Consider the following 55,975-nt stretch of genomic DNA (forward strand, 5'->3'; position numbering starts at 1 on the left):
CTGACGCGATGGGTGGCCCGCACGATGCGCTCGGGCGTGCAGTACTCCAGCGACACGCCATCCACCTGCAGCAGGGGCGTGGCGCGGTCCGACACCACGCGCAGGTTGTGGGTGGCCATGCTCAGCTCCCCTGCGCGGTGACCGGGTCCTGGAAGAAATAGTCCTGCCAGGACTTGGGCTGGTTGCGGATCGCGCCCACGCGGTGCATGAAAGCGGCCAGCGCAAAGGTGTTCTGCGGCGCCACGCGGAACTGCACCTGCGGGTTCTTGAGCACGCGCAGCAGCAGCGCGCGGTCGGTCTTGGCCTTGCTCTGGCGTAGGTAGATGTCGGCGGCCGCTTCCGGATTGGCGGTGGCAAAGGCCGCGGCCTCGGCCAGCGCATCGACGAAAGCGCGATAGGTCTTGGGATTATCGTTGCGGAATTTCTCGGTCGCGTACAGCACCGTGGAGGAGCTGGGGCCGCCCAGCACGTCATACGAGTTCAGCACGATGCGCGCGTTCGGATTGCCGGCCAGTTCCTGCTCCTGGAACGGCGGATTGCCGAAGTGCCCGGTGATCTCGGTGCCGCCGGAAATGATCGCCGCGGCCGCATCCGGGTGCGGCACCGCCACGGTCCACTTGTCGAGGCGGTTGTACTCCTTGTCGCCCCATTGCCTGGCCGCAGCCAGTTGCAGCACGCGCGACTGCACCGACACGCCCACCGCCGGCAGCGCGATGCGGTCCTTCTCCGTGAAATCGGCAATCGACTTCACTTTGGGGTTGTTGCTGACCAGGTAGTACGGGAAGTTGCCCAGCGACGCCAAGCCGCGCACGTTCTGCTTGCCGTGGGTGCGGTCCCACAGCGTCAGCAGCGGGCCCACGCCGGCGCCGGCGATATCGATGGCACCGGACAGCAGCGCGTCATTGACCGCGGCCCCGCCCGACAGTTGAGTCCATTCGACCTTGATGTCGACGCCCTGCTGCTTGCCGTGTTTCTCGATCAACTGCTGGTCGCGCGCCACGTTGAGCAGCAGGTAGACCACGCCGAACTGTTCGGCAATACGCAGCTTGCCTTCGGCGTGCGCGGTGCCGGTGATGGCCAGGCCGGCGCTCAGCGCCAGCAGGCCGAGCCTGCGGGAAAAACGAGAGAACATGATCGAAACTCCGGGGAATACGTGGATGAGCGCTTGCCAGTGCAAGCGCGTACGGTGACTTGCGATACCGCTGCCGCCTTCAGCGCGGCACGTCACCTTCGATGGTGGTGCGGTACATCACGCGCCGCAGTTCCGGCGGACAGCCCGCGGCAAGATGCAGCAGCGAGCGGTTGTCCCAGAACACCAGGTCATGTGGCTGCCACTGGTGGCGGTAGATGTGGGCGGGCTTGACGCTGTGCGCGAACAACTGGTCCAGCAGGTCGCGGCTTTCCTTCTCGGGCAGGCCGACGATGCGGGTGGTGAAATGCTCGCTGACAAAGAGCGCCTTGCGCCCCGTTTCCGGATGGGTGCGCACCACCGGCTGCAGCACCGGCCTGACTTGCGCAATCTGCTCCGGCGTCAGGTTGGGCCGCCACGGGCTGCGTTGCTGCAGCTCGGCATAGCGCGCCAGGTAGGTGTGCTCGGCCTGCAGGCCATCGACGGCGCGCTGCAGCGCAGCCGGCAGCGTGTCCCAGGCCAGGTGCATGTTGGCGAACAACGTATCGCCTCCCTCGGCGGGCAGCTCGCGCGCATGCAGCAACGAACCGAGGCTGGGCTTTTCCTTGTACGACAGGTCCGAATGCCAGAAGTGGCCGGCATCGCCCAGCCCGATCGGCTTGCCGTTCTCGACCACGTTGGACACCACCAGCACTTCCGCATGGCCCGGCAGCTGGAACTGGTGCAGCACGTGGATCTGCAGCGGGCCGAAGCGGCGGCTGAAATCGATCTGCTGCGCGGGCGTGATCTGCTGGTCGCGGAACACCACCACGTGGTAGTCGAGGTGGGCGCGATGGATGCGGGCAAAATCCGCGTCGGACAGCGGCTGCGACAAGTCGAGCCCGATCACTTCCGCGCCCAGCGGCGCGTCCAGCGCACGGATCTCGAAGTTGCCCGCATCTGCGAAAAATGCGGTGGAAAGCGGCGCGCTCTGCTGGCGCGAAACACTGGCGTGGGCGGTTGCGGTCGTCATGGCAAGCTCTGGCATACGGGGGAAGTCGATGCGGCATCGGGGATGCCGCGTACAAGCTTGCACTGTAGAGAGCCGGCCATTGCCCGGTCAACGAATCATATCGCTGGCCCTTATCCGCTTATCGCATATCCATGTCTCGACATTTGCGGGCCATCAGGGCTTGCCGGGGCAACCGCTGCGGCACGGCACGTTGGCCGTATCCGGGCGCGCGTCGGCGACAAAGCCATCGCGGTTCGGCATCTTCACCTGCGGCAGCGTGCTCGCGTCCAGCACCGCATCTGCGGGCAGGACGCCGTTCCTGTGCAGCAGCCACGCGGTGACGGCATAGACCTCGTCCGGCGCCAGGCTCTGGGGCGCGTTGTAGGGCATGGCGCGGTTGATGAAGTCGAATACCGTGGTCGCGTAGGGCCAGAAGCTGCCGATGGTCTTGACGGGGTCCTTGCCCCTGGCGGCGTCCTTCAGCGTGCCCTGCCCGCCCACCAGCGCATCGGCCGGCTTGCCTTCGCCATTGACGCCGTGACATGCGGCACAGTGCTGCGCATAGACCTGCTGGCCCCGCGCGACCGTGCCGCTGCCTGGCGGCAGGCCAGTGCCGTCCGGGGTCACGTCGATATTCCACGCGGCAAGATCGCGCTCGCTGGCGGGGCGGCCTATGCCGAAGGTCTGCGCAAGGACCGTTTGCGCAGCGCAGGCCAGCGCCAGCACGGCGACGGCACCGCTGAATCGTTCAAGCGCGCGCATTGGCAATGCTCCCGTCCGCGGCCACGCGCCAGCGCTGGATCGCGTTGTAGTGATAGGTGGAAGCCACGCCGCGCGCGGCCACCAGCTGGTCCGGCGTGGGCTGGACGTTGCCGGCTTCGTCGATGGCGCGGCTCTCCAGCGAAGCTGGCCCGCCATCCCAGCGCCACGGCAGGCGGAAGCGCACCAGGGCGCGGTCCAGCACCGGCTCCTGCAGTTGCGCCTCGCGCCAGCTGCGGCCGCCGTCGACCGACACCTCGACGCGGCGGATACGCCCGTGGCCCGACCACGCCAGGCCCGCGATCTCGTAGAAGCCGCGCTCACGCAATCTGTGATCCGGCGCGGGGAAGGTGATCACGGACTTCACGTCCATCAGGAAGGTGAACTGCCGCGCGCTGCCGTCGGGCAGGGAATCCGTGTATTTCGAAGTCTCTTCGCGCGACATGAACGGCGCGCGCCCCAGCTTCAGGCGCCGCAGCCACTTGATGGACATGTTGCCCTCATAGCCCGGCAGGAACAGCCGCAGCGGATAGCCATGCTCGGGGCGCAGCATCTCGCCGTTCTGCGCATAGACCAGCAGTGCGTCTTCCAGCGCCTTGGCCAGCGGCACGCTGCGCGTCATCGCTGCGCCATCGGCGCCCTCGGCTAGCACCCACACAGCTTCCGGCGCCACGCCGACTTCGTCCAGCACCACGGACAACGGCACGCCGGTCCATTCGCAACAAGACAACAAGCCGTGGCTGATCTGCACGGACTTCGCACCGGGCGCCTTCCACTCGCGCCCGGTGTTGCCCGAGCACTCCAGGAAATGGATGCGCGACACCGACGGCAGGCGCACCAGGTCGTCCATGGTGAAGATGCGCGGGCGCGCCACCAGGCCATGCACCGCCAGCTGGTGCTGCGCCGGGTCGATCAGCGGGATGCCGGCGTGATGGCGCTCGAACACCAGCCCGGTCGGCGTGATGATGCCGCGCAGGTCCTGCAAAGGCGTCATCGACGAGTTGGCGCCGGGCAGCGGCGCCGCGCTGCGGCTGCGCCGCACCACGTCTTTCTCGAACGGGGACGGCTGGCCATACGGATGCCACAGCACGGGCTCGCCCGGCGTGCGCGTCCACGGCGCAACCGTCAGGGGTTCTGCGCGCGCCGCAGTAGCGGCGCCAGCCGCGGCGGCGCCCAGCACCGCCCCGCGCTGTCAGGAAGCGCCGGCGGCCGGAAGTCAGGTCATTGCTCATCGTGAGGGCTTGGTCAGCCTGGCAGGGATCAAAATGCGCAGACTGTAGGACAGCACCGGCGCTCGGCCAACGAAGAAGATTGCATGCCGATATGCCAACGCCGCGCTGCGCGCCATATGCGCGGGGCCGATAACCAAAGTCGGAATCATTCGTTCTGGTCCGCGCGCAGCGCCGCTTATCGTGGAGCCGTCCTCCACTTCAAGAAGGTCTGCACGATGACGACCCCGCGCCCCCATGCCACCGCTGCACCCACGCTGACCCGCCGCGAGCTGCTGCGCTGCGTGGCCTGGTCCGGGCTGGGCATGGCGGCTTCGCTGTCGCCGCTGTCCGCGTTCAGCGCAAGCCCGGCCGCGCGTCCCGACGTGATCCGCGTCGGCGTGGCCCAGCCCGCCACCGGCACCCCGCCCAGCTTTGCCGGCAGTTCGCTGGCGATTGCCCATGCGCGCGGCTGGCTGGAGGAATCGTTCAAACCGACCGGCACGCGCGTGGAGTGGTTCTTCTTCAAGGGCGCCGGCCCCGCCGTCAACGAGGCGCTGGCCAACCGCCAGCTCGACTTTGCGCTGCAGGGCGACCTGCCGTCCATCGTGGCCCGCTCCGCCGGCCTGAAAACGCGGCTGGTGCTGGCCACCGGCGTGCGCGCCAACATCTACGTGGGCGTGCCACCCGATTCGCCGCTGAAGACGGTCAGCGACCTGCGCGGCAAGCGCGTGTCGCTGTTCAAGGGCACCAATATGCATCTGCCGGCGCTGCGCCTGCTGGAAGCGAACGGGCTCTCCGACAAGGACCTGCGTCTGCTGAACCTGGACACGGCCGGCTACCTGGCGGCGCTGTCCACGCGCGACATCGACGCCGCCATCGGCGCCATGGACATCCTGCGCCTGCGCGACAAGGGCGCGGTGCGCATCCTGTACTCCAGCAAGAACCAGTCGCCGATCTACACACGGCAAAGCCACGTACTGGTGAGCGACGAATTCGCCGGGCGCTATCCGGAGGCCACGCAGCACCTGGTGAAGGCCGCGGTCGAGGCGGCGCGGTGGGCCTCGGACGAGAGCCATCGAGAAGAAGTGCTGCGCACCTGGGCGCGTGCGGGTACGCCTTATGACCACTGGAAGGAAGACTTTGACGGCGAGCCGCTGCGGGTGCGGCTGAACCCGAATTTCGATCCCTTCCTGGTCAGCCGCTACAAGGATGCGGTCGAGCAGGCCTATCGCTTCAAGCTGAGCCGTGCGCGCTTTGACGTGGACCAGTGGATCGACCAGCGCTTCCTGAAGGCGGCGCTCACCGACCTGAGCCTGCAGAGCTACTGGCCCGTCTACCAACCCAACGGCAAGATCCTGGGAGCCTGACATCATGTCCGTCGCCGATTCGCTTTCACTGCCCGCCGCCGCAGCGCCGCGCGTGGCTGCTCCGCGCAAGCCACTGCGCTGGCAGGATGCCACACGCTGGCTGCTGGCCTGGCCGGTGCCGCTGGCGCTGCTGCTGGTCTGGTATGTGGCTGCCCGCAATGCCTGGATTCCGCCGCAGGTGCTGCCCGCCCCCGAAGACGTCGCACGCACGCTGGCCGACCTGTGGCAAAGCGGCGAGCTGCAGGCCAACCTGGCGATCAGCGCGCTGCGCGTGGCCGGCGGCTTTGCCGTGGGCCTGGCCGGTGGGCTGGCGCTGGGCGCGGCCATGGGCCTGTCGCCGACCTTGCGCGACTACGTCTACCCGACCTTCAAGGCCTTCAGCCAGGTGCCGGTGCTGGGCTGGCTGCCGCTGCTGATGCTGCTGGTCGGCATCGACGAGGCGCTCAAGGTGATCCTGATCGCCAAGGCCGCCTTCGTGCCGGTGGCGCTGAACACGTACAAGGGCATCGGCAGCGTGCCGACCCGCTACCTGGAAGTGGCGCGGGTGCTGCAGCTCACGCGCTGGCAGACGCTGTCGCGCGTGGTGCTGCCCGCCGCGGCCGCGCCGGTGTGGAACGGCGTGCGCTACGGCCTGACGCACGCGTGGCTGGCGCTGGTGGTGGTGGAGCTGCTGGCCTCGTCCGAGGGGCTGGGCTACATGATCGTCTACGGGCGCCAGCTGTTCCAGCTCGACATGGTGCTGGCCGCCGTGGTGGTGGTGGGGGTGGTGGGCTTTGCGCTGGACAAGGCGCTGGCGCTGGCCGAAGGCGCGGTGCTGCGCTGGCGCAAGCCGGGCTTCTGAGGCGAGGCCGCGATGACCACTTCTGTAATCCGCCCCCGTATCCGCCTGCCCCGCGCCCTGCGCGGCTGGGTGCTGCCGCTCGCGTTGCTCGCGCTGTGGTGGGCCGCCGTGCGCTTTGGCTGGACCACTTCGCCGCTGCTGGTGCCGGTCTCCAGCGTCTGGGACACCGCGGTGCGTCAGGTGCAGAGCGGCGCGCTGGCCACGGCATTGGCCGCCAGCCTGTGGCGTGACCTGGCCGGCTTTGCCATCGGCGCCAGCGCCGGGCTGGTGTTCGGCACGGCGCTGGGCCTGTCGCGCCTGTTCGAACGCCTGGTCGGCCCGAGCTTTCACACGGTCAAGCAGATCTCGCTGTTTGCATGGATCCCGCTGATCTCGGTCTGGTTCGGGCTGGGCGATGCCGCCAAGGTGGTGTTCCTGTCGCTGGCCGCATTCTTCCCGGTGGTGCTGAACACCTTCGAAGGCATCCGCGCCGTACCGGCCGACCTGCTCGAGGTTGCGCGCGTCTTGCGATTCAGCCGCACCCAGGTGCTGTGGCGCGTGGTGCTGCCGTCGGCGGCCCCGTCGATTTTCGCCGGCATCCACCTGGGGCTGATCTATGCGTGGCTGGCCACGCTCGGCGCGGAGTACCTGCTGGTATCCGGCAAGGGCATCGGCAACACCATGACCGACGGCCGCGAGAACTTCTGGATGGACCTGGTGATCTTCGGCGTGATCGTGGTCGGCCTGGTCGGCTTCACGCTGAACTGGATCGCCAGCCGCATCGAATCCCGCCTGCTTGCCTGGCGCGGGCGCTCGGTAGCCGCGGGCTGAACCACGCAGCCCCTTATTGAACGGAGACCACAAATGCCACACGCCGGCACGCTAAGCATCGCGCACCTGCACAAGCAGTACGAAGTCGAGGGCCGGGCGCTGCCCGTGCTCGAGGACATCACCCTGACCATCGCCCCGGGCGAGTTCTTCAGCATCGTCGGCGCCAGCGGCTGCGGCAAGTCCACCCTGCTGCGGCTGGTGGTGGGCCTGGAAGAGGATTACCGCGGCGAGATCCTGCTGGACGGCAAGCGCGTATCGGGCACCAGCCTGCAGCGCGGCATCGTGTTCCAGGAGCACCGCCTGTTCCCGTGGCTGACAGTCGAGCAGAACATCCGGCTGGCGCTGCTCAACACGCCGGGCAGCGATGCGGAGAAAGACCGCAACGTTGCCGAGCATATCGCGCTGGTTGGCCTGCGCGGCTTCGAGCAGGCCCATCCGCACCAGCTCTCTGGCGGCATGTCGCAGCGCGTGGCGATTGCGCGGGCACTGGTGACGCGGCCGGAGATCCTGCTGCTCGACGAGCCCTTCGGCGCGCTCGATGCCATGACGCGGGCCCACCTGCAGCAGGAACTGCAGCGGATCTGGCAGGCCGAGGGCATCACCATGATCCTGGTCACGCACGACGTCGAGGAAGCCGTCTTCCTGGGCGACCGCGTGGTGGTGATGGAACCCCGGCCCGGCCGCATCCGCCGCGTCCTGCCGGTGGACCTGCCGCATCCGCGCGAACGCGCCGGACTTCCGTTCGCGCGCGTGCGCGATGCCGTGCTGCGCGAATTCGCCGGGCAGGAGCCTGTCGTGCAGCGGGCGCCCGAACCTGAACTCGCCTGACTCAACCCTGATCCCCTCCGGAGCTTCGTGATGACCCAAGCCAACGCTACGCAAGACCAGACCGTCCAGCTCGACATCCACCCGGTTGCCGGCCGCATCGGCGCCGAGATCCGCGGCGTCACGCTGCACGGCGACCTGCCGCCCGCCACCTTCGCCGCCATCCGCGCAGCCTTGCTCAGGCACAAGGTGCTGTTCTTCCGCGACCAGGTGCATCTGGACGATGCCGCACAGCAGGGCTTTGCGCGCCTGTTCGGCGACACCGTGCCGCACCCGACCGTGCCCTCGCGCGACGGCACGCAATTGCTAGAGCTCGACTCGCAGCACGGCGGCCGCGCCAACTCCTGGCATACCGACGTGACCTTCGACCTGGCCTACCCCGCGGTCTCGGTGCTGCGCGCCGTGACCGTTCCCGCCGCCGGCGGCGACACGGTGTGGGCCAACACCGCCGCCGCGTACCACGACCTGCCCGAGCCGCTGCGCGAACTGGCCGACAAGCTGCGGGCGCTGCACACCAACGACTACGACTACGCGGCCACGCGCGTCAATCCGAGCGACGAAGGGCTGAAGCGCTACCGCGAAGTCTTCACCTCGGCGCTCTACGAGACCGAGCACCCGGTGGTGCGCGTGCACCCGGAAACCGGCGAACGCACGCTGGTGCTGGGCCACTTCGTCAAGAAGCTGCTGGACTACGCGTCGGCCGATTCGGCGCACCTGATTGCCGTGCTGCAGGGCCATGTGCACCGTCTGGAGAACACCGTGCGCTGGCGCTGGCGCGCGGGCGACGTCGCCATCTGGGACAACCGCGCCACCCAGCACTACGCCATCAACGACTATGGCGACGCGCACCGCGTGGTGCGCCGCGCCACCGTGGCCGGCGATATACCGGTCGGTGTGGATGGCCGCCGCAGCAAGGCGGTGAAGGCGGGCGTGCGCGGCGAGGGCGCGGCGCCGGCCAACCAGTCCGCCGCTGCCGCGCAACGGCAAGCGGCCTGATCCAGCCAGTGTCTTCCGGGGAGCACGATCGATGTCACAGCAAAAGCCGCCGCGCCAGCTGCATCTGGGCGCCTTTCTCCAGGCCACCGGGCACCACGTCGCCGGGTGGCGCCATCCGGGCGCGCAGGCCGATGCCGGGCGCAACCTGGCGCACTACATCGCGCTGGCGCAGCGCGCCGAGTCCGCGGGGTTCGATGCGCTGTTCCTGGCGGACGGCGTCGCCATCCGCGGCATGGACGATGCCACCCTGCCGCGCACCGCGCGCGCCGCCACCTTCGAGCCGTTGACGCTGCTGTCGGCACTGGCGGCGGTGACGCAGCGCATCGGCCTGGTGGCAACCGTCTCCACCACCTACAACGAGCCCTTTCATGTGGCGCGCAAGTTCGCCTCGCTCGACCACCTCAGCGGCGGCCGCGCGGGCTGGAATGTGGTGACGTCGTGGTCGGATACCGAAGCACGCAACTTCAGCCTCGAACGTCATCCCGCGCATGCTGACCGCTACGCCCGTGCCGAGGAGTTCGTCGACGTGGTGACCGGGCTGTGGGACACCTGGGAGGACGATGCCTTCCTGTACGACAAGGACAGCGGCCGGCATTTCGATGCGGACAAGCTGCACACGCTGGACCATCGCGGCGCGCACTTCCAGGTGCGCGGGCCGCTCAACGTCCCACGCCCGCCGCAGGGCCATCCGGTGATCGTGCAGGCCGGCTCGTCCGAGGCGGGGCAGGAGCTGGCGTCACGCACCGCCGAGGTCATCTTCACCGCGCAGCAGTCGCTGGCCGATGCGCAGGCCTTCTATCGTGGCCTGAAGGCGCGGCTCGCGCGCTATGGCCGCACGCCCGACCAGCTCAAGATCCTGCCTGGCGTGTTCCCGGTGGTAGGCCGCAGCGAGGCCGAGGCGCGGGAGAAATTCGAAGCGCTGCAAAGCCTGATCCATCCGTCGGTGGGGCTGGCCCTGCTGTCGCAGCACCTGGGCGGGATCGACCTGAGCGGCTATCCGCTGGACGGCCCGCTGCCCGACAACCTGGCCGAACCGAACGGCGCCAGGAGCCGCTTCCAGCTGGTTACCGGCCTGGCCCGGCGCGAGCGGCTCACCATCCGCCAGCTGTGCCTGCGCGTGGCCACCGCACGCGGCCACTGGTCGATCCACGGCACGCCACAGTCCATCGCCGACCAGCTGCAGGCGTGGTTCGAGGGCGAGGCCGCCGATGGTTTCAATGTCATGCCGCCCTGGTTGCCGGGCGGGCTCGATGACTTCATCGAACTGGTGCTGCCGGAGCTGCGCCGGCGCGGGCTCTTTCGCGACGGCTATACGGGCACCACGCTACGCGAGCACCTGGGGCTGCGCCGGCCGGAGAACCTGCGCTGGCAGCAGGAAGAACCGCCGCTCGCGGTCGGGGCATGACCCGTGCGCTGCGGCGCCGCGCATATCCAAATGCAATAAGTTTCCTTGCCTCGCGCGAGCGCCGTCGGCAACCATAGCGGCCACGCCGCAGGGGCGTGCGCGGGCCGGCTGGTACCATCGCACGGCCTGGTGCGCCCGCGCGGCGCACCGCTCGGCATGCCCGGCGCCACGGCAGGCCTTGCCCCGTCGCGCCGGTCCGGCACCCAACAGCGAGACGAAGAGAGAAGAAGATGAGACTCGAAACCCTGGCCGTCCATGGCGGCTATTCGCCCGATCCCACCACGCGCGCGGTGGCCGTGCCCATCTACCAGACGGTGGCCTACGCCTTCGACAGCGCCCAGCACGGCGCCGACCTGTTCGACCTGAAGGTGGCCGGCAATATCTACAGCCGGATCATGAACCCGACCAACGACGTGCTGGAGCAGCGCCTGGCCGCGCTCGAGGGCGGCGTGGGCGCGCTGGCGCTGGCGTCCGGCATGGCGGCGATCACGTATGCGATCCAGACCATTGCCGAGGCCGGCGACAACATCGTCTCGTCGAGCCAGCTCTATGGCGGCACCTACAACCTGCTGGCACACACGCTGCCGCAGTCCGGCATCGAGACCCGCTTTGCCGATGGCCGCAACCCGGCCAGCTTCGGCGACCTGATCGACGCGCGCACCAAGGCGATCTTCGTGGAGTCGGTGGGCAACCCGCTCGGCAACGTCGTGGATATCGAAGCCATTGCGCGCGTGGCGCACAACCACGGCGTGCCGCTGATCGTCGACAACACGGTGCCGTCGCCCTACCTGTGCCGGCCGTTCGAGCATGGCGCGGACATCGTCGTGCATTCGCTGACCAAGTACCTGGGCGGCCATGGCAACAGCGTCGGCGGCGCCATCATCGACAGCGGCAAGTTCCCGTGGGCCCAGCACAAGGAGCGCTTCAAGCGCCTGAACGAGCCCGACGTGTCCTACCACGGCGTGGTCTACACCGAGGCGCTGGGCCCGGCGGCCTATATCGGCCGCGCGCGCGTGGTGCCGCTGCGCAATACCGGCGCGGCGCTGTCGCCGTTCAATGCCTTCCTGATCCTGCAGGGCATCGAGACCCTGGCGCTGCGGCTGGACCGCATCACCGAGAACGCGCTGGCGATCGCCCGCCACCTGCAGCAGCATCCCAAGGTGGACTGGGTCAACTTTGCCGGCCTGCCCGACCATGCCGACCACGCGCTGGTGCAGAAGTACCTGGGCGGGCGCGGTCCCGGCATCTTGTCGTTCGGCCTGAAGCAAGGCGGCCGCGAAGGCGGCGCGCGCTTCCTGGATGCGCTGCAGCTGTTCACGCGGCTGGTCAATATCGGCGATGCCAAGTCGCTGGCCACGCATCCGGCGTCGACCACGCATCGGCAACTCAATGCGGATGAACTGAAGGCGGCTGGCGTCAGTGAGGACATGGTGCGGCTTTCGGTCGGCATCGAGCATATCGATGATCTGATCGAGGACCTGGACCGCGCGCTCGCGGCCTGAGCCCAGGCCACAGACGTCAAAGCGACCGGCTGATTTGCTCCCCTCTCCCGCTTGTGGGAGAGGGGCACGGGGTGAGGGCAGGCGGTGGCATACCGCCAGCACAACCTACCCGTCACCACGCTTGCCCTGCGCCTCCAGCACAAAGTAGCTGATCGACCCGATCATCAACGGAATCAGGTAATACAACGCGCGATAGACAATCAGCGCCGCCAGCAGCAGCCCGTGCGGCACCTGCCCGCCCAGCATCGTCAGGAACACGGTCTCGATCACGCCGAGGCCCCCCGGGATCCGCACCACCACGCCCGCCAGCCCCGAGGCCAGCAACACCCCAAGCACCGTGAAGTACCCCGCATGCGTATGCAGCAGCGAATGCAGGATGGCCGCCATCGCCATCCAGTGGGCCGCCGACAACAGGCACTGCAGCGCCGCGAAGCCCACCGACGGCACATGGATGTCATGGTCGCGCACGGTCCGGTGCCGGCCGTGCCAGATAGCACAGGCAGCCAGGTAGGCAGCCGGCACCGCCAGCATCAGCGCGCCCAGCACCCGTGTCAGCGCCGCGGGAATGCCCCATTCCGGCGGCAGCACCACCTGCTGCGCCACCAGGATGCCGCCCGCCAGCAAGGCATACCCGAGCCAGTTGCTGCTCACCACCACCACGAACAGGCTCCAGATCTGTGGCAGGGTCAGCCCGGCGCGCGTGTACAGACGATAACGCACGCCCGCGCCCCCCAGCGTGGCCCCGAGGTTGAGGCTGAGCGTGTAGCTGACATAAGAGATCGCCATCACCCGCCGCGCCGGCAACGGGTGTCCGGCATAGTGGCAGCCAAGCCGATCGAACTGGCTGTACAGCAAGCCGCTCAGCGCAACGAAGGCCGCCGCCGGCACCAGCGTGCGGGCGTTGAAGCCGCGCAGCGCTGCCAGCACCGCGTCCCAGTCGATGGTGCCCAGCTTGCGCGCGATCAGCGCCAGCACCGCGGCAATGAACAGGATGCCGATGGCACGGCGCCACGCGGGCCAGTGCGCGTGCTCGCGGATGGCCGAGAAGGTCGTCGCGCCCATCATTGCGCGCCTCCCCTCGTCGCCGCGCGCCGCAAGGCCGGCCGCGGCAGGGATGTGCAGGAATGCAGGCCTGCGTCCGTCAGCCCGGCATGCAATTTCTGGCCTACCTCGGCTTCAAACAGGATAAAAGTTTCCGGCAGTGCGCTTTCGCGCGCGCACGGGTTCGCGCCGAACCCGCACGACAGTCGGCGCTCCGCGCCGTGCCCTGGCCGGTGGAAACGATTGGAGGCGGACTGCATCGGTGTCATGACCTGAGAAAGCCGCAAACAACGTGCCAGCGCGGGTGCGTCACCCCCCTAAACCCCGGCCACGGCTGCGCCGCCAGCGTGCCAGGGCCGCGGACGCCAGCGCACCGGCGGCGAGCCCGGCAATGAACACCGCGGCAGTGGTCCCCGCCCAGCCCGTCGCGGCGCCCACATCCGCACGGCCCCGCGCGAGGGGCGCGAGCGACTGCCAGTCGACAGCCGTAAACTGCGTCATCGCCTGCGCCCCGTCCAGGCCGTACACGCAGATCTCCCCGCCCGGCAGCTTGCAGAAGCGCTCGCGCGGGCAGGCCTTGAGGATGGCCTGCGGGGCGCCCTCGCCGCAGTTGGCCCCGGCGCTGCGCAAGACCTGGATCGTGACTTCGGGATGCCGGGTAAGTTGTTCGGGCATGGCCGCCTCCATACCGGTGACGCTGTCCTTCAGCGTAGTGCAGCCAGGCTGCCGGCACCCTTATTCACCAGCGGCATATGACCATGCGGAATAACTCGTTCGCCTATTGCCTGCCTTTCCATACAATGACCCGACGCCGCAGCGGGACGCTGCAGGCCTCCAACAACATGACGGGGAGCATCAGATGCAATACGGGAAATTCGGCTTCGTTGCACGGCTGGCCGCGGCAGTGCTGGCACTGGGCGTGATGCAGGGTGCGGGCGCGGCCGATCCGGACAAGAAGGAAATCCGCTTCGGCGCCACCGCCGGCCCCTACGCCGACCAGATCCGCTATGGCGTGAAGCCGGTGCTGGAAAAGCGCGGCTACAAGGTCACCATCATTGAGTTCAGCGACTACGTGCAGCCCAACCTGGCGCTGGCCGACGGCGCCATCGACGCCAATGCCTTCCAGCACGTGGCCTACCTGAAGAAGTTCTCGGCCGACCGCAAGCTGGCGCTGACCGACGTGATCCAGGTGCCGACCGCGCCGATCGGCATCTACAGCCGCAAGCACAAGGGCCTGGCCGAGGTGAAGCCCGGCAATACCGTGTCGCTGCCGAACGATCCCACCAACCTGGCGCGCGCCATCGCCATCCTGCAGCAGATCGGCTGGGTCACGCTCAAGCCGGGCACCGACCCGATCCGCGCCAGCGAGCGCGACATCGACGCCAACCCGCACAAGCTCAAGCTGATCCAGCTGGAAGCCGCCCAGCTGCCGCGCTCGCTCGATGACGTGGACTATGCCTTCGTCAACGGCAACTATGCGCTGGCCTCCGGCCTTAAGCTGACCTCGGCGCTGGCGCTGGAGAAGATTCCCGACTACTACATGAACCTGGTCGCGGTGAAGACGGCGGACCTGAACAAGCCCTTCGTCAAGGACATCCGAGAGGCCTACGAGTCGGCGGAGTTCAAGACCGTGACGCAGCAGCGCTTTGCGGGCTTCGTGCAACCGCCGTACCAGCGCTGAGGCACACCGCTGTTGCCAGCAGAAAAGCGCCGTCAGGCGCTTTTCTGCGTTGTGGGCAGCACCACCCGCATTGTGCACAGCAAGACGATTTTGCGCCGCGCCCGCCGCGCAAATGCCCTACACTCAAGCTCAAGTCCCCCCCGCGCCCAAAAAGCATGGCGGGGATCACAACGCGATCATTGCTGCGGACAGCGCTGCGAAGATCCTCGCGGCCGTCCCTGCGGATCCTGTCGAGACAAGCATCGAGAGACCTGCCATGTCCACGGTTGCGAGCTTCGAGATCGGCTACACGCGCTACCTTGCCCCGCCGGGCGACACCTCCTCCCCCACATCCCCTCCCCCACCCCTTGCCAGCAACCCCGACGCGCTGCTGCCGCTGTACCAGGCGATGGTGCTGACGCGCCAGTTCGACCTGAAAGCGATTGCGCTGCAGCGCACCGGCAAGATCGGCACCTTTGCCTCGGCACTCGGCCAGGAAGCCATCGGCGTGGGCGTGGCCTTTGCGATGCGGCCCGAAGACGTGCTGGTGCCCTCATACCGCGATCACGCAGCGCAGTTTGTGCGCGGCGTCACCATGACCGAGAGCCTGCTGTACTGGGGCGGCGACGAACGCGGCAGCGGCTTTGCGGCGGCGCCGCATGACTTTGCCAACTGCGTGCCGATCGGCACCCAGGTCTGCCACGCGGCCGGAGCCGCCTATGCGTTCCAGCTGCGCGGCGAGCCGCGCGTGGCGGTCTGCCTGCTGGGCGATGGCGGCACCTCCAAGGGCGATTTCTATGAGGGCATGAACATGGCCGGCGCGTGGCACGCGCCGCTGGTGATCGTAATCAACAACAACCAGTGGGCAATCTCGATGCCGCGCAGCGGCCAGACCGCGGCGCAGACGCTGGCGCAGAAGGCCATTGCCGCCGGCATCCCCGGCGAGCAGGTTGACGGCAACGACGTGGTCGCAGTGCGGCACCGCGTCGGCGAGGCCATCGCGCGCGCGCGCGATGGCGGCGGCCCGGCGCTGATCGAGGCCATCACCTACCGCCTGGGCGACCACACCACCGCCGACGACGCCTCGCGCTACCGCGACGAGGCCAGCGTCAAGGCGCACTGGCAGGAAGAACCGCTGCTGCGGCTGCGCACGCACCTGCTGGCGCTGCACGCGTGGGACGCGGCGCGCGAGGAAGCGCTGGTCAAGGCCTGCTCACAGCAGGTGGCGCAGGCCGTCGAGACTTACCTGGCCATGCCGCCGCCGGATCCGGCCGCGATGTTCGACTGCCTGTACGCGGCCATGCCGGCCGAATTGCAGGCGCAGCTGGAGATTGCCCGGCGCTTCCCGGCGCCGCACGGATAAACAGCGAACCCTGTGCCTCCACGTAGCGACCACAACGAGCGAACCATGGCGGAAATCAATCTGGTCGAAGCAGTCAACCTGGCGCTGGCCCATGCGCTGGATCACGATCCCGATGTGCTGCTGCTGGGCGAGGATATCGGCGTCAATGGCGGCGTGTTCCGCGCCACCGCGGGCCTGCAGGCGCGCTTTGGCGCGGCGCGCGTCATGGATACGCCGCTGGCAGAAGGCGGCATCGTCGGCGCCGCGATCGGCATGGCGGCAATGGGGCTCAAGCCCGTGGCCGAGATCCAGTTCACCGGCTTTATCTACCCGGCGGTCGACCACATCATCAACCACGCCGGACGCATGCGGCACCGCACGCGCGGGCGCCTGTCGTGTCCGATGGTGGTGCGCTCCCCCTGCGGTGCCGGCATCCATGCCCCCGAGCATCATTCCGAAAGCCCGGAAGCGATGTTCGCGCATATGCCCGGCATCCGCGTGGTGGTGCCCTCATCGCCCGCACGCGCGTACGGGCTGCTGCTGGCGGCCATCGCCGATCCGGACCCGGTCATCTTCCTCGAACCCACGCGGCTGTACCGCCTGTTCCGCCAGGAAGTGGCCGACGACGGCGCGGCGCTGCCGCTGGACACCTGCTTCACGCTGCGCGAAGGCAGCGACATCACGCTGGTAAGCTGGGGCGCGATGGTGCAGGAGACGCTCGCCGCCGCGGACGCACTGGCCGGCGAGGGCGTGACGACCACGGTCATCGACGTGGCCACGCTCAAGCCGCTGGACATGCAGACCATCCTGGAATCGGTGACACGCACGGGCCGCTGCGTGATCGTGCACGAGGCCCCGCGCACCGCCGGCTTCGGCGCCGAGATCGCGGCGCAGCTGGCCGACGCGGGCCTCTACTCACTGGCCGCGCCGGTGCAGCGCGTGACCGGCTTCGACACCGTGGTGCCGCTGGCGCGGCTGGAATATACCTACCTGCCTGGCGTCGCCCGCATCGTCGACGCGGCGCGCAAGGCGATGGCGGCATAACGCGGGAATTGCCGACGATAGGCAAGGAGTGCCGATGAGAGTCTTCAAGCTGCCCGACCTGGGCGAAGGCCTGCAGGAGGCCGAGATCGTGACCTGGCACGTCAAGACCGGCGAGACCGTGGCCGCTGACCAGCCGCTGCTGTCAGTGGAGACGGCCAAGGCCATCGTGGAAATCCCGTCGCCGTATGCCGGCACCATCGACAAGCTGTTTGCGCAGCCCGGCGATATCGTCCACCTGGGCGCACCGCTGGTCGGCTTCGAGGGTGCGGGCGAGGATGCCGACGCCGGCACCGTGGTGGGCTCGGTCCAGGTCGGCACGCACGTGGTCAATGAAGCCGCGCCTGCGGGCACCGCGGCACCCGCCGCGGCCATGGCCGCGCGCGTCAAGGCCACGCCGGCTGTGCGCGCGCTGGCGCGCCAGCTGGGGGTGGACCTGGCAATGGCCACGGCATCGGGCCCCGAGGGCGTGGTCACCGCCGCCGACGTCGAGCGGGTAGCCAGCACGCTGGCCGAGCTGGGCGCGCCGGAACAGCTGCGCGGCGTGCGCCGGGCGATGGCGCAGAACATGGCGCGTGCACAAGCCGAAGTGGCCGCCGCCACCGTGATGGACGACGCCGACATCCACGCCTGGCAGCCCGGCGCCGATGTCACCATCCGGCTGGTGCGCGCCCTGGTGGCCGGCTGCCGCGCCGAGCCCGGCCTCAATGCCTGGTACGAAGGCCAGACCGCCCGCCGCCACGTGCTGAAGAAGATCGACGTCGGCATCGCGGCGGACCTGCCCGAAGGCCTGTTCGTGCCGGTGCTGCGCGACGTCGGCAACCGCGATGCCGCAGACCTGCGCCACGGCCTGGACCGCATGCGCGCCGATATCCGCGCGCGCACCATCGCGCCGGAGGAGATGCGCGGCAACACCATCACGCTGTCCAATTTCGGCATGATCGCGGGACGCTATGCCGCGCCCATCGTGGTGCCGCCGACCGTGGCAATCCTTGGTGCCGGGCGCGTGCGCGAAGAAGTGGTGGCGGCCAGCGGCGTGCCGGCGGTGCACCGGGTGATGCCGCTGAGCCTGACCTTTGACCATCGGGTGGTGACGGGTGGGGAGGCGGCGCGGTTTTTGGCGGCGGTGATTGCGGATCTGGAGATGGCGGTGTAGGGGTGGCCGGATCAGGGCGTCTGCGAACACCGCAGCCCCTCGTGAACGCACCCCTCGCCCGTAAGCGGGAGAGGGGTGCAGACCGCCGGTGTGCTGGCACCAATCGGGCGCTGCGGCGGCCCTGTATATAATGCGTTTCCGATCGCCGCTGCCGTCAAGCCGGACCTATCCGGACAGCCGGACACCCCTCATGGAATCCAAGACCGCCCGCCTTACCATCCTGATCGATCCGGTCAAGAAAAAGGCCTTTGAAACCCTGTGCGCCTCGCAGGACCTGACACCGTCGCAGGTCGTGCGCCAGCTGATCCGCGAATACCTGGCCCAGCATGGCGTGGAATACGCCACCAAGGCCAAGCTTGCGGGCAGCACGCGACAGAAGAAGTAACTCAGCGCGGGGCGTTACCTTCGCCTGCCAGTTCGCTGCAGCGCTGCACCGCCTGCGCCAGCGAATCCACATAGTTGCCCTCCCCCAGCGCCGCCAGCACGCCCGCGCGCGCCAGCTTTTCCCTGACCCGCTCGTTGGCTTCGGCCAGCACCACCGCCACGCCGCGTTTCTGCAGCGTCACGATCACGGCCTCCAGCGTCTGCAGGCCGGTCATGTCCATGAAGGGCACGCGGCCAAGGCGGATCAACAGCACGCGCGGCTCGGTATGGGTCTGCACCAGCGCGCGCTCGCAGGCTTCCACAGCACCGAAGAAGAACGGCCCGTCGATCACATAGACCAGCACGCTCGGCGGCATCCGCGCGGCCGGGCCGGTGCTGGCGTCGCCCAGTTCGCGCTCTACGTCCACGGCATCCTGGCGCGCCACCTCCACTGACGCCGACATGCGCCGCAGGAACTGCAGCATGGCCAGGATCACGCCGATATTGACCGCCACCACCAGGTCGGTCAGCACGGTCAGGGTGAAGGTGATCAGCAGGATGGCCACGTCGGCGCGCGGCGCGCGGCGGACCATGCGCGCGAACTGGCGCCCCTCGCTCATGTTGTAGGCCACCACGAACAGGATCGCGGCCAGCGTCGCCAGTGGCACGCTGGCCGCGAGCGGCGCCAGGAACAGCAGCACCATCACCAGCGTGAGCGCATGCACCACGCCGGCCAGCGGGCTGTTGCCGCCATTGCGGATATTGGTGGCGGTGCGGGCGATGGCGCCGGTGGCGGCAAACCCGCCGAACAGCGGCGCCAGGATATTGGCGATGCCCTGGCCGACCAACTCCTGGTTGGAATCGTGCCGAGTGCCCGCCATGCCGTCGGCCACCACCGCGGACAGCAATGACTCGATTGCGCCCAGCATGGCGATGGTGAAGGCCGGCCCGGCCAGTTCCAGCACGCGCGCCAGCGTGATGTCCGGCAGCGCTGGCACGGGCAGCCCGCGCGGGAGGCCGCCAAAGGCGGTGCCGATGGTGGCGACGCCGTCAAAGCGGAACAGCGCCTGCACCGCGGTGGCCACCAGCAGCGCCACCAGCGGCCCGGGGATGCGCCGCAGCCAGCGCACGCGCGGCGCGCCCACTACCAGCGCCAGGCTGCCCAGCGCCAGCGCGGTGGTGGCCGGGTGCCATTGGGGCAGCGCCTGCAGCAGGTGCCAGAATTTTTCGTGGAAATGCTCGCCTGCCACCGGTGGCAGGCCAAAGAAATCGCGCCACTGGCCGACGAAGATGATCACGCCGATGCCAGCCGTGAAGCCGACGATCACCGGCGCGGGAATGAACCGGATCACGCTGCCCAGCCGCGTCAGCCCCATCGCCAGCAGGATCAGGCCCGCCATCAGGGTGGCGATCTGCAGGCCGTCGATGCCGTGGCGCGCGGTCACGGCGGACAACACCACGATAAACGCGCCGGTGGGTCCCGCGATCTGCAGCCGGCTGCCGCCGAACAGCGACACCGCCAGCCCGGCGACGATGGCCGTGTACAGGCCCTGCTCCGGCTTGGCGCCCGACGCGATCGCAAACGCCATGGCCAGCGGCAGCGCCACCACCCCGACGATCACGCCCGACACGATGTTCGGCAGCCAGTTGCCGCGTCGGAACAGTCCGGCCAGCCAAGCTTCGCGCAGCGCGCTCATGCGTCAATCCCTCGGGTTCGTACAGGATGATGATGGTGCATTGGATGATAACAGCATGTTAATGCCCGCCGGCTTGCGGCTTGCGCCGTGATATTCGCCATGTCTGCCCTGTCGCTTATGCCACTCAATTCCTATACTGGATTGGCTCGCCCGGGGCGCACGGGGTACGGGCCCAGGCGGACGCGGCAATCTTCTGCAATCGGAGGCCCATCATGTTCAAGCACCTCCTTGTGCCTACCGACGGCTCCGCACGCGCCGACGCGATGGCGGCCCGCGCCATGGCCTTCGCCAGCCGCATCGGCGCCCGCGTGACCGGGCTGCATGTGATTCCCGAGTACCACGTACTGACCTACCGGCTGACCAGCCTGCAGGACACCAAGGACACCTTTGCCGCAGAGGCCGCGCGCCACGCGGATACCTTTCTGGCCACGCTCAGCCACGCCGCCGCGCAGGCCGGCGTGGCCTGCGAGACCGTCACCGCCACCGACGACCATCCCTGGCAGGCCATCATCCAGTGCGCACAGCAGCGCGACTGCGACCTGATCGTGATGTCGTCGCATGGCAAGCGCGGGCTGCAGGCGCTGCTGATCGGCAGCGAGACCCACAAGGTCCTGACCCACAGCACGATCCCGGTGCTGGTCTTCCGCTAGGCGGCGGTCGGGCGAAGAACGAGATAGCGAGATAGCGGGCAACAGTGCGCGCGACGCGCGTTTCCAAACCACGCCAACTGCAAGGAGCGCAACCATGGCGATTCGACTGGGCGAGCAAGCCCCTGATTTCACCGCCGACACCACGGAAGGCAAGATCAGCTTCCATGAGTGGATCGGCGACAACTGGGCCATCCTGTTCTCGCATCCCAAGGACTTCACGCCGGTGTGCACCACCGAACTGGGCTATATGGCCGGGCTCAAGCCCGAGTTCGACAAGCGCAATACCAAGATCATCGGCCTGAGCATCGACCCGGTCGGCGACCACCAGCGCTGGGCCAAGGACATCGAGGAAACGCAAGGCCATGCGATCAACTATCCGATGATCGGCGACGCCGACCTGACCGTGGCCAAGCTCTACGACATGATCCACCCCGAGGCCAGCGGCAGCGGCCCGCGCACGGCGGTAGACAACGCCACCATCCGCTCGGTGTTCATCATCGGCCCGGACAAGAAGGTCAAGGCCATGCTGGTGTACCCGATGAGCGCCGGGCGCAATTTCGACGAGGTGCTGCGCCTGCTGGATTCGCTGCAGCTCAATGCCAAGCACACCGTGGCCACGCCGGTGAACTGGAAGCCGGGCGAGGACGTCATCATCCCGACTTCGGTCTCGGACGAGGATGCCAAGAAGAAGTACCCGCAGGGCTTCAAGACCCTGAAGCCCTACCTGCGCACGGTGGAGCAACCCAAATAAGGGGGAGCGAGGAGCGCCAGCACCAGGGAGTGCGGCCAGGCGTGGAGGTCACGCCGGCCGCCGCCGGGCCTCCCGGTCAGTCACGGCCGGGAGGCCCGACTTGTCCACAGGAACTATCCACAGCTTCAGTGGATATCCCCCCTCTTGACAACCGCAAAGGGCGCGCCGGCGCTGGAACTCACTGGAGTGCCCGTTTTATAGGCAACCCGCCGGGGTACGGGAATGGTTGCGGGCGTTTGAATTTTGTGCCTGTTGCGATTCTTCCGCCATCAGGCGCTCAGCGCGTCAGCACGTCGCGGATGGTGTCAGCCAGTTCCTTGGCCACGAACTTCGCCACATAGGCGTCCGCGCCCACCTTGCGCACATGCTCCTCGCTGGCCTCTCCCGACAGTGACGAGTGAATCACCACCGGCAGCGACTTCAGCCGGCTATCCGCCTTGATCTTGCGGGTCAGGGTGAAACCGTCCATCTCCGGCATCTCCAGGTCGGTCAGCACCAGGGCCACCTCATCCTCCACTGACTTGCCATGGCTGGCCGCCTCGGCGGCGATGCGGTCAAGCAGCTCCCACGCCTCCTTGCCGGACTTGGTCATCACCACCGGCGCGCCCAGCGCCTTCAGCCCCTGCTCGATCAGGCCGCGCGCCAGTGCCGAATCGTCGGCGGCAATGACCTTGGCGCCCGGGCGCAGGCTCAGCTGCGGGCCGACCGTGCCCGGGTCCACGTCCGGCTGCCGCGTCGGCAGCACATCGCGCAGGATCTGCTCAACGTCCAGCACCTGCACCAGCCGCGACGGGTCTGTGCTCCCCGCAGTGTCCCCGTCCAGCTTGGCGATGCTGGTGACGTGACCGGTCCGCACGCTGGCCTCGGCCGAATGCACCTGGTTCCACTCCAGGCGCACGATTTCCTCCACTGCTTCCACCGCAAAGCCCTGCGTCGAACGTGCATATTCCGTCACCAGCAGGATGCCCAGGCCGCTGCGCGGCTTGCACCCGACCAGCCTGGGCAGGTCGATCACCGGAATCACCTGGCCGCGGATATCCGCCATGCCCAGGATCGACGGATCGGCCCCCACCACGGTCGTCACGTGCGGCATCACCAGGATCTCGCGCACCTTGAAGACATTGATCCCGAACAGCTCCGTCTGGCCGGAGTGCTCGGCATCGCCAAGCCGGAACAGCAGCAGCTCGAACTGGTTGTTGTTGGTGAGGTTGGTCCGTTCGTCGATGTCCCTCATGGAACTGCTCATGCGTTGCTCCCGTGCCGTGCGTGTGGTGTTTGCCGCCGTCGTTGTCGTCTGCCTGCGGCCGCGGCGGATGGCGGACGGCAGGGTTCATGACTGGATATCGGCGGCGGGCCGTTGGGAGTTGAGAGCGGCATGGCCTGTCCTCAGCGAGGGGCATGAGGCGCATCGCTCGATGCCCGACGTGATGCGGCATCGTGATGCTGCGTGATGCCGCGTCGCCGGCGATCGGCTTTACCCGCCCGCCAGCGCCTGCAGGATATGCACCTCGTCGGTTTCCTTCAACGCCGCGTCCAGCCGCATCAGCTGCGTGCGATTGACGAAGACGCGGATATACGGCCGCAGCTTGCCCTGCTCATCGACGATGCGAAAGCGCATGCCGGGGAACTGGCGGTCGAGGTCGTCGAGCAGTTCAGCAATGCTGGCGCCGCGGGCTTCGACGTATTCGCGCTGTCCGGTATAGGAGAAGAGCGGCGTCGCGATACGGACCTGCATGGAAGTTCTCCGGTCGGCTGATGGCATTCAGGCAGGGCGCGCCACGGTGACCGCGTAGACCTGCGGCAGGTTGCGGGCGATGCATTGCCAGCCCTCGCCCTCATCGGCACTGGCCCAGATCTCGCCACCGGTGGTGCCGAAGTACACGCCCACCGGCGCGTGGCCGTCGGTGGCCATGGCCTGGCGCTTGACGGTGAACCAGCCTTGTTCAGCGGGCAGTCCGCGGTCCTGGCGCTGCCAGTTCTCGCCAGCATCGCGGGTGACATAGGCCGCGGGGCGGCCGCCCGGGCTGACGCGCGGCCAGACGTCGCTGCCGTCCATCGGAAATACCCACACCGTGCGCGGATCACGGCGGTGGGCGACGATGGGGAAGCCGATATCGCCCACCTCCGCCGGCATGGCTTCGCCAATGCGTTTCCACACGCCTTCGCGGCGGTCCATGCGATAGATGCCGCAGTGGTTCTGCTGGTACAGGATGTCCGGATCGGCGGGATGCTGCAGCATGCAGTGCGGGTCCTGGCCGTATTCGGGGTTGGGATCGGGCAGGAAAGTGGCAAGGCTGCCGCGGTTCAGCGGCTTCCAGTCCGCGCCGCCGTCGGTGCTCTCGAACACACCGCCGCTGGACATGCCGATATACAGGTGGCGCGCGTCGCGCGGATCGACCAGCACGGAATGCATCTTGGGGCCGTCGGGCGTGCCGTCCTGCTCGCCGCCGGTCCAGGTGCGCCAGTTCGGGTGGTCGTTGAAGCCGGACACCGGCTCCCAGGTCGCGCCATGGTCGGCGCTGCGGAACAGCCCCTGCGGCGAGGTGCCGGCGTACCAGGTGCCGGGCTCGCTGGCATGGCCGGGCGTGAGCCAGAACACGTGGTCGACGACGCGGCCGGCCTCGCCCTCCGGCGCCTTGTCGAAGGCGGGTGGGCGCGCGGCTTCGGTCCAGTTGCGGCCGCCGTCGGTGGAGCGGAACACGGTCGGGCCCAGGTGGCCGGTGCGCGCCGCCATCAGCATGCGCGACGGGTCGCGCGGGTCCTGCACGATATGGTGGATGGTATGGCCGAGAAACATCGGGCCCTCGATCAGCCAGCTGCGGCGGGCGGCGTCGCTGGTCAGGAACCAGGCGCCCTTGGTGGTGGCCACCAGCAGCCAGACGGGGCCGCTATCGGTTTCGGGAATGGGGGAAGTCGTCATCATGGCTCCTGCAAGAAGGCCGGCGAACGATGCTTCCGAGTCTAGTACATGTAGACAGTGTTCACAATTGAAGGATGACCAAAGCTGTCGGCGGCAGGTCAGCGGCAGCCACAAAGACTGCGAAGTAGAACGGAGTTAAATGCGGAAGCAGGCGACTTAGCTGGACATTATGCACGAAGTGTGGCATAAGCAATGTTCCCCCGATGCTTTCGCGCCCCGACACCCATGCTTCGCACTGCCCGCTTCGCCACCCTGAACCGCCCGGCCCTGCCGGCGGCAGGCGTGCGCGCGGCGCAGCGCCCGGGTGTCGCCATCGACCTGGCCGACCGCTTCCACGCGTACGCCCAGGTCCGCCGCGCCGTGCTTTTCCTGGCCGTGCGGGCAGCTCGGGGCACCACCCTCCAGTCCTGAGCTTTCCCGCACGGCCCATGTCGCGGATGCCATCCGGCACCCGCTTGATCATGCAGCCAGGAGAAAGCCAGACATGTCCCCGCTCTACCGCCATACCTTCTGCGCCATGGTGGCGCTTGCCGCCCTCTACCTGATCCTCAATCCCTGAGCCCCGGCGAAGTCTTGCCATGGTGAATTTCCATGCCCTGCGCGTGCCGGCGCCGGCTTTGCCGCGCGCGCTCGAGCTGCGCATCGACGTTGAGCTGGCGCCGGGCGATATCGAACGCGAACTGGGTGCCCTGCACGACCGCATCGGCCAACCCGGCGACCGCCTGCATGCGATGCCGGCGCTGCCCGCGGGCGCGCCGGGCCTGCGTCTGCGCTATCGCGAGGCCGACGGCGAGTACTACGTGTATGTGGAAGATGTGATGCAGCGCCGGCTGGCCGGTTATACGGTCTTCAACCGGCTGATCGAGGTCGGCCGCCGCGCTGACCCATGGGTACGGGCGCCGCACACAAAGTTTGCGCCCGCTTACCAGCGCCGCGGCCTGGCCAGAGCGCTGTACTGCTGGGCGCTGGACGGCGGGCTGTGCCTGCTGAGCGGGGCGCGCCAGTCGGCCAGTGCCAACGCCCTATGGCAGGCGCTGGCCGCCGATCACCCGATGGGTTATGTGGACTTGCGCCACAAGACGCTGACCTGGCTGGGCCAGGCCGTCGATGCGCCCGTGCGTGAGGGCCTGCATACGCGCATGCTGCTGCTCGGGCGCGGCTGGACGCTGGACGCGTTCATGGCCCGCACTGGCATGTACTGAGGCAGCGCGCCCGCTTACAGCCAGCGGATCGGCGCGCCTTCGCGGGCATTGGCTGCGTACAGGGCCCAGCCCTGGGCAAAGTAAGCGCGCACCCGCGCGGCCAGCGATAGGCCACCGCCCACGCGGGCGTAGTAGGCAACATCGCGTGCCGGCTGGGCGGCGGGCTTCGATGCCTTGGCTTGGGCGGGCTGGCGATAGAGGGTGTCGGCGAGTACTTGCATGGCGAATATCCTTTCCGGTTGGGATGGAAGTGGGTGCGCCTCACGAAGCACATCCAGCCGTGATTCGGCCCGGATCGGGAGGCAGTTCAGGGTTATCCCTAGTATAGAGAAGTTGCGCCTGAATCATCCGGGTCTGTACCTATAGGCCGTATATGGAGTGCGTGATAATGGCCGCCTGCCGCAAGCGCCACCTGATGCGAATCCGCCAATCGAAGTAAATTAACCATCACATTCGATATTCCTCGATGCACATGCCGCGCATTGTCTGCCGGTGATGATGCATGGCGCGTGGTCACCTAGCCTTCAGCCTTGCCCGGATCGCGCCCGCAGAGGCACCGACAAGCGGCACACCGATAACAGCGGGTTGGCCAGGTTTGCGCCTCCAGCCCAGACCAGAACCACGTGAGACAAGCCTGACGACAGTCCGTACGACGGACGTTGCAGCGCCCGCAAGGAGACAGCTCATCATGATCGAACAGCCCTATCCGTCGCCCGCGACGGAAGCCGATGCCGCACGCCCCCAAGTCCCCGAAGTCCGGAGCCGGCTCGACGCGTTCTTCGAGATCACCGCGCGCGGCAGCACCCAGCGCAAGGAAGTGATTGCCGGGGTGACCACCTTTATGGCGATGGTCTACGCCGTCTTTGTCGTGCCCGGCATGCTGGGCAAGGCCGGCTTTGACACCAGCGCGGTCTTTGTCGCGGTGTGCCTGACCACCGCCTTCGGCTCCCTGCTGATGGGCCTGTGGGCCAAGCTGCCGATCGCCATCGGCTGCGCCATCTCGCTGACCGCATTCATGGCCTTCGGGCTGGTGCTGGGGCAGGGCCTGTCGCCGGCGGTCGCGCTCGGCGCCGTGTTCCTGATGGGCGTGATCTTCACCGCGATCTCCGTCACCGGCGTGCGCTCCTGGATCCTGCGCAACCTGCCCGCCGGCGTGGCGCACGGCACCGGCATCGGCATCGGCCTGTTCCTGCTGCTGATCGCCTCGAATGAAGTCGGCCTGGTGGTCAAGAACGCTCACCCCGGCCTGCCAGTGTCGCTGGGCAAGATCACCTCGTTCCCGGTGGTGATGTCGGTGCTGGGCCTGGCCGCGATCTTCGGCCTGGAGCGCCGCAAGGTGCCGGGCGGCATCCTGCTGGTGATCATCGCGATCTCCGCCCTGGGCCTGGCCTTCGACCCGGCGGTGAAGTTCACCGGCGTGTTCGCGCTGCCGTCGCTGAGCGCGCCCGGCCATGAATCGCTGATCGGCGCCATGGACATGCGCGGCGCGCTGACGGCCGCGGTGCTGCCGAGCGTGCTGGCACTGGTGATGACCGCGGTGTTCGACGCCACCGGCACGATCCGCGCTGTCGCCGGACAAGCCGGCCAGCTCAACGCAGCCGGCCATATGCATAACGGCGGGCGCGCGCTGACCGCGGATTCGGTCAGCTCGATCTTCTCGGCGATGTTCGGCGGTGCTCCGGCCGCGGCCTATATCGAGTCGACCGTCGGCGTGGCCGCCGGCGCCAAGACCGGCCTGACCGCGGTGGTGGTGGGACTGCTGTTCGTGGCGGTGATGTTCTTCTCGCCGCTGGCCGGGCTGGTGCCGTCGTACGCCACCGCGCCCGCGCTGATGTACGTGGGCCTGCTGATGCTGTCGAGCGTGAGCCGCCTGCACATGGACGACATGGTCGACGCGATGGCAGGCCTGGTCTGCGCCGTGTTCATCGTGCTGACCTGCAATATCGTGACCGGCATCATGCTGGGCTTCTGCACCCTGGTGGTGGGCCGCGTGGTGGCTGGCGAATGGCGCAAGCTCAATGTCGGCACGGTGGCCATCGCGGTCATGCTGGCTGCGTTCTATGCCGGGGGCTGGGCCATCTGACCCTGCCGAAACCTACTGCCGCGTCCCGGGCGCCACGCCCGGGACGCTGACAACCAGATGTCTCCTCCACCGTGATCCAGGTGGATTTCAAGCCCGGGCTTCCTGCTTTCCCGGGCTGTTTTTTTTGGTGGCTTGCCTGAAAGCTCCCGCGGATGGTGAATGGGGTTTCGCTAAATCGCCTTCATTGCCCGGCCTGCATTGCGGCCATATCCATGTACACCAGTTCCCAGACATGGCCATCCGGATCCTGGAATCCATGCCCGTACATGAATCCCAAATCCATCGGCGGCTTGTAAGTATTGCCACCCGCCGCGACCGCGGCATTGACCATTTCATCCACGCGGGCACGGGTTTCCATCGACAGGCAAACCAGCACCTCCGTCGATTTCCGTGCATCGCAGATTTCATTGGGCGAGAAGCTGCGGAACTTGGCTTCCGTCAGCAGCATCACGAAAATGTTGTCACCGACGATCATGCAGGTGGCAGTGTCGTCGGTAAATTGCGGATTGAAGGAAAAACCCAACTGCGTAAAGAAGGCGATCGACTTTTGCAGGTCGCGGACGGGCAAATTGACAAAGATCTGCTGGCTCATCAGGGGCTCCGGTAGTCGTGTCAGGGGGGCTGCGCCGGGCGCAGACAAGCAGTCTAGGCGCTAAAGTCTCGGCTCGTGCGTATTTTCATTGTCCTTAAATGCAGGCAAAACGGCCGATGAACCGCCCAATACCGGCTGCATCATGGGCTGTGCAACCGTCAATTCAGGCCGGCAAACAATCAGTCCGTGCATTCTCCGTTATTTTTTGTAAAATTTTTTTAGGTGAACCAACACCACAACTTCTAGTACCATGCAGCGGCCTATTTGCAGAAAGGGGATATAAATGGCGACATACAAGCAACTCCTGGCTGAGAAGGAAGCGCTGGAAGCCAAGCTGAATGAAGTGCGTGCGACGGAAGTCGCCGGCGTAATCGACAAAATCCGGGACCTGATGACTGAATACGGCCTGACCGTCGAAGACATCCTGCCCCGCCGCAAGCGTGGCCGCCCGGCTGGTTCGAGCGCCAAGAAGCCTGCATCCGCTTTGCCGCCGAAGTACATGGACCCCAAGACCGGCAAGACCTGGTCGGGCCGCGGCCGTGCGCCGGCATGGCTGGGCAAGCGCCCGGAGCGTTTCCTGATCGAGCAGTAAGCCGCCTGCGCGGCCAGCGGGCGCCTGCCTCAAACGCCCGCTTCAATCGATGGTGCCATCGGTCTGCCGGGCGCGCGCTACTGCGCCTGGCAGACATAGTCCTTGCGCAGCGCCCTGAAGCCCTGCTGGGTCGGCTCCGCCGTCAGGCGCGCACCGCCGTCGGGCAGCGGCTGCATGCGCAATACCTGCGCCGAGCACTGGCTCGCGGTTTCGTCCCGCTGGTAGCGGATCTCATACTGGCCGCCGGCAGCCGGCACGAATGACACGCCCGCCGCGCAACGCAGCTCAGGCAGCGGCGGCACCGCGGCCGACGTCACCGCCACGTAGATACGCCGGCCCGCCTCCACCAGCCGTTCGCGGGTGCGCGCCGGCGGCTCGGGCGAGCGCCCGGCCATGTCCAGGCTCCGGTCCCGCCCCATCGCAGACAACTGCCTGCCGGTTCCCGCCAGCACCAGCGGCCGCGCGGGCACCGGGCATTTGGCCGGATCGACCACGGTGAACGAAGTGTTGTCGTCGGTGCTGGTCAGCAGCCGCACGCTGGCGGCCGGGGCGCCAGCGGGCACCCGGTATTGCGCCACGCAGCCGGACAGCGCCAGCGCGGCGGCAAGCATCGGCAACAAGGCAAGGCGAGGCAGGACTGCGGACGACCGGTCATGGCGCATGGCGGCGGGCAGGTAGAGTCGAAATTGGCCCAACAGCGGGCGTTGGCGGCACGATGGCGGCAAATCTTGTAGGGATGCCACACGATGACAGCGCGGGCAGGCCCGGCCGCGCAGATGCCGCGCGCTCAAACTACCCAGCATACCCCGTATCCGATGCCTTGCGGCAGCCGCACAAACCCATGTTGAAAACCTCCATGTGATATCCACAGAATCTGTGGATATCCTCCCCCTACCCTCCCCGAAAGCCCCGGTCTGTGCGGGAACCCACCGGAGCGCCCAAATTTTAGGCAACGGGTTGCAGGCGCCCCGGAACCCGGCAACGGTACGGCACCGCCCGCCGCCACCACGCCGTTGCGCTGCCCAGGCCACACTTCGTCCCCCCGCATGCCCTTGAAGGGGTCACCGGCACCGCGTAATCTCGTTGTTACCGGGGGCTGCTCTGGCGCACTTGCGCCAACTTGCCAGCCAGATAATGACAATGACACAACAAGAGCCTATCCAGGCCGGGCCGTTGCCTCGTGACCTGCTGCACGCACTGCGTGATGGCGGCTACGACGTATCGGGACTCGCGCCTGCCCCGGAATCCGACTCCGACTCCGACCCCAGCGACCTCACGCCTGCCGTGCCGGCGCCAGGCCCGCAACAGGCCTGCCACGTGCTCTGCGCGGTCTACCGCGCCACCGGCGATCCAACCATCGGCCTATGGCTGGGCAGCCGGATGCAGACCGACCTGCTCGGGCTGGCGGGCCTGCCGGCCATGGCCGGGCCGTCGCTGGGCACCGCGCTGCGGCGCATCGCGCGCTACCAGAAGCTGCTCGCCGGCGACCGCATCGAACTGCGCCGCCAGGGCGACGAAGCCTGGGTCTGCATCCGCCCGAGCGACCCCGAGGCGCCCGACACCCGCCCGCGCATCGACATGGAGCTGTGCTCGCTGCTGGCCTTCGGGCGCCAGTTCACGCGCAAGCCGCTGCATCCGCTGCGGGTGTCGCTGCGCATCGGCCAGCCGGACTGGCACCTGCGCTATACCGAGGCATTCGACTGCCCGGTGCGCTTTGGCGAGCCGGAAGACGCCATCGTGTTCGGCCGCCGCGACCTGGCCTTGCGCCTGGCTGCCCGCGTGCGCAGCGGACCGGCCGGCCCGGGCCACGCCATGCGCGAAGCGCGGCCGGCGTCCGCTTCGCTGGACGATGTGCGCGCGGCCCTGCAGGCGCTGGCCGGCGAGCGCGCCCTCAGCCTGGCCGCGGTGGCACGCCACCTGGACATCAGCGAGCGCACGCTGCAGCGCCGGCTGATGGCAGCGGGCACGAGTTTTCGCACGCTGTGCGAGGAGGCGCGCCGCGACCTGGCTGGCGGCTACCTGGCCGGGGGCACGATGTCGCTGGGAGAAATCGCGTTCCGGCTCGGCTTTGACGATGCCAACTCGTTCTTCCGCGCCTTCCGCCGCTGGACCGGCATGACGCCGGGCGACTACCGACGCGCGGCGGTGCATCCGCCCGCCTAGCGCAGGCCGACTCACCCGCCGTCGGGTTGCTCCCACGGCGGGTTGTCGCCGAAGCGCCCGGCCAGGAAATCCACAAAGGCGCGCAGGTCGGCGCTGACATGCCAGGTGGAATGCAGGGCGATGCCAAAGCCCGCCAGCGCCGCATCGGACAACAGTTCGCCGTGTCCGTGGCGCAAGCCTGCCCCTGATCCCGCGCTTCAGCCCGGCTTGCCGTCCACCCGCGGGCGCGCAAGCCGCGATGCATAGGTCAGCGCGTAGAGAGCAAACCCCGCTACCCAGCACGCGCCCGCCCCCCAGATCCAATGCAAATACCCGGCCGGCCATAGCATTGGCCCGAACACGCGCAACACCGCTGCCGCAGCCACCAGCCAGTACGCCGCGGTTTCCGCGCGGCCGGCCACCAGCATGCGGCCGGTGTGGCCCAGTGCGGTACGCGTGATCATGGCGATGATCGCCACGCCGAGCACGCCCACCGTGAACGCATGCGTCGCCAGCCCCGCCATCACCAGCCCCAGCGCACCCAGCGCCTGCAGCAGCAGCGCCACCGGCAGCCACGCGTAGGCCAGGTGCAGCACCCACAGGATCGGCCGGTTGCCCACCGCATGGCTGCGCCAGCCAGCCACGCGCACGGCCAGCACCGCCGCGGCCAGCAATGACAGTGCCGCCGCCAGCCAGCACGGCAAGGGCAGCAGCCCTGCGGCCAGTCCCAGCACCGCGGCCGGCACCACCATGCGGTCCACCTGCCGGTATTGGCGCAGGCGGAACCCCGGGATCGCGTTGGTCGTGAACATCGGGATGACGCGCTCGCCGATCACCACCACGAACAGCGTGACCAGCGCTACGCCGGCGCGGCAGGCCAGCATCGCACCGGCGTCATGGCCGCGCGCCTGCAGCCACAGGCTGGCGATATCGGCCGTGGCCAGCAGCCACAGCGCCAGGGCCAGCGGATAGTTGCGGCGGTTGCCGGCGCGGGCCAGCGTGCGCGTGAAGGCCAGCGCCGCCAGCGGCAGGAACGCGCCCTCGATCACGAAGGCCGCCGTGCCCGGCGCCACCCACATGCCCACGCGCCCGGCCAGCCACAGCAGGAAGAGCGCGGCCAGCGCGGCGCCGGTGGGCGTCGGCTGACCGGTCCAGGCACGCCCCGCGGTGAACAGGAAGCCCACCACGATGGCCGCGGCAAAGCCGAACACCATCTCGTGCGCATGCCAGAACATCGCCGGCATCACCGGCGCCGGGCCGGCTGCGGCGACGCCCGCCAGCATCGCCGACCACGCCGCGATGGCCAGCGCGGCGAACACCGCCCCGCCCAGGTAGAACGGCCGGAAACCCAGCGCAAACAAGGCAAAGCCGCGCGGCGGCGGCCCGGCGGGTGCCTTGCCGGGGGGCGGCGAGCGTCGCGCGGGGAGGATAGGGATGGTGTCCATGGCTGGCTACGGGAATCAGGTGATGCGGCGCGCGCCGGCTTCTTGATCCGGCGCACGGCTTGCCGCAGGTGCGCAAACGGATGCCATTCACGCTGACTGCACGATAGCACCGCCGCCGCGCCGAAGACCTCCGCCGGTAGAACTACCTCCAAAGGCAGGCTGCGCACCCGTGTGCGCTGTGCTGCCGGCGAATAGGCAGCACCAGTGGCCGCCCCTACTCTGGCATCACCCCCGCCAAAGTTGACACAGGAGCATGGCCATGGCCACCCAACCACGCGCGCCCGAGCCCGTACCGCCCGGTGCCGCAATCACGCTGGCGTCGAGCACTTTCGCCTTCACCATCTGCTTTGCCGTCTGGATGCTGTTCGCCGTCCTCGGCATTCCGCTCAAGCAGGAACTCGGCCTCAACGACACCGAATTCGGGCTGCTGGCGGCAACCCCCGTGCTGAGCGGCTCGCTGATCCGCGTGCCGCTGGGCATCTGGACCGACCGCTACGGCGGCCGTATCGTCTTCTTCGTGCTGATGCTGGCCACGGTGATCCCGATCTGGCTGATCTCGTATGCGCACACGCTGTGGCAGCTGCTGGTGCTGGGCCTGTTCGTCGGCCTGGCGGGCGGCTCGTTCTCGGTCGGCACGCCGTATGTGGCGCGCTGGTTTCCGCGCTCGCGCCAGGGGCTGGCGATGGGTATCTTCGGCGCCGGCAACTCGGGCGCGGCGCTGACCAAGTTCGTCGCGCCGGCGATGATCCTGGCCGCCGGCACCTGGACCGTGGTGCCGCGCGTGTATTCGGTGGCGATGCTGGTCACCGCGCTGCTGTTCTGGGTGTGCTCGCGCAGCAACCCGGCGCACCTGGTCAAGTCCAGCGTCGGCTGGCGCGAGCAGCTCGCCGTGATGCGCGACCCGCGCGTGTGGCGCTACTCGCAGTACTACTCGGTGGTGTTCGGCGGCTATGTCGGCCTGTCGCTGTGGATGACCAAGTACTACATCGGCGAATACGGCTTCGACATCAAGACCGCGGCCATCCTCGCTGCCTGCTTCTCGCTGCCCGGCGGCGTGCTGCGCGCCATCGGCGGCTGGATCTCCGACCGCTACGGCGCGCACCGCACCACCTGGTGGGTAATGTGGGTGAGCTGGGTCGGCTTCTTCCTGCTGAGCTATCCGCAGACGGATTTCATCATCCAGACCATCAGTGGCCCGCAGGCCTTCCGCATCGCGCTGACGCCCACCGTCTTCACCTTCCTGCTGTTCGTGGTCGGCATCGCCTTTGCCATCGGCAAGGCCTCGGTCTTCAAGTTCATCTCCAACGACTTCACGCACAACATCGGCGCGGTCTCGGGCGTGGTGGGCCTGGCCGGCGGGCTGGGCGGCTTCGTGCTGCCGATCCTGTTCGGCATGCTGGCCGACCTGACCGGCGTGCGCAGCAGCTGCTTCATGCTGATGTACGGCACCGTGTGCGTGAGCCTGGTGTGGATGCACTACAGCCAGCGCGGCGAGCGCCGGCACAAAGAACAGGCCGTCGGCCTCACCCAGGCCGCCTGACGGCCCCCGTCACGCAAACAACCAAGGCACACTGTCATGTCATCTTCCGTACTCACCCGCTGGGAGCCCGAGAACAAGGCCTTCTGGCAAACCCAGGGCGAACGCATCGCCTACCGCAACCTGTGGATCTCAATCCCGGCGCTGATGCTGGCCTTCGTGGTCTGGATGCTGTGGAGCGTGGTCGCGGTCAACCTCGACCGCGCCGGCTTCCAGTTCACCAAGAACCAGCTGTTCTGGCTGACCGCGCTGCCGGCGCTGTCCGGCGCCACGCTGCGCATCTTCTACTCGTTCCTGGTGCCGGTGTTCGGCGGGCGCCGCTTCACCGCGATCTCCACCGCGCTGCTGCTGATCCCGGCGCTGGGCATGGGCTTCGCGCTGCGCGACCCGTCCACCGGCTACCCGACGCTGCTGGTGCTGGCGCTGCTGTGCGGGCTGGGCGGGGCCAACTTCAGCTCGTCGATGGCCAATATCAGCTTCTTCTTCCCCAAGGCGAAGAAGGGGCTTGCCACCGGGCTGAATGCGGGTATCGGCAACCTGGGGGTGTCGGTGGTGCAGTTCGTCACGCCGCTGGTGGTGTCGGTGGCCATCTTCGGCGCGCTTGGCGGCGAGCCGCAGCAGTACCAGGCCAATGGCGTCACGCGCGACCTGTGGCTGCAGAACGCCGGCTTCATCTGGGTGCCGTTCATCATCGTCTCGGCGCTGGCGGCGTGGTTCGGCATGCATGACATCGCGGACGCCAAGGCCTCGTTTGCCGAGCAGGCCGTGATCTTCAAGCGCAAGCACAACTGGCTGATGTGCTGGCTGTACGTGGGCACCTTCGGCTCGTTCATCGGCTTCTCGGCGGGGCTGGCGCTGCTGACCAAGTCGCAGTTCCCCGGAGTGAACCCGACCGCCTATGCCTTCCTGGGGCCACTGGTGGGCGCGCTGACGCGGCCGGTGGGCGGCTGGATCTCCGACAAGCTCGGCGGTGCGCGCGTCACGCTGTGGACCTTCGTCGGCATGATCGCGGCAGTATTCGCGGTACTGGCGACGCTGCCGCATGACGGCGCCGGCGGCAACTTCACCTTCTTCCTGGCCGCCTTCATCGCGTTGTTCGCGCTAACCGGCATCGGCAATGGCTCGACCTTCCGCATGATCCCCGTGATCTTCCTGACGGAGCGCCAGCGCGCTGCCGCAGGCAAGGGCGATGCCGCGCAGCGGCAAGCGCTGCAGGAGGCCGGCAAGGAATCCGCGGCGGTACTGGGCTTCTCAGGCGCGATCGGCGCGTACGGCGGCTTCTTTATCCCCAAGAGCTTCGGCACCTCGCTGGAGCTAACCGGCGCACCGGATGCCGCGCTGTACTGCTTTATCGCCTTCTACGTCAGCTGCGTGCTGGTGACGTGGTGGCACTACGCGCGCCGCAACGCCCCCATGCCCTGCTGACCGTCTCGCCGGCCGGACTAGTTCTGTCGAACTAGTCCCGCGCGCGGCACCTAGCCCGATCGCCATGCGGCGGCTGTTCCACCAGCGAATTGGCTGCCGCCCGCCTCCCCCATAAGCTGAGGGTGTCCCTGCAAAGCGCCTGAAACCACCGGAGCGCCCGCAGCAAAGCACTCGCGGAGAACAAAGCAATGAGTCATTTCCTGGATCGACTGAAGTTCATGTCGCGCGTCAAGTCCACCTATGCGGACGGCCACGGCGCGGTGGTGAACGAGGACCGCAAGTGGGAAGACGGCTACCGCAGCCGCTGGCAGCACGACAAGATCGTGCGCTCGACCCACGGCGTGAACTGCACCGGCTCCTGCTCGTGGAAGGTCTACGTGAAGAACGGCCTGATCACGTGGGAGACCCAGCAGACCGACTATCCGCGCACGCGCCCGGACCTGCCCAACCATGAGCCGCGCGGCTGCCCGCGCGGCGCCTCGTACAGCTGGTACGTCTACTCCGCGCAGCGCGTCAAGTACCCGATGATCCGCGGCCGCCTGATGGAGATGTGGCGCGAGGCCCGCAAGACCATGGACCCCGTCGCCGCGTGGGAATCGATCAGCCAGGACCCGGTCAAGGCCGCCCGCTACAAAAGCGTGCGCGGACTGGGCGGCTTCGTGCGTGCGGACTGGAACACGGCGACCGAGATGATCGCGGCGGCCAATGCCTTCACCGTGAAGAAGTTCGGCCCGGACCGCGTGATCGGCTTCTCGCCGATTCCCGCCATGTCGATGGTGTCCTATGCCGCCGGCGCACGCTATCTGAGCCTGCTGGGCGGCGCCTGCCTGTCCTTCTATGACTGGTACTGCGACCTGCCGCCGGCCAGCCCCCAGGTCTGGGGCGAACAGACCGACGTGCCGGAATCGGCCGACTGGTACAACTCCACCTACCTGATGGTGTGGGGCTCCAACGTGCCGCAGACGCGCACCCCGGACGCACACTTCTACACCGAAGTCCGCTACAAGGGCACCAAGACCGTGGCGGTCTCTTCCGACTTCGGCGAGATGGTCAAGTTCGGCGACATCTGGCTCGCGCCGAAGCAAGGCACCGACGCCGCGCTGGCGATGGCCATGGGCCACGTGGTGCTGAAGGAATTCCACGCCAGCGGCAAGTCCGCGTACTTCCGCGATTACGTGAAGCAGTACACCGACATGCCGATGCTGGTGCTGCTGCGTGAGAACCAGGGCACGCTGGTGCCGGATCACTTCCTGCGCGCCTCGCACCTGGCCAATAACCTCGGCGAAGCCAACCATCCCGAGTGGAAGACCCTGCAGATTGACGACGCCACCGGCGAGATCGTCGCGCCCAACGGCTCGATCGGCTTCCGCTGGGGTGAAGCCGCGCACAACGGCGGTGAGAAGGTGGGCCGCTGGAACCTGGAGATGAAGGATGGCGGCAGCGGCCGCACGATCGATCCGCGCCTGTCGCTGGTCAGCCAGCAGGATGAAGTGGTCGAAGTCGGCTTCCCCTACTTCGGCGGCGAACACGACGAGCTGCTGCGCCGCCGCGTGCCGGCCCGCCGGCTGACGCTGGCTGACGGCAGTACCGCGCTGGTGGCCACCGTATACGACCTGCAGATGGCCAACTACGGCGTGGATCAGGGACTCGGCGGCCCGAACGTTGCCGCTTCCTATGACGATGACGTGCCCTACACCCCTGCCTGGCAGGAAAAGCACACCACCGTCCCGGCCCGCCTGGTAACGCAGGTAGCGCGCGAGTTCGCCGACAACGCCGACCGCACGCAAGGCAAGAGCATGGTGATCGTCGGTGCCGCGCTCAACCACTGGTACCACAACGACATGATCTACCGCGGCATCATCAACCTGCTGATGATGTGCGGCTGCATCGGCAAGAGCGGCGGCGGCTGGGCCCACTACGTCGGGCAGGAAAAGCTGCGCCCGCAGTTTGGCTGGGCCCCGCTGGCCTTCGGCCTCGACTGGTCGCGCCCGCCGCGCCAGATGAACGGCACTTCGTTCTTCTACAACCACACCAGCCAGTGGCGCCACGAGAAGCTGGGCGTCGACGAGATCCTGTCGCCGACCGCCGACCGCAAGCGCTACGACGGCCTCTCGCTGCTGGACCTGAACGCCCGCTCCGAACGCATGGGCTGGCTGCCGTCGGCACCGCAGCTCGGCAGCAATCCGCTCGACGTGGTCGATGCGGCGGAGCGCGCCGGCCAGGACCCGGTGGCCTACACCGTCGAACAGCTCAAGTCCGGCCAGCTGCAGTTCGCCTGCGACGACCCCGACAACCCGGCCAACTTCCCGCGCAATATGTTCGTGTGGCGCTCGAACATCCTGGGCAGCTCGGGCAAGGGCCATGAGTACTTCCTGAAGTATCTGCTCGGCACGCAGAACGCCGTATTCGGCGACGAGAACGATGCGATCACGCCGAGCGAGGTCAACGTACGCCCGGCCGCCGAAGGCAAGCTGGACCTGCTGACTGTGCTGGACTTCCGCATGAGCACCACCTGCCTGTATGGCGACATCGTGCTGCCGACGGCGACCTGGTACGAGAAGGACGACCTCAACACGTCCGACATGCACCCGTTCATCCACCCGCTGTCCGAAGCCGTGCAGCCGCTTTGGGAAAGCAAGACCGACTGGGAGATCTACAAGGCCATCGCGAAGAAGTTCAGCGAGATCGCCGGGCCCTACCTCGGCACGCGCAAGGACCTGGTGTGCACGCCGCTGCTGCACGACACCCCGGGCGAACTGGGCCAGCCGTTCGAGCCCAAGGACTGGAAGGCCGGCGAATGCGACCTGATCCCCGGCAAGACCGCGCCGTCGATGACCGTGGTGGAACGCAACTATGCGGACATCTACAAGAAGTTCACCTCGATCGGGCCGCTGCTGGACAAGCTCGGCAATGGCGGCAAGGGCATCAACTGGAACACCCAGCATGAAGTGAAGGAGATCGGCCAGCTCAGCCACACCGTGAAGGAACCAGGCGTCAGCCAGGGCCGCCCGCGGCTGGAAAGCGCGATCGACGCCGCCGAGATGATCCTGACCTTCGCGCCCGAGACCAACGGCCATGTCGCCGTCAAGGCGTGGGAAGCGCTGTCGAAGATCACCGGACGCGACCACACCCACCTGGCCGAAGGCCGCGAGCACGACAAAATCCGCTTCCGCGACGTGCAGGCGCAGCCGCGCAAGATCATCTCCGCGCCGACCTGGTCGGGCCTGGAATCGGAAGAGGTCAGCTACAACGCCGGCTACACCAACGTGCATGAGCTGATCCCCTGGCGCACGCTGACCGGCCGCCAGCAGTTCTGGCAGGACCACCGCTGGATGCTGGACTTCGGCGAAGGCGCGTGCGTGTACAAGCCGGCCATCGACACCAAGACCGTGGCGCCGATGCTGGGCAAGAAGCCCAACGGCAATCCGGAGCTGGTGCTGAACTGGATCACGCCGCACCAGAAGTGGGGCATCCACTCCACCTACTCGGACAACCTGCGCATGCTGACGCTGTCGCGCGGCGGCCCGCACGTGTGGATCTCGGAGACGGAGGCCAAGGCCAACGGCATCCGCGACAACGACTGGGTCGAAGTGTTCAACGTCAACGGCACGCTGACCGCCCGCGTGGTGGTGTCGCAGCGCGTGCCCAAGGGCATGTGCCTGATGTACCACGCCCAGGAAAAGATCGTGAACGTGCCCGGCGCCGAAACCAGTGGCATGCGCGGCGGCATCCATAACTCGGTCACGCGCGCCGTGACCAAGCCCACCCACATGATCGGCGGCTACGCGCAGCTGGCCTACGGCTTCAACTACTACGGCACCGTGGGCAGCAACCGCGACGAGTTCGTGATCCTGCGCAAGATGAAGAAGGTCGACTGGCTGGAAGGGCCGCTCGTGGAAAAGACTAAGGAAGGAGCCTCGCAATGAAGATCCGTGCCCAGGTGGCCATGGTGCTGAACCTCGACAAGTGCATCGGCTGCCATACCTGCTCCGTGACCTGCAAGAACGTCTGGACCAGTCGCGACGGCGTCGAGTACGCCTGGTTCAACAACGTCGAGACCAAGCCCGGTATTGGCTACCCCAAGGAATGGGAGAACCAGGACAAGTGGCAGGGCGGCTGGAAGCGCAACGCCGACGGCACGCTGGAGCCGCGCCAGGGCGGCAAGCTGAAGATCCTGGCGAACCTGTTCGCCAACCCCAACCTGCCGCAGATCGACGAGTACTACGAGCCCTTCACCTACGACTACGAGCACCTGCAGAAGGCGCCGCTGGTGCAGACCCCGCCCACCGCTCGCCCGGTGTCGGTGCTGACCGGCCGCAAGATGGAAAAGATCGAGTGGGGCCCGAACTGGGAAGACGACCTCGGCGGCGAATTCAGCTCGCGCGGGCGCGACAAGCTCTTCGACGACGTGCAGAAGGAGATGTACTCGACCTTCGAGAACACCTTCATGATGTACCTGCCGCGCCTGTGCGAGCACTGCCTGAACCCGGCCTGCGTGGCCTCGTGCCCCTCGGGCTCGATCTACAAGCGCGAGGACGACGGCATCGTGCTGGTCGACCAGGACAAGTGCCGCGGCTGGCGCATGTGCATCTCGGGCTGCCCGTACAAGAAGATCTACTTCAACTGGCAGAGCGGCAAGGCCGAGAAATGCCTGTTCTGCTATCCGCGCATCGAGGCCGGCCAGCCCACGGTCTGCTCCGAGACCTGCGTCGGCCGCATCCGCTACCTCGGCGTGATGCTGTACGACGCCGACCGCATCGAGCAGGCGGCATCGGTGGCCGATGAGCGCGACCTGTACCAGTCGCAGCTCGACGTTTTCCTCGATCCGCACGACCCGGCGGTGCAGGCCGAGGCGCTGCGCCAGGGCATTCCGCAAAGCTGGCTGGATGCCGCGCGCAAGTCTCCGGTCTACAAGATGGCGTGCGAGTGGAAGGTTGCCTTTCCGCTGCACCCGGAGTACCGCACCCTGCCGATGGTCTGGTACATCCCGCCGCTGTCGCCGATCCAGTCGGCGGCCGAGGCCGGCCACATGGGCCTGAACGGCGTGATCCCGGACGTAAAGAGCCTGCGCATCCCGGTCAAGTACCTGGCCAACCTGCTGACCGCGGGTGATGTGATGCCGGTGCTGTCCGCGCTGGACCGCATGCTGGCGATGCGCGCCTACAAGCGCTCGCAGGTGGTGGACGGTGTGCAGGACCTGGGTGTGCTGGAGCAGGTGGGCCTGACGCCCGCCCAAGTCGAGGACATGTACCAGACCATGGCCATCGCCAACTACGAGGACCGCTTCGTGATTCCGTCCTCGCACAAGGAGATGGTCGAGGACAGCTTCAATGACAAGGCCAGCTGCGGCTTCACCTTTGGCAACGGCTGCTCGGGCGGTACTTCGGACGGCTCGCTGTTCGGCAAGAAGCCGCAGGGCAGCGTCCACTTTGTCGACATGCCCAAGTCGCGCAAGAACGCCGTGATGAGCTGATGCGTCCCACGAACCGCACGGAGAACAACATGCCCCTCTATCCCATCCTCAGCGCACTGCTCGGCTATCCCGAGCAGGATCTGCTGGACGCCCTGCCCGAGATCGATGCCGCGCTGGCCGAATGGCCGCAGGCGCGCGAGCTGCTGGCCCCCGTGACCGGCCTGCTGCGCAGCGAGTCGCTGATCGCGCTGCAGGAGAACTACGTCGCCACCTTCGACCGCAACCCGGCGCACTCGCTGCACCTGTTCGAGCACGTGCACGGCGAGAGCCGCGACCGCGGCCAGGCCATGGTCGACCTGATCGACGAGTACCGGCGCGACGGCTTTGAACCCGCGGCGTCCGAGCTGCCCGACTACGTGCCGCTGTTCCTGGAGTTCCTCGGCGCACTGGTGGCCGACGGCAAGGAAGCACGCGCCGAGCAGTTGCTGGGCGAGGCCATCCACGTGCTGGCCGCGATCGGCGAGCGCCTGACGCGCAACCAGAGCCCTTGCGCCAGCGTGTTCGCGGTGCTGCGCACGCTGACCGACGTGCAGCCGCAACCGCAGCAGGAACCGCCGGTGCGCGACATGGACGAGGCGCTGGAGACCTTCGGGCCGGGGGCCGACGGCGTGGAACCGTTGCTGGCGCCGCAGACGGGTCCGCAAGCGGTGAAATTCTATCCGCGCGATCCGCGTGTCAGGGCGCCAGTGCCGGCTGCCTGCTGACCGGGCATGGCAATGCAAACTGAACACCAGACAATGGGTTAACACACCATGGCAACGATCCACCAATTCCTCTTCGGCATCTACCCGTATATCGCTGCCGCCATCTTCCTGTTCGGCAGCCTGGCGCGCTTCGAGCGCGAGCAGTACACCTGGAAGACCGACAGCTCGCAGGTGCTGTACCGCGGCAACCTGCGCACCGGCAACATCCTGTTCCATGTCGGCATCCTGGGCCTGTTCTTCGGGCACCTGGTTGGCCTGCTGACGCCGGTGGCGGTGTGGGATGCGCTGGGTGTCTCGCACGGCTTCAAGCAGGCCGTGGCGATGGCCGCCGGCGGCGTGATGGGCACCATGTGCCTGGCCGGGCTGCTGATCCTGCTGCACCGCCGCCTGACCAACGCCCGCGTGTCGGCGGTCACCCGCACCGGCGACAAGGTGCTGCTGCTGTGGCTGCTGGTGACGCTGCTGCTGGGCCTGTCCACCATCTTCGAATCCGCCAGCCACATGGACGGCCAGATGATGGTGCAGCTGATGACCTGGGCGCAGCACATCGTCACGCTGCGCGGCGACGCCGCCGGCTATGTCGCGGATGCGCCGCTGCTGTTCAAGGCGCACCTGTTCATGGGCATCACGCTGTTCGCGATCTTCCCGTTCACGCGGCTGGTGCATGTGTGGAGCGGCTTTGCCTCGGTCGGCTATCTCGGCCGCGCCTGGCAATTGGTGCGTAGCCGCTGAGCGCCGCAACCCGACAAGGAGAACAGCATGCCTGTCACCGTCAATGGCGTGGAACTGCGCGACGCCGATATCGAACGCGAACTGGACCACCATCACGATGCGGCCAACCCGGCGCGGCTGGCCACCATTTCGGCCATCCTGCGCCAGCTGGTACGTGCCGAAGCCGACCGCATCGGCCTCGCCGCCGAAGGGCTGGACGACGACGCCCTGGCGCTGGCGCTGCTGGAACGCGAGGCCGGCATCCCCGAGCCCGACGAAGCCAGCTGCCGCCGCCACTACGACAGCCGCCCGGAGCGCTTTCGCGACGGCGAATGGGTCGAGGCCGACCATATCCTGTTCCAGGTCACGCCGCGCGTGCCGCTGGACGCGCTGCGCGAGATCGCCGCGCAGACGCTGGCACTGGTGCGGGGCGATCCTTCCACCTTCCCCGAGCACGCCCGCGCGCTGTCCAATTGCCCGAGCGGCGCCAACGGCGGCCGGCTTGGCCGCGTGTTCCGCGGCGAGACCGCTCCGGAATTCGAGCGCGCGCTGTTCGCCGCGCAGCAGGACGGCGTGCTGCCGCAGTTGGTGGAAACCCGCTTCGGCCTGCATATCGTGCGCGTCCTGGAACGCTGCCCCGGCACGCGCCTGCCCTTTGATGCGGTACGCGGCGACATTGCCCGCGCCCTGGCCAGCGCCGCGCGCGATCGTGCCTGGAAGCAATACGCCAGCCTGCTGATCGGGCGCGCGCGCATCGAAGGCATCGAGCTGGAAGGCGCCGACAGCCCGCTGGTGCAGTAGTGCCTGGACGCCGCCATGCATCACATCGAACAACTGCTCAAAGGTTTCGAACGCTTCCAGCAACGCTATTTCGACGACGAGCCCGGGCTGTTCGACACGCTGCGCACCGGCCAGCGCCCGCCCACGCTGCTGATCGGCTGCAGCGATTCACGCGTCGATCCTGGCCTGCTGCTGGGCTGCGATCCGGGCGAGCTCTTTACCGTGCGCAATATCGGCAACCTGGTGCCGCCCTGCACCGGCCGCCATGAAGGCAGCCTGCACGGCGTATCCGCAGCGATCCAGTTTGCCGTGCAGCAGCTGCGCGTGGCCCGCATCATCGTGATGGGCCACGGCGGCTGCGGCGGCATCCGCGCCTTGCTGGCGCAGCCGGCCGACGCCGGCGACCATCCGCCCGATGAAGGCGAAGACCCCGACTACATCGGCGCCTGGGTGCGCATCGCCGCACCGGCGCGCAGGCGGGTAGAGGAAACCCTGGCCACGGCCAGCGCCGCCGAGCGCCAGCGCGGCTGCGAGCAGGCGGCGATCCTGGTGTCGCTGCGCAACCTGCAGACTTTCCCGTTCGTGCGGCGTGCGCTGGAGGCCGGCAGGCTGACGCTGCACGGCTGGTATTTCGACCTGCAGGCCGGCGCACTGCTGGCCTATTCGCAGCGTGCCGACAGCTTCCTGCCGCTGGTGTGCCCGCTGCCCGCCCAAACTGAACTCCGCGAATCCTGCGAACCCTGACACCATGCATCCCTTCATCCTAGGCATCACCGGCACCTCCGGCAGCGGCAAGACCACGCTGATCACGGCGCTGCTGCCGTGGTTCCGCGCACAGGGCCTGACCGTCAACGTGATCAAGCACAGCCATCATCCGCTGGAACTGGAACCGCCGGGCAAGGACAGCGCGCGCTTTCGCGCCGCCGGCGCGGCCGAGGTGATGGTGGCATCGCCCTATCGCTTTGCCATCGTGCGCGAACTGGCCGACGAGGCCGAGCCGACGCTGGCCGAGCAGGTGGCGCGCCTGCGGCCGGCCAATATCACGCTGGTGGAAGGCTTCCGGCGCGAGGCGATTCCGCGCATCGAGGTCTACCGGCCGGCGCACGGGCGCGCGCCTTACTATCCGGGCGATCCTTCGATCATCGCGCTGGCCACCGATGCGCGCATGGACACGGTGCTGCCCTGCATGGCTCTTGATGACATTGCACAGGTGGGGGGCTTCATCCTCGCCATGAAGGACGAGGCGGGGGCGGCGACCGCGGCTGCCGCGTTCAGTCGCTCGCGCGACGGTGCAACGGCCATATGACGTTCACGGCCTCGCCGTCGTTGCGGTAGGCGTGGCAGGTGTCCAGTATCCAGGGCCGGGGTACGGGCTCGTCTCCTGCCAGCTTGGCATCCCACGGCGTCTGTTCGCGCTGGACCGACATCATGGTCTGCATCGCGGTGGTGGCCAGGGGCCCCAGCAGTTCCGTCAGGTGGGTACAACCCTTGGCGCCCCCCAGGCGCGCCCTGGCCTGCTGCCGGAAGCCACCACCGATGCGCAGACCCTCCAGCTGCCGATAGGCGGCGTTGATCTCCGCGCAGTACGGCGTCGGGCCGGTCTCGGTGCGGGCCTCGAAGCGCCGGATCACCAGGTCCGCGTCGATGGTCATGCACAGGCGCATCTGGTGAATGAGGCCACCTTCGGGCACGCTGACAAAGGGCAATTCGGTGGCGTCGGCGGAAATATCATGCATATCGGCCTCGATGTCATAGAGGCCATCGTCGCGCAGATAACCGCGGCATTCGATCTGGCGGGTGTGACGCAGCGTGCGTCCGGGTTGGGGCGTGGGGGCTGTTTCCATGCGCGTTTCCATCAGGCTTCTGGTATTGCCAGTCATGATGGACGCTAGTGGCGCTGGAATCGCCCCCCAGTATCGGGTGGCGCGGCCCCGATACCGCGCATGATCGCCGCCGGATGGCTACCAGCAGTTGTCCGCGCTGCCCGCGCCGGACGCACGGTGGCTGGCAAAGTGGTCCAGCAGGAAGTCCACCAGCGCCCGCACCTTGTCCGGACGATGGTTGCGCGCCGGGAACACGAGATGGATATCCGCGGGCGCGAACTGCCATTGCGGCAGCACCCGGCGCAGGGCGCCGCTGCGCAGGTGCTCCGCAACATCCCACTCGGAGCGAACGATCAGGCCCTGGCCATCCAGCGCCCAGGCCAGCGCCGATTCCCCGTCATTGGTACTCATGGTGCCGCGGACCTTGACGGTCTCCTGCTGTGCGCCATGGCGCAGGTGCCAGGTGCCGAAGGTCTCGTCGGCTTCGCGGATGAAGATGCAGTTGTGCCGCGCCAGCTCGCGCGGGCTCGACGGCTCGCCCCGCGCTTCCAGGTAGGACGGCGCGGCACAGAGCAGGCGGCGGTTGCTGGCCAGCAGGCGCGCCGTCAGCCGCACGTCCGGCATCTCTCCAAAGTGGATCATGGCGTCCAGGCCCTGCTCGACCAGGTTCAGGGGCCGGTCGCTCAGGTAGAGCTGGACCTCGATATTCGGAAAGCGGCGCGAGAACCCCGACAGTGCCGGCGCGATATGCCGCCGTCCGAAGCCGAGCGTTGCGCCGATCTTCAGCAAGCCGTGCGGGGTGCTGCCGGTGCCCGCGATCGATCGCTCCAGCGCCTCCATCTCCGCAAGGATCCGCGCCCCTTCCACCAGATAGCTTTCCCCTTCCGGCGTCAGGCTGATGCGGCGCGTGGTCCGGTGCAGCAACCGGACGCGCAGCCGTGCCTCCAGCCCCGCCAGCCGCTTGCTGACCGCGGGCGGCGTCACGCCAAGCTCCTGCGCTGCGCCGGCCAGGCTGCCGTGCTTGTTGATGCACGCGAAGAACGCGACGTCCGAGAGGTTATCCATTAGTGAATACCAGGAAACAAAGAAGTAACTGAGTTTGAATTATGTGCTTCTGAGTGAATGATACGATGGTTTCCATAACGATTCCTAAACCAGGAGACACTCATGAAAGTTGCCCACCTCACGGCCTTGCTGCTGTGTGCCGCGTCGATCGGCACGGCCGCGGCGCAGTCCTATCCCCAGCGCCCGGTACGCCTGATCGTGCCGTACGCCCCGGGCGGCAGCGCCGACATCGCCGCGCGCCTGGTCTCGGATGCCTGGTCGAAGAGCCTGGGCGGCACCATCGTGGTCGAGAACCGTGCCGGCGCCGGCGGCAATATCGGCGTCGATGCCGTGGCCAAGGCCGCCGCCGATGGCTACACCATCGGCCTGCAGACCGTGTCCCTGGCGATCAACCCGGGCCTGTTCCCGCGCATGCCCTACGACACGCTGAAAGACCTGGCCCCCATCGGCATGGTCGCCAGCTCGCAGCATGTGCTGGTGGTCAACAACAACGTGCCCGCCAAGAACCTGCAGGAACTGATCGCGGCGGCCAAGGCTACGCCGGGCAAGCTGACCTACGGGTCCGCGGGCAACGGCAGCACCTTCCATATGTCGGCCGAGCTGTTCAAGTCGGTGGCCAACGTCTCCATCGTCCACGTGCCGTACCGCGGCGGCGGCCCGGCCCTGGTCGACACCATTGCGGGCCAGGTGGACATGAGCTTCCCGGTGGTCTCGGCCGCGCAGCAGCATGTGCAGGGCGGCAAGCTCAAGGCGCTCGCCGTCACCGGCACCAGGCGCTCGCCGCAGTTGCCCAATGTGCCGACCGCGGCCGAGGCGGGCCTGCCCGGCTATGCCTTCGAGACCTGGTTCATGGTGTTTGCCCCGGCCGGCACGCCCAAGCCCGTGATCGACAAGCTGAACGCGGCACTGAACACCGCGCTGGCCGCGCAGGCAACCCGTGACCGCATGCTCAAGGAAGGCTTCGAGCCCACCCCGACCACGCCCGAGGCGGCACGCCAGCGCCTGGAAAAGGAGATGCCTGTGTGGGCCAACCTGATCAGGCTGCGCGGCATCACCGCGGAATAACGACAGACAAGGCAGTTGCCATGACCCCCAAGACGCTATACCAGAAGCTGGTCGACTCCCATACCGTGGCCAGGATCGACGACGACAATGTGCTGTTGTACTGCGACCTGCACCTGATGAACGAGTACACCAGCCCGCAGGCCTTCGCCGGGTTGCATGAACAGGGCCGCGGCGTGCTGGTGCCGGGACAGAACGTCTCGGTGGTCAGCCATATCATCCCGACGCACCCCACAGCGATCCGCGTGATCGCGGACCCGGCCTCGGCGCTGCAGGCCACCAACCTGCGTGCCAACTGCGAGCGGCACGCGATCCCGCTGTTCGACACCAACGACACGCTGCAGGGCATCGAGCACGTGATCGCGCCCGAGCACGGCATGATCCGGCCGGGCATGGTGGTGATCTGCGGCGACAGCCATACCACCACCTACGGCGCGCTCGGCGCGCTGGGCTTCGGCATCGGCACGTCTGAGGTCGAGCATGTGCTGGCCACCCAGACGCTGGTCTACCGGATGGCCAGGACCATGCGCATCCGCGTGGACGGCAAGCTGCCCGCCGGCACCACCGCCAAGGACCTGATCCTCAGGATCATCGGCGCGATCGGCGCGCAAGGTGCGCGCGGCTACGTGGTGGAGTACTGCGGATCGGCGATCCGCGACCTGAGCGTCGAGGCCCGCTTCACGCTGTGCAACATGACCGTGGAAGCCGCGGCGCGCGGCGCGCTGATCGCGCCGGACGCGGTCGCCACCGACTATGTGCTGCGCCGCGCCGTGGATATCGAAGGCCCGCAGCGCGACGCCGCGCTCAGCTACTGGGCCACGCTGCAGAGCGATCCGGACGCCGTGTTCGACATGGACTTCGTGTTCGACGCGAGCGAGATCGAGCCCTACGTCACCTGGGGCACCAGCCCGGACCAGGTGCTGCCGGTTTCCGGGCAGATCCCGTTCCCGGAAGACCAGATCGACGAGGCCGAGCAGCGCTCGGTCGAGCGCGCGCTGGCGTACACGCACCTGCAACCGGGCGCCGCGCTGGCAGGCACGCCGATCCAGCACGTCTTCATCGGCTCCTGCACCAACGGCCGCATCGAGGACCTGCGCGCGGTGGCCAGCGTAGTGCGCGGCCGCAAGGTCGCTGCAGGGGTCCGGGCCATGGTGGTGCCTGGGTCGGGCGCGGTCAAGGCCCAGGCCGAGCGCGAGGGCCTGGCCGGGATCCTCACCGCCGCCGGCTTTGAATGGCGGCAACCGGGCTGCTCGATGTGCCTGGCCATGAACGACGACGTGCTCGCCGACGGCGTGCGCTGCGCTTCCACCACCAACCGCAATTTCGAGGGCCGGCAGGGACGCGGTGCCATCACCCACCTGATGAGCCCGGCCATGGCCGCCGCGGCAGCGGTCACCGGCGTCATCACCGACGTCCGCAAGCTGGAGATCACCCATGCCTGAACACACCTGCATCGCCGGCAAAGGCGCCGCCATCCGCTTCGAGAACCTCGATACCGACCAGATCATCCCCAAGCAGTTTCTGCGCGGGATCGACAAGGCCGGGCTGGCCGAGGGCATCCTCTACGACCACCGCTTCGATGCCAGCGGCGCGCCGCACCCTGGCTTCGTGCTGAACCGGCCCGAGTACGCCGGCACCAGTATCCTGGTGAGCGGCGCCAACTTCGGCTGCGGCTCCAGCCGTGAGCACGCCGTCTGGGGCCTGCAGCAATTTGGCATCCGCGCCGTGATTGCGCCGAGCTTCGGCGAGATCTTCTATTCGAACGCGATGAACAACCGGCTGCTGCTGGTGATGCTGCCGCGTGAGGTGATCGAGCCGTTGATGAACGACGTGGATGCGGACGCGGGCAACACCATCAGCATCGATGTCGAGGCGATGCGGGTGCGCACTCCGTCTGGCGACTACGCCTTCGACCTGTCGGCACGGCACCGCCGCATGTTTATCGAAGGGCTGGACATGATCGGCCTGTCGCTGCGGCAGCGCGGCGAGATCGAGCAGTTCATCCAGCAGTACCGGGGCGCGTTCCCGTGGACAACGAACGTGGCCAGGCGCACGCGCGACCGCTTGGGCCCGACCTGAACCCTGCCTTGCAAGCGCATCGCCTCCACGGTGCGCTTGCACCATCGCAAACGACAAACATCAACCACCCACACTTCGTTCCCACACCACCGCCGCCGTTTGATGCCAGTCAATTCCATGTCGTCAGTGTGTCCGCATGCTTCCCACATGACGACAGGTGCCCGCCACCCAGGCATGGACACCGCGAAACCGCTTTCCTCACCGCTGATCCACGGCACCCATGAAAGCAAAAAACTGGCTGTACCCGGCAATCGCGGCATTGCCGCTCTCACTCTGGCTCGGGCTGCCACATGCAGCCACCAAGGCAGAACCGAAGGCGGAACAGAAGGCCGCCATCCCCACCCTCACTGCCGCTGAGTTCGACCACGCCCGGCAGATCTACTTCGAGCGCTGCGCCGGCTGCCACGGCGTGCTGCGCAAGGGCGCGACCGGCAAGGCGCTGACGCCGGACATCACCCGCGCGCGCGGCACCGAGTACCTGAAGACCTTCATCAAGTACGGCAGCCCCGCCGGCATGCCGAACTGGGGCACCTCGGGCGATCTCTCCGACCCGGAAGTCGACCTGATGGCGCGCTATATCCAGCTCGACCCGCCGACCCCGCCCGAGTACTCACTGGCCGATATCGAGAAAAGCCGCAAGGACATCCTGCCGGTGGCCCAGCGCCCGACCAGGAAGATGAACCAGTACAACCTTGACAACCTCTTCTCGGTCACGCTGCGCGATGCCGGCGAGGTGGCGCTGATCGACGGCGACAGCAAGCAGCTCATCAATATCGTCAAGACCGGCTACGCGGTGCATATCTCGCGCATGTCGGCGTCCGGGCGCTACCTGTATGTGATCGGCCGCGATGCGCGGCTGGACCTGATCGACCTGTGGCTGCCCAAGCCCGATATCGTCGCGGAAGTGAAGGTCGGCATGGAGGCGCGCTCGGTCGAGACCTCCAAGTACAAGGGCTATGAGGACAAGTACGCCGTGGCCGGGTCCTACTGGCCGCCGCAGTACGTGATCATGGAAGGCGACACGCTCAAGCCGCTCAAGGTGGTCTCCACGCGCGGCATGACCGTGGACAACGAATACCACCCCGAGCCGCGCGTGGCGGCCATCGTCGCCAGCCATTTCCATCCGGAGTTCGTGATCAACGCCAAGGAGACCGGCAAGATCCTGATGGTCAACTACTCGGACCTGTCCAACCTGAAGACCACCACGATTGATTCAGCCAAGTTCCTGCATGACGGCGGCTTCGACGCCACCGGCCGCTACTTCCTGGTGGCCGCCAATGCGTCCGACAAGATCGCCGTGGTCGACACCAAGGAGAACAAGCTGGCCGCACTGATCAACGTGGGCAAGACCCCGCATCCGGGACGCGGCGCCAACTTCACGCATCCGAAGTTCGGCCCGGTCTGGACCACCAGCCACCTTGGCGACGAGACGATCAGCCTGATCGGCACCGATCCGGTCGGACACCCGGCGCAGGCGTGGAAGGTGGTGCAGACCATCAAGGGCCAGGGCGGCGGCTCGCTCTTCATCAAGACCCACCCGAAGTCGTCCAACCTGTGGGTCGACACGCCGCTGAACCCTGACGCCAAGCTCAACCAGTCGGTGGCGGTATTCGACACGCGCAACCTGGAAGCCGGCTACAAGGTGCTGCCGATCGCTGAATGGGCCGAGCTGAAGGGCGCGGGCGCCAGGCGCGTGGTGCAGGCCGAATACAACAAGGCCGGCGACGAGGTCTGGTTCTCGGTCTGGGGCACCAAGGACGGCGAGTCCGCGCTGGTGGTGGTCGATGACAAGACCCGCACGCTCAAGACCGTGATCAAGGACAAGCGCCTGGTCACCCCGACCGGCAAGTTCAACGCCTACAACACGCAGCACGACGTGTACTGAGCCGGCACCACCATGCGTGATCACATCGCCTGGCGGCGCGCTGCACTGGCGGGGCTGGCAGCTGCCTTGCTGGGCGCAGCGCCCGGCGCGGCGGCCCAGCCCACCCCTGCCCGGCAGGCGCAGCTTGCGCACTGGCTGCGCGATGACTGCGGCGCCTGCCATGGCATGACGCTGCGCGGCGGGCTGGGCCCGCCGTTGACGCGCGAGGCGCTGTCCGGCAAGCCGCCCGCGGGCCTGATCGCCACCGTGCTGTACGGCCGTCCCGGCACCGCGATGCCGCCCTGGCAACCCTTCATGACGCAGGATGAAGCCCAATGGCTGATCGATCGACTGCAGGCCGGCAAGCCAGCGGCCGCCTCGCCGCAAGGCAACTGATCCGCGGCCTGGCCGCGGCCTTGTGCGCCACCGTTGCCGCCGCGCTGGTGGCGGGTTGTGCCAGCGCCCTGCGCGGCACCGGCGACCTGGGCGTGGTGGTGGAGCGCGCCGCCGGGCAGCTGCAGATTGTCGAGACCACCGGCATGACCCGGCTGGCAACGGTGGAAGGACTCGGCGACTTGTCCCACGCCAGCGTGGTGTTCTCGCGCGATGCACGCTACGCCTATGTCTTCGGCCGCGACGGGGGACTGACGCGCGTGGACCTGCTCAGCGCCCGCATCACCCACCGCATGCTGCAGGCGGGTAACAGCATCGGCGGCGCGATCTCGCAGGATGGCCGCGTGGTGGCCGCGCAGAACTACGCGCCTGGCGGCATCCGCCTGTTCGACGCACAGACCCTTGAACCGCTGGCTGACCTGCCGGCGATCGGCAATGACGGCCGCCGCTCCAAGGTGGTGGGCCTGGCCGACCTGCCCGGCCGCCGCTTTGCCGCCAGCCTGTTCGAATCCGGCGAGATCTGGATCATCGACGCCAGCGATCCGCGCCGGCCGCAGGTGACACGCCTGCCCGCCGGCCGCGAGCCGTACGACGGACTGGTCACGCCCGATGGCCGCTGGTACCTGGCCGGCCTGTTCGGTGAGGACGGCCTGGCGCTGGTCGACCTGTGGCAGGCGCCGCTGCTGTCGCGCCGCGTGCTCTCCGGCTACGGCCGCGGCAGCGCGCCGCTGCCGGTCTACAAGATGCCGCACCTGCGCGGCTGGGCCATGGCCCAGGGCATGGCCTGGCTGCCGGCGATCGGCCGTCATGAGGTGTTGGTGGCCGACCCCGCCAACGGCTGGCAGCAGGCCGCGCGCGTGCCGCTGGCCGGCCAGCCGGTCTTTGTGATGGCACGGCCAGACGGGCGCCAGGTCTGGGTCAACTTCGCCTTCCCCCACAACGACACGGTGCAGGTGATCGACACCGCCACGCGCCAGGTGGTGCGCACGCTGCATCCCTGCCGAGGCGTGCTGCACATGGAGTTCACACCCAAGGGCGAGTCGCTGTGGCTGTCCTGCCGCGACGACAACCGTGTCGAGGTCTACGACACCGCCAGCCTGGCGCGCATTGCCACGCTGCCCGCCGACAACCCCAGCGGCATCTTCTTCACCGTGCGCGCGCAACGGTTCGGCATGTAAGGGCCCCATGTACGATGAACTGAACCTCTACGACACCCTGCAGCGCGATTTCCCGCTGCAGCCGCGGCCCTACCAGGCGCTGGCCGGCAAGCTCGGCCTGTGTGAACACACGCTGCTGAGCCTGCTGGCGCGCGACCTGGGCAGCGGGCGCATCAGCCGCGTCGGCGCCGTGTTCGCGCCCAACGTGATCGGCGTCAGCACGCTGGCGGCGCTGTCCGTGCCGCCGGCCCAGCTGGACCGCGTGGCGGCGCGCGTCAGCGCCTGCGCGGCGGTCAGCCACAACTATGCGCGCAGCGGCCACCCGTACAACCTGTGGTTTGTCGCGGGCGCGCGCGAGCGACGCATGCTCGACGTCACGCTGGCGTCGATCGGGGACATGACCGGCCTGGCGCCGCTGGACCTGCCCATGGCCCGCGAGTATCACATCGACCTCGGTTTCCCGCTCGCGCGCCCGGGCAGCGCACGCGCCCGCCGCGCAGCCAGCGCGGCCGCTCCCGCCGCACCTGTCGCCCTGGACGATGACGACTGGCGCCTGGTGGCAGCACTGGAAACCGGCCTGCCGCTGACGCCGCGCCCGTTCCACGCGCTGGCGGCGCAAGCGCGGATGCCGATGCCGCAGGTCCTGGAGCGGCTGGCGCGCTGGTCCGCGCAGGGCGTGATCCGGCGCTTGGGCGTAGTGCTGCAGCATGGGCGCTTCGGCTTCGGCCACAACGCCATGTGCGTGTGGGACGTGCCCGACGCGCACGTGGACGCCATCGGCATGCGGTTGGCCCGGCAGGCGCGCGTGACCCTGTGCTACCGCCGCGCGCGCCGGCTGCCCGACTGGCCCTACAACCTGTTTGCGATGGTCCATGCGCGCAATGCGGAGGACTTGCAGCCCGCGCTGGCGCGCATCCACGCCACCGCCGGGCTGGAACATGCGCCCGGGACCGTGCTGGTCGGCACGCGCTGCTACAAGCAGCGCGGCACACGCTATGCCATGCAGGTGTCGGCATGACCCGTCCAATCGCAGCACTCGACCCGCTCGACCGCCGCATCATCAACGCGCTGCAGCGCGGCCTGCCACTGGTGCCGCATCCGTATGCCGAAGCCGCGTCGGCCCTCGGCATCACCGAGGCCGAACTGCTGGAGCGGCTGCGCGCGCTGCTTGCCGCAGGCGTGCTGACGCGCGTCGGCCCGCTGTACCAGATCGAGCGCGCAGGCGGAAGCTTCGTGCTGTGCGCCTGCCATACGCCAGCCGAACGGATTGAAGCTGTGATCGCCGCCGTCAACGCGCACCCCGAGGTCGCCCACCACTATGCGCGGACGCATCACCTGAACCTGTGGTTCGTGCTGGCGGTGGCAAGGCCGGGGGAGGTCGCACCGGTGCTCGCGCGCATTGCCGCGGCGGCCGGCGTCGAGATCCTGCCGTTCCCGAAGGAACGCGAGTTCTTCGTCAACCTCTACCTGCCCGCCTGATGTCCGAGCCTGTCGATCCCGTCGACCTGGCGCTGATCCGCGCCACGCAAGCCGGCCTGCCGCTGGTGCCGGCGCCCTATGCGGCGGTGGCCTGCGAACTCGGCCTGACCGAGCACGAGGTGATCACGCGGCTGGCTGCGATGCAGGCGCGCGGCGTTCTGCGCCGTATCGGCGCCGTGCCCAACCACTACCGGCTGGGCTGGCGCGCCAACGGCATGACCGTGTGGGACGTGGACGATGCGTGCATTGACACGCTGGGCGAGCGCATCGGCGCCCTGCCCTTCGTCAGCCATTGCTATCGCCGTCCGCGCCACTTGCCGAATTGGCCCTACAACCTGTTCGCGATGGTCCATGCGCGCTCCCGCGAAGACGCCGCGCCGCAGGTTGCCGCGATCGCGGCACTGCTTGGCGACGCCTGCCGCGCGCACGACGTGCTGTGGTCCACCCGCATCCTCAAGAAAACCGGGCTGCGCCTGCCGTCGCCCGGCCCAGACCAATAGGAAACCCCGCCCATGTTCCGCCTGTCCCGCTTCATGGAAGCCCTGCGCGATGCCGGCCCGGTGCCGCCGCCGCGCAAGCCCGCCGGCCCGGTGGTGATCTGGAACCTGATCCGCCGCTGCAACCTCAACTGCCGGCATTGCTATGCCACCTCCGCCGACACGGACTTTAAGGGCGAGCTGGATACCGCCGAGGCGCTGCGCGTGCTCGACCAGCTGCGCGATGCGCGCGTGCCCGCGCTGATCCTGTCCGGGGGCGAACCGCTGCTGCGGCCTGACCTCTATGAGATTGCCGCACGGGCGCGCGCGCTCGGCTTCCACCTGTCGCTGTCATCCAACGGCACGCTGCTTGATGCAGGGCATGCCGCCCGGCTCGCGGCAGCGGGCTTCGACTACGTCGGCGTCAGCCTGGACGGCTTGCCCGCCACGCACGACCGGTTCCGCCGCAGCGACGGCGCCTTTGCGCAGGCGCTGGCCGGCCTGCGCGCCGCGCGTGCGGCCGGCCTGCGCGTGGGCGTGCGCATGACGCTGACCGAAGCCAACGCGGCGCAACTGCCCGACTTGGTGGCCCTGACCGAACGCGAGGGCATCGACAAGTTCTACCTGTCTCACTTCAACTATGCCGGCCGTGCGCGCAGCCATCGCGCCGAAGACGCGCACCATGCCCGCACCCGCGCCGCGCTCGACTGGCTGTTCGACCACGTCTGGCAGCGCACGCAGCAGGGCCATGCGGGCGACTTCGTCACCGGCAACAACGATGCGGATGGCGTGTACCTGCTGTACTGGATCGCCAGGCGCCTGCCGCATCGCCTGGCCGATATGCGCCAGCGGCTGGAACACTGGGGCGGCAACGCCACCGGCGTCGGCGTGGCCAATATCGACAACCTGGGCAATGTCCATCCCGACACGATGTGGTGGCACGTGACCGTGGGCAATGTGCGCGAGCGGCCGTTCGGCGATATCTGGGCCAGCCGCGCCGATCCGCTGATGGCGGGCCTGGCCAGCACGCCGCGTCCGCTGCAGGGGCGTTGCGCCGGCTGCGCATATCGCGCCATCTGCAACGGCAACACCCGGGTGCGCGCCTTTGCGCTGACGGGCAACCCCTGGGCGGAGGACCCGGGTTGCTACCTGAGCGATGACGAGATCGCGCATACGCCGGGCACGGAGGTCGCAGCATGAAGACCGTGCTCCGATGGCTGATCGCCCTGGCCTTTGCCGGCGCCGCGCAATCCGCCATGGCCGCCGAACCCACGGCGGTCTACAGCCAGCACTGCGCCACCTGCCATGGCACCGACCGCCTCGGCGCCATGGGCCCCGCGCTGCTGCCGGAGAGCCTGGAACGCCTGCGCGCCAGCGAACTTGACCAGGTGCTGCACGATGGCCGCGCCGCCACGCAGATGCCGGCATTCGCCG

57 protein-coding genes (2 of these 57 running past the window's edge) are annotated in these 55,975 nt (G+C 68.0%); 39 read left to right on the forward strand and 18 right to left on the reverse strand.

The window, feature by feature from the left end:
* The 5 genes from CNE_RS28790 to soxC all read right to left on the reverse strand — a co-directional run.
* Positions 1-119, reverse strand: partial view of an ABC transporter ATP-binding protein gene (locus CNE_RS28790; RefSeq protein WP_013953819.1) — the beginning only. It extends 718 nt beyond the left edge of the window; 119 of the gene's 837 nt are visible here — the first part of the coding sequence; the start codon lies at positions 117-119; its stop codon lies beyond the left edge, outside the window.
* Between the two features lie 2 nt (positions 120-121).
* Positions 122-1,132, reverse strand: coding sequence for an ABC transporter substrate-binding protein (locus CNE_RS28795; protein ID WP_013953820.1), 1,011 nt, complete (start codon positions 1,130-1,132; stop codon positions 122-124).
* A 79-nt stretch (positions 1,133-1,211) separates the two neighbouring features.
* The gene (locus CNE_RS28800) at positions 1,212-2,141 is read right to left on the reverse strand and encodes a TauD/TfdA dioxygenase family protein (RefSeq protein ID WP_041228944.1); all 930 of its coding nucleotides are present in this window, start codon (positions 2,139-2,141) and stop codon (positions 1,212-1,214) included.
* Positions 2,142-2,294: 153 nt separating this feature from the next.
* Positions 2,295-2,882, reverse strand: coding sequence for a c-type cytochrome (locus CNE_RS28805; RefSeq protein WP_013953822.1), 588 nt, complete (start codon positions 2,880-2,882; stop codon positions 2,295-2,297).
* Positions 2,869-4,059, reverse strand: a complete 1,191-nt coding sequence (gene soxC / locus CNE_RS28810) for a sulfite dehydrogenase (protein WP_013953823.1) — start codon at positions 4,057-4,059, stop codon at positions 2,869-2,871. The genes CNE_RS28805 and soxC overlap by 14 nt, the downstream gene beginning before the upstream one ends.
* A gap of 267 nt (positions 4,060-4,326) precedes the next feature.
* Here soxC and CNE_RS28815 point away from each other — a divergent pair, with 267 nt between their 5' ends.
* From CNE_RS28815 to CNE_RS28845, 7 genes are all read left to right on the forward strand, one after another.
* Positions 4,327-5,457 (forward strand): ABC transporter substrate-binding protein, encoded by a 1,131-nt coding sequence (locus CNE_RS28815; RefSeq protein ID WP_013953824.1) that lies wholly within the window; start codon positions 4,327-4,329, stop codon positions 5,455-5,457.
* Positions 5,458-5,461: 4 nt separating this feature from the next.
* Positions 5,462-6,298 (forward strand): ABC transporter permease, encoded by an 837-nt coding sequence (locus tag CNE_RS28820; protein WP_013953825.1) that lies wholly within the window; start codon positions 5,462-5,464, stop codon positions 6,296-6,298.
* Positions 6,299-6,310: 12 nt separating this feature from the next.
* Complete coding sequence (locus CNE_RS28825) at positions 6,311-7,108, forward strand: ABC transporter permease (protein WP_013953826.1); 798 nt, start codon at positions 6,311-6,313, stop codon at positions 7,106-7,108.
* A gap of 33 nt (positions 7,109-7,141) precedes the next feature.
* Positions 7,142-7,936, forward strand: coding sequence for an ABC transporter ATP-binding protein (locus CNE_RS28830; protein WP_013953827.1), 795 nt, complete (start codon positions 7,142-7,144; stop codon positions 7,934-7,936).
* A gap of 30 nt (positions 7,937-7,966) precedes the next feature.
* Positions 7,967-8,929, forward strand: coding sequence for a TauD/TfdA dioxygenase family protein (locus tag CNE_RS28835; RefSeq protein WP_013953828.1), 963 nt, complete (start codon positions 7,967-7,969; stop codon positions 8,927-8,929).
* A gap of 31 nt (positions 8,930-8,960) precedes the next feature.
* The gene (locus CNE_RS28840; RefSeq protein ID WP_013953829.1) at positions 8,961-10,334 is read left to right on the forward strand and encodes an LLM class flavin-dependent oxidoreductase; all 1,374 of its coding nucleotides are present in this window, start codon (positions 8,961-8,963) and stop codon (positions 10,332-10,334) included.
* Positions 10,335-10,564: 230 nt separating this feature from the next.
* Positions 10,565-11,836, forward strand: coding sequence for an O-acetylhomoserine aminocarboxypropyltransferase/cysteine synthase family protein (locus CNE_RS28845; protein ID WP_013953830.1), 1,272 nt, complete (start codon positions 10,565-10,567; stop codon positions 11,834-11,836).
* A gap of 105 nt (positions 11,837-11,941) precedes the next feature.
* On the opposite strand, the gene CNE_RS28850 is transcribed toward CNE_RS28845, so the two are convergent.
* Positions 11,942-12,901 carry a lysylphosphatidylglycerol synthase domain-containing protein gene (locus tag CNE_RS28850; RefSeq protein WP_013953831.1) on the reverse strand — a complete coding sequence of 320 codons (960 nt, stop codon included), beginning with the start codon at positions 12,899-12,901 and terminating at the stop codon, positions 11,942-11,944.
* A gap of 285 nt (positions 12,902-13,186) precedes the next feature.
* A complete protein-coding gene (locus tag CNE_RS28855; RefSeq protein WP_013953832.1) occupies positions 13,187-13,552 on the reverse strand; it encodes a hypothetical protein in 366 nt (121 codons plus the stop codon).
* A gap of 184 nt (positions 13,553-13,736) precedes the next feature.
* On the opposite strand from CNE_RS28855, the gene CNE_RS28860 reads away from it, so the two are divergent.
* The 5 genes from CNE_RS28860 to CNE_RS28880 all read left to right on the forward strand — a co-directional run bounded on the left by CNE_RS28860 (position 13,737) and on the right by CNE_RS28880 (position 18,461).
* Entirely contained in the window at positions 13,737-14,558 is an 822-nt protein-coding gene (locus CNE_RS28860) for a MetQ/NlpA family ABC transporter substrate-binding protein (RefSeq protein WP_013953833.1), read from the forward strand.
* 256 nt (positions 14,559-14,814) lie between these two features.
* Positions 14,815-15,900, forward strand: coding sequence for a pyruvate dehydrogenase (acetyl-transferring) E1 component subunit alpha (gene pdhA, locus CNE_RS28865; RefSeq protein WP_013953834.1), 1,086 nt, complete (start codon positions 14,815-14,817; stop codon positions 15,898-15,900).
* A gap of 45 nt (positions 15,901-15,945) precedes the next feature.
* Positions 15,946-16,923 carry an alpha-ketoacid dehydrogenase subunit beta gene (locus CNE_RS28870; RefSeq protein WP_013953835.1) on the forward strand — a complete coding sequence of 326 codons (978 nt, stop codon included), beginning with the start codon at positions 15,946-15,948 and terminating at the stop codon, positions 16,921-16,923.
* Between the two features lie 34 nt (positions 16,924-16,957).
* On the forward strand, positions 16,958-18,076 hold the full coding sequence (locus CNE_RS28875) for a dihydrolipoamide acetyltransferase family protein (RefSeq protein WP_013953836.1): 1,119 nt from the start codon (positions 16,958-16,960) through the stop codon (positions 18,074-18,076).
* 190 nt (positions 18,077-18,266) lie between these two features.
* Positions 18,267-18,461, forward strand: coding sequence for a hypothetical protein (locus tag CNE_RS28880; RefSeq protein WP_013953837.1), 195 nt, complete (start codon positions 18,267-18,269; stop codon positions 18,459-18,461).
* Position 18,462: 1 nt separating this feature from the next.
* On the opposite strand, the gene CNE_RS28885 is transcribed toward CNE_RS28880, so the two are convergent.
* Complete coding sequence (locus CNE_RS28885; protein ID WP_013953838.1) at positions 18,463-20,136, reverse strand: SulP family inorganic anion transporter; 1,674 nt, start codon at positions 20,134-20,136, stop codon at positions 18,463-18,465.
* A 212-nt stretch (positions 20,137-20,348) separates the two neighbouring features.
* On the opposite strand from CNE_RS28885, the gene CNE_RS28890 reads away from it, so the two are divergent.
* Both CNE_RS28890 and CNE_RS28895 read left to right on the forward strand, forming a co-directional pair.
* The gene (locus tag CNE_RS28890) at positions 20,349-20,786 is read left to right on the forward strand and encodes a universal stress protein (RefSeq protein WP_013953839.1); all 438 of its coding nucleotides are present in this window, start codon (positions 20,349-20,351) and stop codon (positions 20,784-20,786) included.
* A gap of 94 nt (positions 20,787-20,880) precedes the next feature.
* Positions 20,881-21,537: a peroxiredoxin gene (locus CNE_RS28895; RefSeq protein WP_013953840.1), complete on the forward strand. Its 657-nt coding sequence runs from the start codon at positions 20,881-20,883 to the stop codon at positions 21,535-21,537.
* 277 nt (positions 21,538-21,814) lie between these two features.
* Here the strand turns inward: CNE_RS28895 and CNE_RS28900 are convergent, their stop codons facing one another.
* From CNE_RS28900 to CNE_RS28915, 3 genes are all read right to left on the reverse strand, one after another.
* Complete coding sequence (locus tag CNE_RS28900; RefSeq protein ID WP_013953841.1) at positions 21,815-22,783, reverse strand: chemotaxis protein; 969 nt, start codon at positions 22,781-22,783, stop codon at positions 21,815-21,817.
* 228 nt (positions 22,784-23,011) lie between these two features.
* Complete coding sequence (locus tag CNE_RS28910) at positions 23,012-23,272, reverse strand: MoaD/ThiS family protein (RefSeq protein WP_013953842.1); 261 nt, start codon at positions 23,270-23,272, stop codon at positions 23,012-23,014.
* Positions 23,273-23,299: 27 nt separating this feature from the next.
* Positions 23,300-24,460, reverse strand: coding sequence for a WD40/YVTN/BNR-like repeat-containing protein (locus CNE_RS28915; protein ID WP_238553107.1), 1,161 nt, complete (start codon positions 24,458-24,460; stop codon positions 23,300-23,302).
* A 222-nt stretch (positions 24,461-24,682) separates the two neighbouring features.
* Between CNE_RS28915 and CNE_RS28920 the strand changes: the two genes are divergently transcribed.
* Together CNE_RS28920 and CNE_RS28925 are read left to right on the forward strand one after the other, a co-directional pair.
* Complete coding sequence (locus tag CNE_RS28920; protein WP_013953844.1) at positions 24,683-24,868, forward strand: hypothetical protein; 186 nt, start codon at positions 24,683-24,685, stop codon at positions 24,866-24,868.
* Between the two features lie 167 nt (positions 24,869-25,035).
* The gene (locus CNE_RS28925; protein ID WP_013953845.1) at positions 25,036-25,659 is read left to right on the forward strand and encodes a hypothetical protein; all 624 of its coding nucleotides are present in this window, start codon (positions 25,036-25,038) and stop codon (positions 25,657-25,659) included.
* A 14-nt stretch (positions 25,660-25,673) separates the two neighbouring features.
* On the opposite strand, the gene CNE_RS28930 is transcribed toward CNE_RS28925, so the two are convergent.
* Positions 25,674-25,880: a hypothetical protein gene (locus CNE_RS28930; RefSeq protein ID WP_013953846.1), complete on the reverse strand. Its 207-nt coding sequence runs from the start codon at positions 25,878-25,880 to the stop codon at positions 25,674-25,676.
* A 467-nt stretch (positions 25,881-26,347) separates the two neighbouring features.
* Between CNE_RS28930 and CNE_RS28935 the strand changes: the two genes are divergently transcribed.
* Complete coding sequence (locus CNE_RS28935) at positions 26,348-27,742, forward strand: NCS2 family permease (protein WP_013953847.1); 1,395 nt, start codon at positions 26,348-26,350, stop codon at positions 27,740-27,742.
* Positions 27,743-27,923: 181 nt separating this feature from the next.
* Here CNE_RS28935 and CNE_RS28940 read toward each other — a convergent pair whose 3' ends face one another.
* Positions 27,924-28,334, reverse strand: a complete 411-nt coding sequence (locus tag CNE_RS28940; RefSeq protein ID WP_013953848.1) for a VOC family protein — start codon at positions 28,332-28,334, stop codon at positions 27,924-27,926.
* A 283-nt stretch (positions 28,335-28,617) separates the two neighbouring features.
* On the opposite strand from CNE_RS28940, the gene CNE_RS28945 reads away from it, so the two are divergent.
* Positions 28,618-28,926 (forward strand): H-NS histone family protein, encoded by a 309-nt coding sequence (locus CNE_RS28945; protein WP_013953849.1) that lies wholly within the window; start codon positions 28,618-28,620, stop codon positions 28,924-28,926.
* A 77-nt stretch (positions 28,927-29,003) separates the two neighbouring features.
* Here the strand turns inward: CNE_RS28945 and CNE_RS41140 are convergent, their stop codons facing one another.
* Positions 29,004-29,621: a hypothetical protein gene (locus CNE_RS41140; protein WP_228772409.1), complete on the reverse strand. Its 618-nt coding sequence runs from the start codon at positions 29,619-29,621 to the stop codon at positions 29,004-29,006.
* A gap of 445 nt (positions 29,622-30,066) precedes the next feature.
* On the opposite strand from CNE_RS41140, the gene CNE_RS28955 reads away from it, so the two are divergent.
* Positions 30,067-31,089, forward strand: a complete 1,023-nt coding sequence (locus tag CNE_RS28955) for an AraC family transcriptional regulator (RefSeq protein ID WP_228772408.1) — start codon at positions 30,067-30,069, stop codon at positions 31,087-31,089.
* 11 nt (positions 31,090-31,100) lie between these two features.
* Here the strand turns inward: CNE_RS28955 and CNE_RS40805 are convergent, their stop codons facing one another.
* Together CNE_RS40805 and CNE_RS28960 are read right to left on the reverse strand one after the other, a co-directional pair.
* Positions 31,101-31,265 (reverse strand): AraC family transcriptional regulator, encoded by a 165-nt coding sequence (locus tag CNE_RS40805; protein WP_013953852.1) that lies wholly within the window; start codon positions 31,263-31,265, stop codon positions 31,101-31,103.
* Positions 31,266-31,286: 21 nt separating this feature from the next.
* Positions 31,287-32,513 (reverse strand): NnrS family protein, encoded by a 1,227-nt coding sequence (locus tag CNE_RS28960; RefSeq protein WP_013953853.1) that lies wholly within the window; start codon positions 32,511-32,513, stop codon positions 31,287-31,289.
* Positions 32,514-32,772: 259 nt separating this feature from the next.
* On the opposite strand from CNE_RS28960, the gene CNE_RS28965 reads away from it, so the two are divergent.
* The 9 genes from CNE_RS28965 to mobB all read left to right on the forward strand — a co-directional run bounded on the left by CNE_RS28965 (position 32,773) and on the right by mobB (position 44,449).
* A complete protein-coding gene (locus CNE_RS28965) occupies positions 32,773-34,053 on the forward strand; it encodes an MFS transporter (protein ID WP_013953854.1) in 1,281 nt (426 codons plus the stop codon).
* 36 nt (positions 34,054-34,089) lie between these two features.
* The gene (locus tag CNE_RS28970; RefSeq protein ID WP_013953855.1) at positions 34,090-35,475 is read left to right on the forward strand and encodes a NarK family nitrate/nitrite MFS transporter; all 1,386 of its coding nucleotides are present in this window, start codon (positions 34,090-34,092) and stop codon (positions 35,473-35,475) included.
* Positions 35,476-35,663: 188 nt separating this feature from the next.
* A complete protein-coding gene (locus tag CNE_RS28975; RefSeq protein WP_013953856.1) occupies positions 35,664-39,401 on the forward strand; it encodes a nitrate reductase subunit alpha in 3,738 nt (1,245 codons plus the stop codon).
* A complete protein-coding gene (gene narH, locus CNE_RS28980; RefSeq protein WP_013953857.1) occupies positions 39,398-40,948 on the forward strand; it encodes a nitrate reductase subunit beta in 1,551 nt (516 codons plus the stop codon). Before CNE_RS28975 ends, narH begins: the two co-directional genes overlap by 4 nt.
* Positions 40,949-40,977: 29 nt before the next feature.
* Entirely contained in the window at positions 40,978-41,652 is a 675-nt protein-coding gene (gene narJ / locus CNE_RS28985) for a nitrate reductase molybdenum cofactor assembly chaperone (protein ID WP_013953858.1), read from the forward strand.
* 48 nt (positions 41,653-41,700) lie between these two features.
* Positions 41,701-42,384 carry a respiratory nitrate reductase subunit gamma gene (gene narI / locus CNE_RS28990; RefSeq protein WP_013953859.1) on the forward strand — a complete coding sequence of 228 codons (684 nt, stop codon included), beginning with the start codon at positions 41,701-41,703 and terminating at the stop codon, positions 42,382-42,384.
* A 27-nt stretch (positions 42,385-42,411) separates the two neighbouring features.
* A complete protein-coding gene (locus CNE_RS28995) occupies positions 42,412-43,164 on the forward strand; it encodes a peptidylprolyl isomerase (RefSeq protein ID WP_013953860.1) in 753 nt (250 codons plus the stop codon).
* 15 nt (positions 43,165-43,179) lie between these two features.
* The gene (locus CNE_RS29000) at positions 43,180-43,887 is read left to right on the forward strand and encodes a carbonic anhydrase (protein ID WP_013953861.1); all 708 of its coding nucleotides are present in this window, start codon (positions 43,180-43,182) and stop codon (positions 43,885-43,887) included.
* Between the two features lie 4 nt (positions 43,888-43,891).
* Positions 43,892-44,449, forward strand: coding sequence for a molybdopterin-guanine dinucleotide biosynthesis protein B (gene mobB, locus CNE_RS29005; RefSeq protein ID WP_013953862.1), 558 nt, complete (start codon positions 43,892-43,894; stop codon positions 44,447-44,449).
* Here mobB and CNE_RS29010 read toward each other — a convergent pair.
* Entirely contained in the window at positions 44,415-44,987 is a 573-nt protein-coding gene (locus tag CNE_RS29010) for a DUF2889 domain-containing protein (protein WP_041228722.1), read from the reverse strand. The genes mobB and CNE_RS29010 overlap by 35 nt on opposite strands.
* Positions 44,988-45,104: 117 nt before the next feature.
* On the reverse strand, positions 45,105-46,031 hold the full coding sequence (locus tag CNE_RS29015) for a LysR family transcriptional regulator (protein WP_013953864.1): 927 nt from the start codon (positions 46,029-46,031) through the stop codon (positions 45,105-45,107).
* 102 nt (positions 46,032-46,133) lie between these two features.
* Between CNE_RS29015 and CNE_RS29020 the strand changes: the two genes are divergently transcribed.
* The 11 genes from CNE_RS29020 to CNE_RS29070 all read left to right on the forward strand — a co-directional run.
* On the forward strand, positions 46,134-47,096 hold the full coding sequence (locus tag CNE_RS29020) for a tripartite tricarboxylate transporter substrate binding protein (RefSeq protein ID WP_013953865.1): 963 nt from the start codon (positions 46,134-46,136) through the stop codon (positions 47,094-47,096).
* A 20-nt stretch (positions 47,097-47,116) separates the two neighbouring features.
* The gene (leuC, locus tag CNE_RS29025; RefSeq protein WP_013953866.1) at positions 47,117-48,535 is read left to right on the forward strand and encodes a 3-isopropylmalate dehydratase large subunit; all 1,419 of its coding nucleotides are present in this window, start codon (positions 47,117-47,119) and stop codon (positions 48,533-48,535) included.
* Positions 48,528-49,172: a 3-isopropylmalate dehydratase small subunit gene (gene leuD / locus CNE_RS29030; RefSeq protein ID WP_013953867.1), complete on the forward strand. Its 645-nt coding sequence runs from the start codon at positions 48,528-48,530 to the stop codon at positions 49,170-49,172. Before leuC ends, leuD begins: the two co-directional genes overlap by 8 nt.
* Positions 49,173-49,392: 220 nt before the next feature.
* Complete coding sequence (locus CNE_RS29035; RefSeq protein WP_013953868.1) at positions 49,393-51,057, forward strand: nitrite reductase; 1,665 nt, start codon at positions 49,393-49,395, stop codon at positions 51,055-51,057.
* Positions 51,058-51,069: 12 nt separating this feature from the next.
* On the forward strand, positions 51,070-51,432 hold the full coding sequence (locus tag CNE_RS29040) for a c-type cytochrome (RefSeq protein WP_013953869.1): 363 nt from the start codon (positions 51,070-51,072) through the stop codon (positions 51,430-51,432).
* Positions 51,372-52,607: a cytochrome D1 domain-containing protein gene (locus CNE_RS29045; protein ID WP_013953870.1), complete on the forward strand. Its 1,236-nt coding sequence runs from the start codon at positions 51,372-51,374 to the stop codon at positions 52,605-52,607. The genes CNE_RS29040 and CNE_RS29045 overlap by 61 nt, the downstream gene beginning before the upstream one ends.
* A 7-nt stretch (positions 52,608-52,614) precedes the next feature.
* Complete coding sequence (ahbB, locus tag CNE_RS29050) at positions 52,615-53,604, forward strand: siroheme decarboxylase subunit beta (RefSeq protein ID WP_013953871.1); 990 nt, start codon at positions 52,615-52,617, stop codon at positions 53,602-53,604.
* Positions 53,601-54,065, forward strand: coding sequence for an AsnC family transcriptional regulator (locus tag CNE_RS29055; RefSeq protein WP_013953872.1), 465 nt, complete (start codon positions 53,601-53,603; stop codon positions 54,063-54,065). Before ahbB (CNE_RS29050) ends, CNE_RS29055 begins: the two co-directional genes overlap by 4 nt.
* Positions 54,065-54,565, forward strand: coding sequence for a siroheme decarboxylase subunit beta (ahbB, locus tag CNE_RS29060; protein WP_013953873.1), 501 nt, complete (start codon positions 54,065-54,067; stop codon positions 54,563-54,565). Before CNE_RS29055 ends, ahbB (CNE_RS29060) begins: the two co-directional genes overlap by 1 nt.
* Before the next feature lie 12 nt (positions 54,566-54,577).
* The gene (nirJ, locus tag CNE_RS29065; RefSeq protein WP_013953874.1) at positions 54,578-55,741 is read left to right on the forward strand and encodes a heme d1 biosynthesis radical SAM protein NirJ; all 1,164 of its coding nucleotides are present in this window, start codon (positions 54,578-54,580) and stop codon (positions 55,739-55,741) included.
* A protein-coding gene (locus CNE_RS29070; RefSeq protein ID WP_013953875.1) for a nitrite reductase crosses the window boundary here: on the forward strand, positions 55,738-55,975 show its beginning. 1,262 nt of this gene lie beyond the right edge of the window; only the first 238 of its 1,500 coding nucleotides appear in the window; the start codon lies at positions 55,738-55,740; its stop codon lies beyond the right edge, outside the window. The genes nirJ and CNE_RS29070 overlap by 4 nt, the downstream gene beginning before the upstream one ends.

The sequence above is a fragment of the Cupriavidus necator N-1 genome (genome assembly GCF_000219215.1).
In the GTDB taxonomy this organism is placed as follows: domain Bacteria; phylum Pseudomonadota; class Gammaproteobacteria; order Burkholderiales; family Burkholderiaceae; genus Cupriavidus; species Cupriavidus necator.

Coding starts and splice junctions, on each gene's coding strand:
- CNE_RS28965 (WP_013953854.1), top strand. CDS start 32,773: ATGGCCACCCAACCACGCGCGCCCGAGCCCGTACCGCCCGGTGCCGCA.
- CNE_RS28910 (WP_013953842.1), bottom strand. CDS start 23,272: ATGCAGGTCCGTATCGCGACGCCGCTCTTCTCCTATACCGGACAGCGC.
- CNE_RS29055 (WP_013953872.1), top strand. CDS start 53,601: ATGACCCGTCCAATCGCAGCACTCGACCCGCTCGACCGCCGCATCATC.
- CNE_RS28895 (WP_013953840.1), top strand. CDS start 20,881: ATGGCGATTCGACTGGGCGAGCAAGCCCCTGATTTCACCGCCGACACC.
- CNE_RS28995 (WP_013953860.1), top strand. CDS start 42,412: ATGCCTGTCACCGTCAATGGCGTGGAACTGCGCGACGCCGATATCGAA.
- CNE_RS28955 (WP_228772408.1), top strand. CDS start 30,067: ATGACACAACAAGAGCCTATCCAGGCCGGGCCGTTGCCTCGTGACCTG.
- CNE_RS28825 (WP_013953826.1), top strand. CDS start 6,311: ATGACCACTTCTGTAATCCGCCCCCGTATCCGCCTGCCCCGCGCCCTG.
- CNE_RS28800 (WP_041228944.1), bottom strand. CDS start 2,141: ATGACGACCGCAACCGCCCACGCCAGTGTTTCGCGCCAGCAGAGCGCG.
- CNE_RS28890 (WP_013953839.1), top strand. CDS start 20,349: ATGTTCAAGCACCTCCTTGTGCCTACCGACGGCTCCGCACGCGCCGAC.
- CNE_RS28870 (WP_013953835.1), top strand. CDS start 15,946: ATGGCGGAAATCAATCTGGTCGAAGCAGTCAACCTGGCGCTGGCCCAT.
- CNE_RS29000 (WP_013953861.1), top strand. CDS start 43,180: ATGCATCACATCGAACAACTGCTCAAAGGTTTCGAACGCTTCCAGCAA.
- narH (WP_013953857.1), top strand. CDS start 39,398: ATGAAGATCCGTGCCCAGGTGGCCATGGTGCTGAACCTCGACAAGTGC.
- CNE_RS29040 (WP_013953869.1), top strand. CDS start 51,070: ATGCGTGATCACATCGCCTGGCGGCGCGCTGCACTGGCGGGGCTGGCA.
- CNE_RS28815 (WP_013953824.1), top strand. CDS start 4,327: ATGACGACCCCGCGCCCCCATGCCACCGCTGCACCCACGCTGACCCGC.
- CNE_RS28940 (WP_013953848.1), bottom strand. CDS start 28,334: ATGAGCCAGCAGATCTTTGTCAATTTGCCCGTCCGCGACCTGCAAAAG.
- CNE_RS28915 (WP_238553107.1), bottom strand. CDS start 24,460: ATGATGACGACTTCCCCCATTCCCGAAACCGATAGCGGCCCCGTCTGG.
- CNE_RS28840 (WP_013953829.1), top strand. CDS start 8,961: ATGTCACAGCAAAAGCCGCCGCGCCAGCTGCATCTGGGCGCCTTTCTC.
- leuC (WP_013953866.1), top strand. CDS start 47,117: ATGACCCCCAAGACGCTATACCAGAAGCTGGTCGACTCCCATACCGTG.
- CNE_RS28960 (WP_013953853.1), bottom strand. CDS start 32,513: ATGGACACCATCCCTATCCTCCCCGCGCGACGCTCGCCGCCCCCCGGC.
- CNE_RS28820 (WP_013953825.1), top strand. CDS start 5,462: ATGTCCGTCGCCGATTCGCTTTCACTGCCCGCCGCCGCAGCGCCGCGC.
- narI (WP_013953859.1), top strand. CDS start 41,701: ATGGCAACGATCCACCAATTCCTCTTCGGCATCTACCCGTATATCGCT.
- CNE_RS28975 (WP_013953856.1), top strand. CDS start 35,664: ATGAGTCATTTCCTGGATCGACTGAAGTTCATGTCGCGCGTCAAGTCC.
- ahbB (WP_013953873.1), top strand. CDS start 54,065: ATGTCCGAGCCTGTCGATCCCGTCGACCTGGCGCTGATCCGCGCCACG.
- CNE_RS29015 (WP_013953864.1), bottom strand. CDS start 46,031: ATGGATAACCTCTCGGACGTCGCGTTCTTCGCGTGCATCAACAAGCAC.
- ahbB (WP_013953871.1), top strand. CDS start 52,615: ATGTACGATGAACTGAACCTCTACGACACCCTGCAGCGCGATTTCCCG.
- pdhA (WP_013953834.1), top strand. CDS start 14,815: ATGTCCACGGTTGCGAGCTTCGAGATCGGCTACACGCGCTACCTTGCC.
- CNE_RS28850 (WP_013953831.1), bottom strand. CDS start 12,901: ATGATGGGCGCGACGACCTTCTCGGCCATCCGCGAGCACGCGCACTGG.
- mobB (WP_013953862.1), top strand. CDS start 43,892: ATGCATCCCTTCATCCTAGGCATCACCGGCACCTCCGGCAGCGGCAAG.
- CNE_RS28855 (WP_013953832.1), bottom strand. CDS start 13,552: ATGCCCGAACAACTTACCCGGCATCCCGAAGTCACGATCCAGGTCTTG.
- CNE_RS28830 (WP_013953827.1), top strand. CDS start 7,142: ATGCCACACGCCGGCACGCTAAGCATCGCGCACCTGCACAAGCAGTAC.
- CNE_RS28925 (WP_013953845.1), top strand. CDS start 25,036: ATGGTGAATTTCCATGCCCTGCGCGTGCCGGCGCCGGCTTTGCCGCGC.
- CNE_RS28930 (WP_013953846.1), bottom strand. CDS start 25,880: ATGCAAGTACTCGCCGACACCCTCTATCGCCAGCCCGCCCAAGCCAAG.
- nirJ (WP_013953874.1), top strand. CDS start 54,578: ATGTTCCGCCTGTCCCGCTTCATGGAAGCCCTGCGCGATGCCGGCCCG.
- CNE_RS28845 (WP_013953830.1), top strand. CDS start 10,565: ATGAGACTCGAAACCCTGGCCGTCCATGGCGGCTATTCGCCCGATCCC.
- CNE_RS28945 (WP_013953849.1), top strand. CDS start 28,618: ATGGCGACATACAAGCAACTCCTGGCTGAGAAGGAAGCGCTGGAAGCC.
- CNE_RS29010 (WP_041228722.1), bottom strand. CDS start 44,987: ATGGAAACAGCCCCCACGCCCCAACCCGGACGCACGCTGCGTCACACC.
- CNE_RS28920 (WP_013953844.1), top strand. CDS start 24,683: ATGCTTCGCACTGCCCGCTTCGCCACCCTGAACCGCCCGGCCCTGCCG.
- leuD (WP_013953867.1), top strand. CDS start 48,528: ATGCCTGAACACACCTGCATCGCCGGCAAAGGCGCCGCCATCCGCTTC.
- narJ (WP_013953858.1), top strand. CDS start 40,978: ATGCCCCTCTATCCCATCCTCAGCGCACTGCTCGGCTATCCCGAGCAG.
- CNE_RS28795 (WP_013953820.1), bottom strand. CDS start 1,132: ATGTTCTCTCGTTTTTCCCGCAGGCTCGGCCTGCTGGCGCTGAGCGCC.
- CNE_RS28805 (WP_013953822.1), bottom strand. CDS start 2,882: ATGCGCGCGCTTGAACGATTCAGCGGTGCCGTCGCCGTGCTGGCGCTG.
- CNE_RS28880 (WP_013953837.1), top strand. CDS start 18,267: ATGGAATCCAAGACCGCCCGCCTTACCATCCTGATCGATCCGGTCAAG.
- CNE_RS29045 (WP_013953870.1), top strand. CDS start 51,372: ATGGCTGATCGATCGACTGCAGGCCGGCAAGCCAGCGGCCGCCTCGCC.
- CNE_RS28885 (WP_013953838.1), bottom strand. CDS start 20,136: ATGAGCGCGCTGCGCGAAGCTTGGCTGGCCGGACTGTTCCGACGCGGC.
- CNE_RS28860 (WP_013953833.1), top strand. CDS start 13,737: ATGCAATACGGGAAATTCGGCTTCGTTGCACGGCTGGCCGCGGCAGTG.
- CNE_RS28935 (WP_013953847.1), top strand. CDS start 26,348: ATGATCGAACAGCCCTATCCGTCGCCCGCGACGGAAGCCGATGCCGCA.
- CNE_RS29035 (WP_013953868.1), top strand. CDS start 49,393: ATGAAAGCAAAAAACTGGCTGTACCCGGCAATCGCGGCATTGCCGCTC.
- CNE_RS28875 (WP_013953836.1), top strand. CDS start 16,958: ATGAGAGTCTTCAAGCTGCCCGACCTGGGCGAAGGCCTGCAGGAGGCC.
- CNE_RS28900 (WP_013953841.1), bottom strand. CDS start 22,783: ATGAGCAGTTCCATGAGGGACATCGACGAACGGACCAACCTCACCAAC.
- CNE_RS28970 (WP_013953855.1), top strand. CDS start 34,090: ATGTCATCTTCCGTACTCACCCGCTGGGAGCCCGAGAACAAGGCCTTC.
- CNE_RS29020 (WP_013953865.1), top strand. CDS start 46,134: ATGAAAGTTGCCCACCTCACGGCCTTGCTGCTGTGTGCCGCGTCGATC.
- CNE_RS28835 (WP_013953828.1), top strand. CDS start 7,967: ATGACCCAAGCCAACGCTACGCAAGACCAGACCGTCCAGCTCGACATC.